Source organism: Massilia sp. ST3, from assembly GCF_018119405.1.
Lineage (GTDB): Bacteria > Pseudomonadota > Gammaproteobacteria > Burkholderiales > Burkholderiaceae_D > Telluria.
On record NZ_JAGPWC010000009.1, the window covers coordinates 1 to 57,531 of the forward strand.

General features: G+C 65.6%; 48 protein-coding genes and 1 riboswitch (1 of these 49 only partly in view). Of the genes, 14 read left to right on the top strand and 34 right to left on the bottom strand.

Annotation, left to right across the window (positions count from 1 at the left end; translation table 11 throughout):
- From KBW98_RS04590 to KBW98_RS04605, 4 genes are all read right to left on the bottom strand, one after another.
- On the bottom strand, positions 1-1,098 hold a 1,098-nt coding region (locus KBW98_RS04590; protein ID WP_211518956.1), incomplete at its 3' end, for a serine hydrolase.
- Between the two features lie 145 nt (positions 1,099-1,243).
- Entirely contained in the window at positions 1,244-2,692 is a 1,449-nt protein-coding gene (locus KBW98_RS04595) for a Ppx/GppA phosphatase family protein (protein WP_211518957.1), read from the bottom strand.
- 88 nt (positions 2,693-2,780) lie between these two features.
- A complete protein-coding gene (locus KBW98_RS04600) occupies positions 2,781-2,963 on the bottom strand; it encodes a hypothetical protein (RefSeq protein ID WP_211518958.1) in 183 nt (60 codons plus the stop codon).
- The gene (locus tag KBW98_RS04605) at positions 2,960-4,135 is read right to left on the bottom strand and encodes a PepSY domain-containing protein (protein ID WP_211518959.1); all 1,176 of its coding nucleotides are present in this window, start codon (positions 4,133-4,135) and stop codon (positions 2,960-2,962) included. The genes KBW98_RS04600 and KBW98_RS04605 overlap by 4 nt, the downstream gene beginning before the upstream one ends.
- 106 nt (positions 4,136-4,241) lie before the next feature.
- On the opposite strand from KBW98_RS04605, the gene KBW98_RS04610 reads away from it, so the two are divergent.
- A complete protein-coding gene (locus KBW98_RS04610) occupies positions 4,242-6,416 on the top strand; it encodes a TonB-dependent siderophore receptor (RefSeq protein ID WP_211518960.1) in 2,175 nt (724 codons plus the stop codon).
- Here KBW98_RS04610 and KBW98_RS04615 read toward each other — a convergent pair.
- From KBW98_RS04615 to ppsA, 5 genes are all read right to left on the bottom strand, one after another.
- A complete protein-coding gene (locus tag KBW98_RS04615) occupies positions 6,413-8,278 on the bottom strand; it encodes a bifunctional diguanylate cyclase/phosphodiesterase (protein WP_211518961.1) in 1,866 nt (621 codons plus the stop codon). The two genes, KBW98_RS04610 and KBW98_RS04615, sit on opposite strands and share 4 nt — an antisense overlap.
- Before the next feature lie 119 nt (positions 8,279-8,397).
- Positions 8,398-9,207 carry an SDR family oxidoreductase gene (locus tag KBW98_RS04620; RefSeq protein WP_211518962.1) on the bottom strand — a complete coding sequence of 270 codons (810 nt, stop codon included), beginning with the start codon at positions 9,205-9,207 and terminating at the stop codon, positions 8,398-8,400.
- The gene (locus tag KBW98_RS04625; protein WP_373888903.1) at positions 9,204-10,115 is read right to left on the bottom strand and encodes an SPFH domain-containing protein; all 912 of its coding nucleotides are present in this window, start codon (positions 10,113-10,115) and stop codon (positions 9,204-9,206) included. The genes KBW98_RS04620 and KBW98_RS04625 overlap by 4 nt, the downstream gene beginning before the upstream one ends.
- Before the next feature lie 45 nt (positions 10,116-10,160).
- Positions 10,161-10,583 (bottom strand): NfeD family protein, encoded by a 423-nt coding sequence (locus KBW98_RS04630; protein ID WP_211518964.1) that lies wholly within the window; start codon positions 10,581-10,583, stop codon positions 10,161-10,163.
- Positions 10,584-10,774: 191 nt separating this feature from the next.
- Positions 10,775-13,219, bottom strand: a complete 2,445-nt coding sequence (ppsA, locus tag KBW98_RS04635; RefSeq protein ID WP_211518965.1) for a phosphoenolpyruvate synthase — start codon at positions 13,217-13,219, stop codon at positions 10,775-10,777.
- A gap of 188 nt (positions 13,220-13,407) precedes the next feature.
- Between ppsA and KBW98_RS04640 the strand changes: the two genes are divergently transcribed.
- The 3 genes from KBW98_RS04640 (at position 13,408) to KBW98_RS04650 (ending at position 16,964) form a co-directional block, all read left to right on the top strand.
- Complete coding sequence (locus KBW98_RS04640; RefSeq protein WP_211518966.1) at positions 13,408-14,256, top strand: pyruvate, water dikinase regulatory protein; 849 nt, start codon at positions 13,408-13,410, stop codon at positions 14,254-14,256.
- A gap of 138 nt (positions 14,257-14,394) precedes the next feature.
- Positions 14,395-14,934, top strand: coding sequence for a heme NO-binding domain-containing protein (locus tag KBW98_RS04645; protein ID WP_211518967.1), 540 nt, complete (start codon positions 14,395-14,397; stop codon positions 14,932-14,934).
- Complete coding sequence (locus KBW98_RS04650) at positions 14,931-16,964, top strand: EAL domain-containing protein (protein ID WP_211518968.1); 2,034 nt, start codon at positions 14,931-14,933, stop codon at positions 16,962-16,964. Before KBW98_RS04645 ends, KBW98_RS04650 begins: the two co-directional genes overlap by 4 nt.
- A 439-nt stretch (positions 16,965-17,403) precedes the next feature.
- On the opposite strand, the gene KBW98_RS04655 is transcribed toward KBW98_RS04650, so the two are convergent.
- The 17 genes from KBW98_RS04655 to rpsB form a co-directional block, all read right to left on the bottom strand.
- Positions 17,404-18,609, bottom strand: coding sequence for an EAL domain-containing protein (locus tag KBW98_RS04655; protein WP_211518969.1), 1,206 nt, complete (start codon positions 18,607-18,609; stop codon positions 17,404-17,406).
- Between the two features lie 86 nt (positions 18,610-18,695).
- Positions 18,696-19,481, bottom strand: coding sequence for an RNA methyltransferase (locus KBW98_RS04660; protein WP_211518970.1), 786 nt, complete (start codon positions 19,479-19,481; stop codon positions 18,696-18,698).
- Positions 19,478-20,140, bottom strand: a complete 663-nt coding sequence (gene rnhB, locus KBW98_RS04665) for a ribonuclease HII (RefSeq protein WP_229428987.1) — start codon at positions 20,138-20,140, stop codon at positions 19,478-19,480. Before rnhB ends, KBW98_RS04660 begins: the two co-directional genes overlap by 4 nt.
- 52 nt (positions 20,141-20,192) lie before the next feature.
- Positions 20,193-21,350 carry a lipid-A-disaccharide synthase gene (lpxB, locus tag KBW98_RS04670; RefSeq protein ID WP_211518971.1) on the bottom strand — a complete coding sequence of 386 codons (1,158 nt, stop codon included), beginning with the start codon at positions 21,348-21,350 and terminating at the stop codon, positions 20,193-20,195.
- On the bottom strand, positions 21,334-22,122 hold the full coding sequence (lpxA, locus tag KBW98_RS04675) for an acyl-ACP--UDP-N-acetylglucosamine O-acyltransferase (protein WP_211518972.1): 789 nt from the start codon (positions 22,120-22,122) through the stop codon (positions 21,334-21,336). The genes lpxB and lpxA overlap by 17 nt, the downstream gene beginning before the upstream one ends.
- Positions 22,119-22,613, bottom strand: a complete 495-nt coding sequence (gene fabZ, locus KBW98_RS04680) for a 3-hydroxyacyl-ACP dehydratase FabZ (RefSeq protein WP_211518973.1) — start codon at positions 22,611-22,613, stop codon at positions 22,119-22,121. Before fabZ ends, lpxA begins: the two co-directional genes overlap by 4 nt.
- Positions 22,610-23,659, bottom strand: a complete 1,050-nt coding sequence (lpxD, locus tag KBW98_RS04685; protein WP_211518974.1) for a UDP-3-O-(3-hydroxymyristoyl)glucosamine N-acyltransferase — start codon at positions 23,657-23,659, stop codon at positions 22,610-22,612. Before lpxD ends, fabZ begins: the two co-directional genes overlap by 4 nt.
- A 35-nt stretch (positions 23,660-23,694) precedes the next feature.
- The gene (locus KBW98_RS04690) at positions 23,695-24,228 is read right to left on the bottom strand and encodes an OmpH family outer membrane protein (protein WP_211518975.1); all 534 of its coding nucleotides are present in this window, start codon (positions 24,226-24,228) and stop codon (positions 23,695-23,697) included.
- Between the two features lie 51 nt (positions 24,229-24,279).
- A complete protein-coding gene (gene bamA, locus KBW98_RS04695) occupies positions 24,280-26,616 on the bottom strand; it encodes an outer membrane protein assembly factor BamA (protein WP_211518976.1) in 2,337 nt (778 codons plus the stop codon).
- 227 nt (positions 26,617-26,843) lie between these two features.
- Positions 26,844-28,181 (bottom strand): RIP metalloprotease RseP, encoded by a 1,338-nt coding sequence (rseP, locus tag KBW98_RS04700; protein ID WP_211518977.1) that lies wholly within the window; start codon positions 28,179-28,181, stop codon positions 26,844-26,846.
- A 3-nt stretch (positions 28,182-28,184) separates the two neighbouring features.
- Positions 28,185-29,360 (bottom strand): 1-deoxy-D-xylulose-5-phosphate reductoisomerase, encoded by a 1,176-nt coding sequence (gene ispC / locus KBW98_RS04705; protein ID WP_211518978.1) that lies wholly within the window; start codon positions 29,358-29,360, stop codon positions 28,185-28,187.
- 14 nt (positions 29,361-29,374) lie between these two features.
- Positions 29,375-30,214, bottom strand: a complete 840-nt coding sequence (locus tag KBW98_RS04710) for a phosphatidate cytidylyltransferase (protein WP_211518979.1) — start codon at positions 30,212-30,214, stop codon at positions 29,375-29,377.
- Positions 30,214-30,966, bottom strand: coding sequence for a polyprenyl diphosphate synthase (gene uppS / locus KBW98_RS04715; protein ID WP_211518980.1), 753 nt, complete (start codon positions 30,964-30,966; stop codon positions 30,214-30,216). Before uppS ends, KBW98_RS04710 begins: the two co-directional genes overlap by 1 nt.
- A gap of 141 nt (positions 30,967-31,107) precedes the next feature.
- On the bottom strand, positions 31,108-31,668 hold the full coding sequence (frr, locus tag KBW98_RS04720) for a ribosome recycling factor (RefSeq protein WP_211518981.1): 561 nt from the start codon (positions 31,666-31,668) through the stop codon (positions 31,108-31,110).
- 43 nt (positions 31,669-31,711) lie between these two features.
- Entirely contained in the window at positions 31,712-32,428 is a 717-nt protein-coding gene (gene pyrH, locus KBW98_RS04725) for a UMP kinase (protein ID WP_211518982.1), read from the bottom strand.
- Between the two features lie 321 nt (positions 32,429-32,749).
- Entirely contained in the window at positions 32,750-33,658 is a 909-nt protein-coding gene (gene tsf, locus KBW98_RS04730) for a translation elongation factor Ts (RefSeq protein ID WP_211518983.1), read from the bottom strand.
- A gap of 148 nt (positions 33,659-33,806) precedes the next feature.
- Positions 33,807-34,556, bottom strand: coding sequence for a 30S ribosomal protein S2 (rpsB, locus tag KBW98_RS04735; protein ID WP_211518984.1), 750 nt, complete (start codon positions 34,554-34,556; stop codon positions 33,807-33,809).
- Between the two features lie 314 nt (positions 34,557-34,870).
- On the opposite strand from rpsB, the gene map reads away from it, so the two are divergent.
- The 4 genes from map (at position 34,871) to KBW98_RS04755 (ending at position 39,465) form a co-directional block, all read left to right on the top strand.
- Positions 34,871-35,707: a type I methionyl aminopeptidase gene (map, locus tag KBW98_RS04740; protein WP_211518985.1), complete on the top strand. Its 837-nt coding sequence runs from the start codon at positions 34,871-34,873 to the stop codon at positions 35,705-35,707.
- A gap of 9 nt (positions 35,708-35,716) precedes the next feature.
- Positions 35,717-38,299: a [protein-PII] uridylyltransferase gene (locus tag KBW98_RS04745; RefSeq protein WP_211518986.1), complete on the top strand. Its 2,583-nt coding sequence runs from the start codon at positions 35,717-35,719 to the stop codon at positions 38,297-38,299.
- Between the two features lie 22 nt (positions 38,300-38,321).
- Complete coding sequence (locus tag KBW98_RS04750) at positions 38,322-39,068, top strand: pseudouridine synthase (protein ID WP_211518987.1); 747 nt, start codon at positions 38,322-38,324, stop codon at positions 39,066-39,068.
- A 130-nt stretch (positions 39,069-39,198) separates the two neighbouring features.
- Positions 39,199-39,465: a hypothetical protein gene (locus KBW98_RS04755; protein ID WP_211518988.1), complete on the top strand. Its 267-nt coding sequence runs from the start codon at positions 39,199-39,201 to the stop codon at positions 39,463-39,465.
- Between the two features lie 51 nt (positions 39,466-39,516).
- Here the strand turns inward: KBW98_RS04755 and KBW98_RS04760 are convergent, their stop codons facing one another.
- Both KBW98_RS04760 and KBW98_RS04765 read right to left on the bottom strand, forming a co-directional pair.
- Positions 39,517-40,212, bottom strand: coding sequence for a hypothetical protein (locus KBW98_RS04760; RefSeq protein ID WP_211518989.1), 696 nt, complete (start codon positions 40,210-40,212; stop codon positions 39,517-39,519).
- 252 nt (positions 40,213-40,464) lie between these two features.
- On the bottom strand, positions 40,465-41,997 hold the full coding sequence (locus KBW98_RS04765) for a right-handed parallel beta-helix repeat-containing protein (RefSeq protein WP_211518990.1): 1,533 nt from the start codon (positions 41,995-41,997) through the stop codon (positions 40,465-40,467).
- A gap of 301 nt (positions 41,998-42,298) precedes the next feature.
- Between KBW98_RS04765 and KBW98_RS04770 the strand changes: the two genes are divergently transcribed.
- Positions 42,299-43,381: a glycoside hydrolase family 43 protein gene (locus tag KBW98_RS04770; RefSeq protein WP_211518991.1), complete on the top strand. Its 1,083-nt coding sequence runs from the start codon at positions 42,299-42,301 to the stop codon at positions 43,379-43,381.
- A gap of 53 nt (positions 43,382-43,434) precedes the next feature.
- Here KBW98_RS04770 and KBW98_RS04775 read toward each other — a convergent pair whose 3' ends face one another.
- Entirely contained in the window at positions 43,435-45,231 is a 1,797-nt protein-coding gene (locus KBW98_RS04775) for a S8 family serine peptidase (RefSeq protein ID WP_211518992.1), read from the bottom strand.
- 89 nt (positions 45,232-45,320) lie between these two features.
- Positions 45,321-45,409, bottom strand: a riboswitch (cyclic di-GMP riboswitch).
- A gap of 339 nt (positions 45,410-45,748) precedes the next feature.
- Between KBW98_RS04775 and KBW98_RS04780 the strand changes: the two genes are divergently transcribed.
- Positions 45,749-47,113, top strand: a complete 1,365-nt coding sequence (locus tag KBW98_RS04780; protein ID WP_211518993.1) for a family 43 glycosylhydrolase — start codon at positions 45,749-45,751, stop codon at positions 47,111-47,113.
- A 152-nt stretch (positions 47,114-47,265) separates the two neighbouring features.
- Here the strand turns inward: KBW98_RS04780 and KBW98_RS04785 are convergent, their stop codons facing one another.
- From KBW98_RS04785 to KBW98_RS04800, 4 genes are read right to left on the bottom strand one after another with little or no spacing between them, the layout of a single operon-like run.
- Positions 47,266-47,994, bottom strand: coding sequence for an amino acid ABC transporter ATP-binding protein (locus KBW98_RS04785; protein WP_211518994.1), 729 nt, complete (start codon positions 47,992-47,994; stop codon positions 47,266-47,268).
- Between the two features lie 14 nt (positions 47,995-48,008).
- The gene (locus KBW98_RS04790; protein ID WP_211518995.1) at positions 48,009-48,701 is read right to left on the bottom strand and encodes an amino acid ABC transporter permease; all 693 of its coding nucleotides are present in this window, start codon (positions 48,699-48,701) and stop codon (positions 48,009-48,011) included.
- Positions 48,702-48,706: 5 nt separating this feature from the next.
- Positions 48,707-49,402, bottom strand: coding sequence for an amino acid ABC transporter permease (locus KBW98_RS04795; protein ID WP_211518996.1), 696 nt, complete (start codon positions 49,400-49,402; stop codon positions 48,707-48,709).
- A gap of 15 nt (positions 49,403-49,417) precedes the next feature.
- Positions 49,418-50,245, bottom strand: coding sequence for an ABC transporter substrate-binding protein (locus tag KBW98_RS04800; protein WP_211518997.1), 828 nt, complete (start codon positions 50,243-50,245; stop codon positions 49,418-49,420).
- A 195-nt stretch (positions 50,246-50,440) separates the two neighbouring features.
- On the opposite strand from KBW98_RS04800, the gene xth reads away from it, so the two are divergent.
- The 4 genes from xth (at position 50,441) to KBW98_RS04820 (ending at position 55,745) form a co-directional block, all read left to right on the top strand.
- Positions 50,441-51,232 carry an exodeoxyribonuclease III gene (gene xth / locus KBW98_RS04805; protein ID WP_211518998.1) on the top strand — a complete coding sequence of 264 codons (792 nt, stop codon included), beginning with the start codon at positions 50,441-50,443 and terminating at the stop codon, positions 51,230-51,232.
- 158 nt (positions 51,233-51,390) lie between these two features.
- Complete coding sequence (locus tag KBW98_RS04810; RefSeq protein ID WP_211518999.1) at positions 51,391-51,942, top strand: hypothetical protein; 552 nt, start codon at positions 51,391-51,393, stop codon at positions 51,940-51,942.
- Between the two features lie 10 nt (positions 51,943-51,952).
- Positions 51,953-54,970: an N-acetylmuramoyl-L-alanine amidase gene (locus tag KBW98_RS04815; protein WP_211519000.1), complete on the top strand. Its 3,018-nt coding sequence runs from the start codon at positions 51,953-51,955 to the stop codon at positions 54,968-54,970.
- Between the two features lie 145 nt (positions 54,971-55,115).
- Positions 55,116-55,745: a LysE family translocator gene (locus tag KBW98_RS04820; RefSeq protein WP_211519027.1), complete on the top strand. Its 630-nt coding sequence runs from the start codon at positions 55,116-55,118 to the stop codon at positions 55,743-55,745.
- Positions 55,746-55,915: 170 nt separating this feature from the next.
- Here the strand turns inward: KBW98_RS04820 and KBW98_RS04825 are convergent, their stop codons facing one another.
- Positions 55,916-57,531: the 3' portion of a TIM-barrel domain-containing protein gene (locus KBW98_RS04825; protein WP_211519001.1), read on the bottom strand. 775 nt of this gene lie beyond the right edge of the window; 1,616 of the gene's 2,391 nt are visible here — the last part of the coding sequence; its start codon lies off the right edge, out of view — the gene reads right to left on this strand; the stop codon is at positions 55,916-55,918.

A 57,531-nucleotide genomic window follows, 5' to 3' on the forward strand; every position in this document is an offset into this window, starting at 1 on the left:
CATGTCGTTCTCCCCCAGCGCCATCTTCACCAGCTCCGGGAAGATGCGCTCCGCACGCACATCGTTCGCCAGCAACACCACACAGCGCTTGCGCGCCTCCAGGCAGACGGCCATGTTGCCTGTCGACTCGTTGTGCCCGCCCTTGAACCATCCCAAACCGCTGCGGTCCTGGAAGGTCACCAATCCCAGCCCCGCCGCGATGCCCTCCTGCGGCGCTCCGGCCTCCGGCGCCAGGGTCGGGAACTGGCTGCGCGAGCGGATCGGCAGCTGCGGGCGCATCATCTCGGCGCGCATGCGTCCACTCAGCCCCTCGCCGCGCTGCAGCGCCGCCCAGAAGCGCGCCTGGTCGGCGATGGTGGTGTCCATCGATCCGGCCGCGCTGACAGTGCTGCGTTCGTCGTGCGGTTCGAGCTTGCCCTCGATGGTGTAGCCGTCGGCCAGGTTGGCGGCGAAGTCGGGACGCCAGCGCATGCTGGTGTTGCGCATGCCGAAGCGGTCGAAGATCCGGGTCTGCATCTCGCGCGCGACGTCCAGGCCCAGGCCTTGCTCGAGGATGTATTGCAGGAGGTAGATGCCCTCGCCCGAGTAGGCGTAGCGGCTGCCGGGTTCGAAGTGGATGCGGATCTTCTCGTCCGGTTCGATCCAGCTGAAGTTGGCGAAGCCGGCGCTGTGGGTGAGCAGGATGCGCGGCGTCAGCTGGCGCCAGCGCGGGTCGGCGGCCAAAGGAGCATAGTCGGTGCGCTTGTTCCTGTAGTCGGGCAGTGGCTTGGGAAGCAGCTGAGTAATGGGGGCGTCGAGGTCGATGCGGCCCTCGCCGGCCAGTTGCAGGACCAGGTAGGCGAAGACGGTCTTGGTCAGGGAAGCGCCGTACATGACGGTGTCCGGTTCGAGCGGCAGCTTGCGTTCGACGCTGCGCTTGCCGTAGGTGGCGAGCTTGGTGAGCTTGCCGTCGTCGATGATGGCCATCGCCAGGCCCTGGACCTGTTCGCGGCGCATCAGGGCTTCGACCTCGGAATCAGAAACCTTGGCGCCGGTATGCGGTGATGATGCGCACGCGCTCACGACGACGCAAGTTGCAAGGAGAACGACGAGTCGCATGGAAGCCTCTGTAGGGTGGACGGGTCCCCCGTCCACGCGGTGATAGTTATCGGTCTCTTCTTCGCGCAGGGGCCGGCCGCCGCAGCTTGAACGCGTGGACGGCAAAGCCGTCCACCCTACGATTTCGGTAACGACAATGGGAATGTCAGCGCAGATGGAACGGCAGCCCAATATCGTTCCAGAACCCCTCTTCCTTCTCGAACCACGGCGCCAAGGTCGGATGCTTCGCCAGCAAATCCGGCGGCAGCTCGATCTCGACCTTCCCCTTCAAGCGCAGCCGAAGCCCCGCCAGGTCCTCGTCCGCCCGCGCATGCATGAACACCACCGCCAACCGCAGCGCCAGCATCGCCTTGGCCAGGTCCGGCTCGCCGAGCGACTCGCGCACCTTGCGCAGGTTGCCCTTCTGCCCCAGCACCAGGGTGCTCATCAAGCGCTGCTCGCGCGTCGTGAAACCGGCAAGGTCGGCATGCTCGACGATATAGGCCCCATGCTTGTGCGCCCCCGTCATCGACACCGCCAGGCCGATCTCGTGCAGCATGCTACTCCACGCCAGGTAGTGGTGCAGGCTGTCGCCCTGCGGCTGCAGCTTCTCGTACATGGCGGCGGCGATGGCGGCGGTGCGCATCGCGCGCTGCGGGTCGGCGCCGAAGCGGCGCAGGCAGGCGCGGATCGCGGCGTCGCGCCGGTCGCGGTGGGTGGCGCGCAGCTCCAGGTCGGACAGCACGCCCAGGCGCAGGCCCGCGTTGATGGCGGTCAGGCGGGGAATGCCCAGTTCCTGCATCACGCCGATCAGGACCGTCAGGCCGCCCACCATCACCGGCACCCGCTCCTTCTTCACGCCCGGGAGCAGGAAGGCATCGACATGGCCCAGTTCAAGCAGGATGTCGCGCAGCGCATGCAGGCTGGCCTGCGACACGCCGCCGTCGCCGATCTGGTTGCGGGCGATGACCTCGGAGATCGCCCGCATCGTGCCCGAGGACCCATAGGAGGCGTCCCAGCCTTGCGCCTGGTATTGCGCGGCGGCGTCCTCGAAGCGGGCGCGCGCGGCCGTGACGGCGGCGTCGAAGTTGCGCGCCGAAAGGCGGCCATCGGCGAAATAGGCCGCCGTCTGCGGATGGGTGCCGATGCCGAAGGATTCGACCAATGTAATCTCCGGCCCTGTCCCGGTGATGACTTCGGTGGAGCCGCCGCCGATGTCGACCACGATGCGGCGTTCGTCCGGCTTGTCGATGGCGCGCGAGACGCCCATGTAGATCAGGCGCCCCTCTTCCTCGCCCGAGATGATCTCGATCGGATAGCCGATCGCCTGCTCGGCCAGCGGCAGCAGGACGTCGGCGTTGCGCGCCACCCGCAGGGTGTTGGTGGCCACCACGCGCACGGCGTCCAGGTGGTATTCGTTCAGGATGGCGCGGAAGTCCTGCAGGCAGCGGATGGCGGTGCGCATCGCGGCCTCGCTCAGCATGTTGTCGGCGTCGAGCCCGGCCGCCAGGCGGATCGGGTCGCGCGCGGTGCGCATGATGTGCATGCGGCCGCCGGCCGGTTCGCCGATATGCAGGCGGAAGCTGTTGGACCCGAGGTCGACTGCTGCGAACATGGTGCCCCTTCGGATGAGAGTTCGAACGGGCGGCCCGAGCGCCGCCCCGCCAGGCGGAGTATACCGCGAGGCAGGAGCGCGGGGTGCGCTAGGCGCGTGGACGCGTGCGGCGCAGGCTGAACCAGGCGCCGACGGCGACCGGCGCGCCGAGGGCCAGGGCGGACACGACGTCCCAGATGTCGTCGCCGAGCAGCGCCGAGGTCAGGCCGACGATGGTCAGGACGGCCAGCAGCAGCGGCGCGCCCCAGATCTGCATGGTGGTGCGGGTCATGAAGCCTCCTTGCGCACGAGCGCGGGAATCTCGCGTTCCGGCGCGGCTGGTGCGTGCGTTGGTGCGCGGACGGCAGCCTTGGCGTGGCGGCCGCGTTTGAGCCACAGGTACAGGCCCGTGACCAGGATGACGATGGTGGCGATGTCGAGCATCGCCCAGAAGAATTTCATCCACTGGCCGCCGTAGTCGCCGAAGTGCAGCGGCTGCGACAGCAGCAGCGCGGTCAGGTACCAGGGCAGCTCGCGGCGGTCGGTGATCTGGCCGGTCTCGGCATCGATCAGGACCGGCTTGTACAGGCGCGAGCTGAAGGCCTCGTCGCCGCGCATGTAGACGCCGTAGTGGTGCGGGCTGGTGAAGGGGGTGCCGGGGAAGGCCACGAAGCCGACCTTCATGCCCGGTTCCGCGGCTTCGGCGCGGTGGATCGCCTCGTGCACCGAGGCCATCCTGGTCGGCGGCGGGCTGCCCTCGTAGGGTTTCAGCATCTCGGCGATCTCGGTGGTCTGCCAGACCTTGAGCAGGACGTCGGCCCAGGTATTGACCATGCCGGTGGCGCCGACCACGAAGGCCCAGACCAGGGTCACGATGCCCAGCAGGTTGTGCATGTCGAGCCATTTCAGGCGCGGGCTGCGCTCGCGCCGCACGGCGCCGAACTCCAGCTTGCGCATGAAGGGCGAGTACAGCACCGCGCCGCTGACGATGGCGACCAGCAGGAGCAGGCCCATCAAACCGAGGAACAGCTTGCCGACCAGGCCCGCGAACAGGTCGACGTGCAGGCGGAACATGGTCGACATGAAGGCGCCGCCCTCGAAGGCCGGCTCGGTGATGACCTTGGTGGTGCGGGCGTCGACCGCGATCGGCTTGTAGTGCTCGTCGTTCGGATGGTCGCCCAGGGTGACGTTCCAGATCGCGGGCTCGTCGGCCTCCTGCGACATGTACATCATGATCTTGTTGGGATACAGCTCCTTGGCCGAGGCGATCACGGCATCGATGTTGCCGCGCGGCGTGTCCACCGGCATGGCGGGCGCCTCGACGTCGGTGCCGAGCAGGTGGCCGATTTCGTGGTGGTAGATCAGCGGCAGGCCGGTCAGGCACAGCAGCAGCATGAAGACGGTGCAAACCAGGCTGCTCCACTTGTGGATCCAGCCCCAGCGGCGCAGGGAAACGGGTGACATGAATGTTTGGGCGGATGAGATCGACAAATAATAATGGTTCTCATTTACAGAAGCAAGCGTTAGCGCTAAAATGATAAGCATTCTCATTTAGAAAAGAGCAACATTCATGCGTTCGCAACACTTCCGCCGCACTCCCCTGGCGCTCGCCGCCACCCTCCTCGTCCTCACCACCGCCCACGCCCAGGAATCCGCCACCGGCCAGCCGATCCAGACCGTGGTCGTCAGCGCATCGGCCGACGCCTCGTCCCAGGGCCTGCCCTCGGCCTACGCCGGCGGCCAGGTGGCGCGCGGCGGGCGCCTGGGCCTGCTGGGCAACGTCGACATCATGGACGCGCCCTTCAACGCCACCAACTACACCCAGGCGCTGATCCAGGACCAGCAGGCGCGCGGCGTGGCCGACGTGCTGCAGAACGATCCGTCGGTGCGCGTGGCGCGCGGCTTCGGCAACTACCAGGAGCTGTACATGATCCGGGGCTTCCAGGTGAACTCGGACGATCTGGCCTATAACGGCCTGTTCGGCCTGCTGCCGCGCCAGTTCGTGGCCTCCGAGCTGCTCGAGCGCGTCGAGGTGCTGCGCGGCGCGAACAGCTTCATCAACGGCGCGGCCCCGGGCGGCGGCGGCATCGGCGGCGCCGTCAACCTGCTGCCGAAGCGCGCCGGGAACACGCCGCTGTCGCAGGTGACGCTGGGCGTGGAAACCGGCGGCCAGGCCTATGCGGCGGCCGACGTGGCGCGCCGCTTCGGGCCGGAGAACCGCGCCGGCATCCGCGTCAACGCTGTGCGCCGCGACGGCGACACCGCGGTCGACCGCGAAGCGCGCGAACTGAGCGTGTACTCGGTCGGCATGGATTACCGCGGCCGCGGCTTCCGCCTGTCGGCCGACCTCGGCCACCAGGACCACAGCCTGACCGGTGCGCGCCCGAGCGTGACCCTGGGCGCGGGCGTACCCATGATCGCAGCCCCGGAGGCCGACAGCAACTTCGCCCAGCCCTGGACCGTGTCGGAAGAACGCGACACCTTCGGCACCCTGCGCGGCGAAGTGGACCTGCCGGGCGGCGCGGTCGCCTGGGCGGCGGTGGGCGCGCGCAAGGGCGACGAATTCAACATCATCTCCTCGCCGACCGTCACCGCCGCCAACGGCAGCGGCGTCATGACCCGCTTCGACAACGTGCGCGTCGACCATGTGCGCACCGGCGAAATCGGCGTGCGCGGCGAACTGCGTACCGGCCCGGTCAAGCACAGCCTGAGCGCCACCGCCTCGGGCTTCCATTCCGAATCGAAGAACGCCTATGGCATGAGCGACTTCGCGGGCTTTGCCGCCAATATCTACCGCCCGGTAGATGTGGCGGTGCCCTCCTCGCGCTTCTTCACCGGCGGCGACATGAACGACCCGCTGCTGACCGCCAAGACCATCCTGTCGAGCTACGCGGTGGCCGATACGCTGTCCTTCGCCAATGACACCATCCTCTTGAGCGTGGGCGCACGGCACCAGACCATCAAGGACTTCGGCTACGACTACAACAGCGGCGTCCAGTATTCCGCCTACGAGGAAAGCGAAGTCACCCCGCTGGCGGGCCTGGTGTTCAAGCCTGCGAAGAACGTCTCGCTGTACGCGAACTACAGCGAAGCCTTGCAAAAACGCCCGGTCGCATCGGGTACCGACATCATCAACGTGGGCGAAGTGTTCGCGCCCTTCGTCTCGCGCCAGAAGGAAGTCGGCGTCAAGTACGATGGCGGCCGCCTGGGCCTGAGCGCCGCCCTGTTCAGCACCAGCCAGCCTTCGGCCTATGTCGAGGACCGCCGCTTCGGCGTGTATGGCGAGCAGCGCAACCGCGGCCTGGAGGTCTCGGTGTTCGGCAGCCCGCTGCGCGGCCTGCGCCTGCTGGGCGGCCTGACCCTGCTGGACGCGGAGCAGCGCCGCACCGCCGGCGGCGCGAACGAAGGCAAGGACGCCATCGGCGTGCCCAAGACCCAGCTGAACCTGGGCGTGGACTGGGACGTGCCGGGCATCCAGGGCCTGGCCCTGAACGCGCGCACCGTCTACACCTCGGGCCAGTACGCGGACGCGGCCAACACCCAGAAGCTGCCTTCGTGGGCGCGCCTGGACATCGGCGCCAGCTACGGCCTGCGCCTGATGGAACGCGACGTGACCCTGCGCGCGCGCATCGACAATGTCACCGACAAGGACTACTGGGCCTCGGCCGGCGGCTACCCCGGCTACGGCTACCTGGTGCTGGGCGCGCCGCGCAGCGTGGTGGTGTCGGCGTCGGTCGACTTCTAAGCCGCTCGACGGCGTTCGCGCACCATGCGCTCGAAGTCGCGCACGTGCAAGGGGCGGCTGAAGTAATAGCCCTGCACCTCGTCGCAGCCCCGGCCCACCAGGTAGTCCCACTGGGCCTGGGTCTCGACGCCCTCGGCGATCACGCGCAGTCCCAGCTCGTGGGAGAGCGAGATCATGGCCGACACCATGGCCGAGCTGCTGGCGTCCTGCCCGATATCCCGGACGAAGGACTGGTCGATCTTGAGCACGTCCACCGGGAAGCGCTTCAGGTAGGACAGGCTGGAATAGCCCGTGCCGAAATCGTCGATCGACAGGTGCACGCCCATCGCCTTGAGTGCGCGCATCGTGGCCACCGCCGTCTCCACGTCTTCCATCATCAGGCTCTCGGTCAGTTCGATCTCGAGGCTGGTGGCCGGCAGTCCTGTTTCGCGCAGCACCTCGGCGATCAGGGCTGGCAGCGCGGCGTCCCTGAACTGGCGCGAAGACAGGTTGACCGCCACCCGCAAGGACCCCAGGCCGGCGCGCTGCCAGGCGGCCGCCTGCGAACAGGCCGCGCGCAGGACCCAGGTCCCGAGCGGGACGATCAGGCCGGTTTCCTCGGCCAGTGCGATGAAGCGGTCGGGCCGCATCACGCCCATCTGCGGATGGCTCCAGCGGATCAGCGCTTCCATGCCGATCACGGCGCCGCTGGCCAGGTCCACCTGGGGCTGGTAGTGCAGTTCGAATTCCTCGGCGTTCATCGCGTGGCGCATCGCATCCACCATGGCCAGGCGTTCGAGCGCGCGCTCGTTCATGCTCGGCAGGTAGAAGCGGAAGGCGTTGCGCCCGCTTTCCTTGGCCCGGTACATCGCGATCTGCGCATGCTTGACCAGGCTGTCGGCATCGCCGCCGTCGCCCGGGTAGCCCGCGATGCCGGCGCTGCCGGTCAGGAACAACCGCTGCCCGCCTTCGCCGAAGGGCTCGGCGATGGCGGCCAGCACCTTGCTCACCGTGGCCGCGGCCTGGCTCTCGTCGGCGCGGTTCTCGAACAGCAGGACGAATTCGTCGTCGCCCGTGCGGGCCACGGTATCGGTGGGCCCGACAGCGGCCAGCATGCGCTCGCCGGCCTGGCGCAGCAGGCGGTCGCCGGCGGCCGGTCCCAGGCTGTCGTTGACGTGCTTGAAGTAGTCCAGGTCGAGCACCGCCACCCAGACCGGGGCGGCGTCCGAGCGCGCGAAGGCCAGCGCGCGGTCGATCCGGTCGGCCAGCGCGACCCGGTTCGGCAGGCCGGTCAGCATGTCGTGGCGGGCGCGGTGCTCCAGCGCGGCCTCGTATTGCTTGGCGGTGGTGACGTCGTACTCGAAGATGACGAAGTAGTCGGTGACGCCGCGCTCGTTCCTGATGGGGGCCAGGTAGGCTTCCTCGTAGTAGGCCTGGCCGTCCTTGCGCCGCAGCTGCAGCAGGACGTGGGCCTCGCGTCCTTCGATGATGGCGTTGCGCAGCTCATGCAGGCCGGGCTGGTCGTCGACGCCGAAGGCCAGCAGTTCCAGCGGCCGGCCAAGCACTTCCTCGGGGCCGTAGCCATGCATACGGGTAAAGGCCGGGTTGACCAGGATGATCGGGGCGCCCGGAGAACGCGCATCGACCAGGGTCACCGAGTTGGCGCTCGATTCGATGGCGCGCTGGTGCAGCCGGAGCGCCTCGGTGGTGCGGTCCAGGTCGGCCGTGCGTTGCTCCACCAGCTCCTCGATCAGGCGGGTGCGCTGTACCCGGCCGTGCACATAGGCGGCCGCCACGCAGCCCAGGGCCAGGCGGGTCAGCAAGGCCAGGGCCGATTCCGGATGGGCGGGCGCGCACTCGCGTCCACGCCTCTTCAGTTCCATACCTGCTCCGCTATGTAGCCTTCGTGCCAGTGTACGCCTCGCTTCGGGTTCGGGGAAAGAAAAAAGCCACCTGGCGATGGCTTTCGTCCTTGAAATCCGGCGACCGTTTCCAGCCGGCTCTATTGCGGCCTGGCCTCATCCTTGACCGCGGCCAGGGCCATTTTTTCCACCAGTCCAGGCGCCAGCAGCTTGAGCAGGCGTCCGACTTTGCCCTTGGTGCTCATCACGACCTCGCGCCGGCGCCGCTCCATGCCGTCGATGATCAGGCGCGCGCACTCCTCCACCGGCATCGCGTTCTCTTCCTTCAAGCCGCTGACGCCGGCCGCCTCGCCCTTGGCGTTGTAGCCGCGGTAGCGGATCCGGGTCGCCACCACGCCGGGATATGCGGTGGTCACGCTCACGCCGGCGGTCTTCAGCTCGATGCGCAAGGCCTCGAAGAAGCCGGTCATCGCGAACTTGGTCGCGCTGTAGGCGGTGCGGCCCGGCACGCCCACCAGTCCCGCCAGCGAGGACACGGCCACGATGCTGCCGCGCGCCGCCTTGAGGTGCGGCAGCGCCGCCTGGGTGCACCACACGCTGCCCCACAGGTTCACGCGCATCAGGTCCTCGTACCAGCCGAGGTCCTCGACCTGCTCGAACAGGGCGTGGGCCGAGCGTCCGGCATTGTTGACCAGCACGTCAATGCGGCCGAAGCGCGCCACCGCCCCGTCGACCAGGGCGCGGCAGTCTTCCTGGCGCGATACGTCGGTCGGTATGGCATGCGCCTGGGCGCCAAGCGCCCGGCATGCCGCCGCGACAGCCTCGAGCTGGGCGGCATTGCGCGCCGCCAGCACCAGCGCCAGGCGCGCGCCTTCCTTCGCCGCCATCTGGCGCGCCATCTCGGCGCCAATGCCGTCGGAGGCGCCGGTGATGACGGCGACCCGCGTCATTTCTGCGCCTTGACGATCTGCAGCGCGCTCGCGATCACGGTGCTCATGTCGCCCATGTTGGCCGGCACGATCAGCGAGTTGTTGGTCTTGGCCAGCTTGCCGAATGCGTCGACGTAGTGCTCGGCCACGCGCAGGCTGACCGCGTCCATGCCGCCCGGCTCGCGGATCGCCGCGCCGACCTGGCGCAGGGCCGAAGCACTTGCCTCAGCCAGCGCGACAATGGCGTTCGCTTCGCCCTGTGCCCGGTTGATCGCGGCCTGGCGCTCGCCTTCCGAGCGGGCGATGGCGGCTTCGCGCTCGCCGCTGGCGATGTTGATCTGCTCCTGGCGCCGGCCTTCGGAAGCGGCGATCAGGGCGCGCTTCTCGCGTTCGGCCGTGATCTGGCGCTGCATCGCGTGCAGGATCTCGGCCGGCGGCGTCAGGTCCTTGATCTCGTAGCGCAGCACCTTGACGCCCCAATTGGCGGCCGACTCGTCGATGGCGTTGACGATGGTGGTGTTGATGTGGTCGCGCTCCTCGAAGGTCTTGTCCAGCTCCATCTTGCCGATCACCGAACGCAGGGTGGTCTGGGCCAGCTGGGTGATCGCCTGGATGTAGTTCGACGAACCGTAGGAAGCGCGCATGGCGTCGGTCACCTGGAAGTAGAGGATGCCGTCCACCTGCAGCTGGGTGTTGTCGCGCGTGATGCAGACCTGCGGCGGGACGTCGAGCGGGATTTCCTTCAGGCTGTGCTTGTAGGCGATGCGGTCGATGAAGGGCACCACGATGTTCAGGCCCGGGGCCAGGGTCGCATGGTACTTGCCGAGGCGCTCGACCACCCAGGCGTGCTGCTGGGGCACCACGTTGATCGTCTTGAAGACGAAGACCAGGGCGATCCCGAAGATCACCAGCGCGACGATACTGAACATTTCCATTGGCATCCCTTATGTTGGACTAGGTTTTATAGTATTTGCTTATGCTTCGGCGACCACCAGGCGGTTGCCGTGGACCTCGACGATGCGGAAGTCGCCCGGATGGTCCGAGGCGCCCGGGCGCAGCTCGACGTCCCACAGCGCGCCGCGGTACATCACGCGGGCGCGCCGGCCCTGCCATTGCGGCACGCTCACGCGCTGGCCGATGTCGAGGTTCATGTTCGGGTCGTTGGCGGCTTCGCCGCGCGCGGCCCGGCCGAAGCGGCTACGGCGCAGCACCAGGGTGGCGGCCACGCCGACCGCCGCGGCCGCCAGGGTCTGCAGCGGGCCGCTGGCACCTAGCAGCGCCGCCAGCGCGCCGGCGCACAGGCCGAGCGCGATCATCAAAAGGTAAAAGGTACCGGTGAACAGCTCGGCGATCACCAGGATGCCGGTCCCGATCAGCCAGATCGTCCAGTCGGACATGATGCGGTCTCCTCGTCAGTTAAAAAAGAAAAAACCCCCGGTACCCGGTACGGGTAGCGAGGGTTCTGCGTCTTCGGTGCAGAGAGATGGGGTGGTCTAGGCGGCAACGAAATCATTGCCCCCAGTGTAGCACCTGCAGCCACACGGGGGAAGGCTCGGCTTGCCCGGCCACCTGCTCCCGGCAGGCCGGCTTACATCGACGCCAGCTTCTGCCAGGTATCGATCACCGAGTCCGGGTTCAGCGACATCGATTCGATGCCCTGCTCCATCAGCCAGACCGCGAAGTCGGGATTGTCCGATGGGCCCTGGCCGCAGATGCCGATGTACTTGTTCTGGGCGCGGCAAGCCTTGATCGCCATCGACAGCATGGCTTTCACGGCCGGGTCGCGCTCGTCGAAGTCCTTGGCCAGCAGCTCCATGCCGGAGTCGCGGTCTAGGCCCAGGGTGAGCTGGGTCAGGTCGTTCGAACCGATCGAGAAGCCGTCGAAGAACTCGAGGAAGCGCTCGGCCAGGATGGCGTTGGACGGCACTTCGCACATCATGATCAGGCGCAGGCCGTTCTCGCCGCGCTTCAGGCCATTCCTGGCCAGCAGCTCCACCGTCTTCTCGGCCTGGCCCAGGGTACGCACGAAGGGCACCATCAGCTCGACGTTGGTCAGGCCCATGTCGTTGCGCACGCGCTTCATGGCCTCGCATTCCATCTCGAAGGACTCAGCGAAGTCTTCGGCCAGGTAGCGCGCGGCGCCGCGGAAGCCCAGCATCGGGTTCTCTTCGTCCGGTTCGTAGCGCGAGCCGCCGATCAGCTTCTTGTACTCGTTCGACTTGAAGTCGGACAGGCGCACGATGACTGGCTTGGGCCAGAAGGCGGCGGCGATGGTCGCCACGCCTTCGGCCAGCTTGTCGACGTAGAAGGCGCGCGGCGAGGCGTGGCCGCGGGCCACCGACTCCACCGCCTTCTTCAGGTCGGCGTCGATGTTCGGGTACTCGAGGATGGCCTTCGGGTGCACGCCGATGTTGTTGTTGATGATGAACTCGAGACGCGCCAGGCCGACGCCGCCGTTCGGCACCGACTGGAAGTCGAAGGCCAGCTGCGGGTTGCCGACGTTGAGCATGATCTTGGTCTTGAGCGGCGGCAGCGCGCCGCGCGAGACTTCGGTGACCTCGGTTTCCAGGATGCCGTCGTAGATGCGGCCTTCGTCGCCTTCGGCGCACGAGACCGTGACGAAGGTGCCGTCTTTCAGCACGTCGGTGGCGTCGCCGCAGCCCACCACCGCCGGCACGCCCAGTTCACGCGCGATGATCGCCGCGTGGCAGGTACGGCCGCCGCGGTTGGTGACGATGGCGGAAGCGCGCTTCATCACCGGCTCCCAGTTCGGGTCGGTCATGTCGGCCACCAGCACGTCGCCCGGCTGCACGCGTTCCATCTCCGACGGGTCGGTGATGACGCGCACCGGGCCGGCGCCGATCTTCTGGCCGATCGCGCGGCCATGGGTCAGCACGGTGCCCGAACCCTTCAGGGTGAAGCGCTGCTGCGCGTCGGTCGACTTCTCCTGCGACTTCACGGTTTCCGGACGCGCCTGCAGGATGTAGAGCTGGCCGTCGCGGCCATCCTTGCCCCACTCGATGTCCATCGGACGGCCGTAGTGGTTCTCGATGATGACGGCGTACTTGGCCAGCTGGACCACTTCCGCATCGGTGAGCGAGTAGCGGTTGCGCAGCTCGATCGGCACGTCCACGGTCTTGACCGAACGGCCGGCCTTGGCTTCCTGGGTGAACTCCATCTTGATCAGCTTGGAGCCGATGTTGCGGCGGATGACGGGCGACTTGCCCTGCGCGAGCATCGGCTTGTGCACGTAGAACTCGTCCGGATTGACGGCGCCCTGCACCACGGTCTCGCCCAGGCCATAGCTCGAGGTGACGAAGACCACGTCCTTGAAGCCCGATTCAGTGTCGATGGTGAACATCACGCCGGCCGCGCCCAGGTCGGAACGCACCATGCGCTGCACGCCGGCCGACAGCGCGACCTCGGCGTGGGTGAAGCCCTTGTGCACGCGGTAGGAAATCGCGCGGTCGTTGTAGAGCGAGGCGAACACGTGCTTCATCGCTTCGAGCACGTTGTCGATGCCGACCACGTTCAGGAAGGTCTCCTGCTGGCCCGCGAAGGACGCGTCGGGCAAGTCCTCGGCGGTGGCCGAGGAACGCACCGCGAAGGACATCTCGGTGCTGGAGTCCGCCACCAGGCGTTCGTAGTAGGCGCGGATTTCCTGCTCCAGGCGCGGCTGGAACGGGGTCTCGATGATCCACTGGCGAATCTCGGCGCCGGCGCTGGCCAGCGCGCGCACGTCGTCGACGTCGAGCGTCTCGAGGCGGGTGGCGACGCGGTCGGCCAGCGACGGACCGCCGTTGACGCTATGGCCGAGGAAGTCGCGGAAGGCGTCGGCCGTGGTGGCGAAGCCGCCCGGCACGCGCACGCCGGCTTCGGCGAGCTGGCTGATCATCTCGCCGAGCGAGGCGTTCTTGCCGCCGACCGACTCGACGTCGGTCATGCGCAGGTTCTCGAACGCGGCGACGTAGACCTTGTCCGTACCGCTTGCCTGGTCAGGCTCCTTCAACACTCCAGTTGCTAGGTTAGTCATGGTAAAACACCCTTACTTGATGATAGAAACCTGTTGGCGCCAGTGCCGGGCAGCGGAGGTGTATTCTTGTTATTCTGTCCGCCGTGCAGCACAATGCACATCCGTTGCCAAGCATTTTAACCCGTGAAAGGGTGATGTACAGCACACAATCCTGCAAGTTTGTCACCATTGCCCAGCGTTTGCATACAATGACCGAAGAAATCCGCCCCGCCTTCCCTCCCTCGTCGCGCACCGTGTTCTTCGTTTCGGACGGCACCGGCATCACGGCGGAGACCTTCGGCCACGCCGTGCTGAGCCAGTTCGAAATGCGCTTCCGCCAGATCCGCATTCCCTTCATCGACTCGATCGACAAGGCCCACGACGCGGCGCGCCGCATCAACGAGAGCTTCGTGCGCGACGGCCAGCGCCCGATCGTGTTCTCGACCCTGGTAAAGCACGACCTGTCGAGCGTGATCCGGGCCGCGAACGGCATGCACATGGACCTGTTCCAGACCTTCGTCTCGCCGCTCGAGCAGGAGCTGGGCGTCAAGTCGACCCATACCATCGGCCGCATCCACAACGCGGTGGACACCGAGGAATACAAGAACCGCATCGAAGCCATCAACTTTTCGCTGGCGCACGACGACGGCCAGTCGCACAAGAACCTGGCCGAGGCCGACGTGATCCTGGTCGGCGTGTCGCGCTCGGGCAAGACCCCGACCAGCCTCTACCTGGCGATGCAGTACGGCCTGAAGGCGGCCAACTATCCCCTGATCCCGGACGACTTCGAGCGTGGCAAGCTGCCCTCCTCGCTGCCGCCCTTTAAGGCCAAGCTGTTCGGCCTGACCATCACGCCTGAGCGCCTGTCGCAGATCCGGAACGAGCGCCGCGCCGGCAGCAAGTATGCGTCGATCGAGAACTGCCGCTATGAGGTGAACGAGGCCGAAGCCATGATGAAGCGCGAAGGCATCCGCTGGCTGTCCTCGACCACCAAGTCGATCGAGGAGATCGCGACCACGATCCTGCAGGAGATCAAGCCGGATCGCCGCGAATACTGATCGTTTGACAAAGGCTGTGACCGGAAAGCCACGGCTTGGTGGATGAACCGCGTGTGCCTGCGTATTTATAGTTGCTCTTCGGATAGAAAATTCCCTTACGTGTAAAATCCATGCACGTCATTGAAGCAGGGGCAAGCCATGAAGGGCATCGTTTTCAATCTCCTCGAAGAGGCGGTGTCGACCGAACTCGGCGAGGCCACCTGGGACCGTCTCCTCGACGACGCCGGGCTCGACGGGGCGTACACCTCGCTCGGCAGCTATGACGATGCCGAGATCTTCCGCCTGGTCGGCGTGGCCTCGGCCGCGCTGGACCTGCCGCCCCAGGACGTGCTGCGCTGGTTCGGCCGCAGCGCCATGCCGATTTTGGTGCGGCGCTTTCCCGCCTTCTTCGCCGGCCACGACTCGGCGCGCAGCTTTCTGCTCACCCTGAACAACCTGATCCATCCGGAAGTGCGCAAGCTGTATCCGGGCGCCGCGCCGCCGGTGTTCGACTTCGACACCAGCAGCAGCGACGAACTGGTGATCGGCTACAACTCGCAGCGCAAGCTGTGCGCGCTGGCCGAAGGCTTCATGCAGGGCGCGGCCGCCTACTTCGGCGAGCACGCCGCGATACACCAATCCCAGTGCATGCACGAACACGCCGACAAGTGCGTGTTCCACGTGCGCTTCGCCAAGTGAATCCGCTGCCGGCCAGCGGCGCCCAGGACGACGCGGTCGCCGAGATCGCGCGGCTGCAGCGGCGCCTAAAACGCGAGACCGCGGCGCGCCAGGAAGCTGAGGCCATCGCCGAACGCGGCCTGCGCGAGCTGTACCAGCGCCAGCAGGAGATCGCCCTGCTCGAGAGCATCGCGGCCGCGGCCAACGAGGCGGCCAGCGTCGAGGACGCGATGCGCCACGCGTTGGCCGCGGTGTGCCGCTATACCGGATGGCCGCTGGGCCACCTGCTGCTGGTGACGGCGCATGGCCCGGCGCTGGACTCGACGGCGATCTGGCACGACGAGAGCAGCGGACGCTTCGCCGCGCTGCGCGCCCGGACCGAGGCGACCGTCTTCACCAGCGGCGTCGGACTGCCGGGCGCCGTGCTGGCGACGGCGGCGCCGGCCTGGATCGACGTCGATGCGGCCGCTGGGGCGGAACTGCTGCCGCGCATGCAGGTGCTGGTGGAGACCGGCATGGCTTCGCTGTTCGCCTTCCCGGTGGTGATCGGGGCCGAAGTGGTCGCCGTGCTCGAGTTCTTCGGGCTGGAACGCCAGGCGCCGCAAGCCGGCATGCTGCGCCTGATGGCCCAGGTGGGCACCCAGCTGGGCCGCGTGATCGAGCGCCGCCGCGCCCAGGAACGGCTGGTGCACGACGCGCTGCACGACCCTTTGACGGCGCTGGGCAACCGCAAGCTCTTCCTCGACCGGCTCGAGCACTTCCTGCTGCGCTCGAAGCGCATGCCTGGGTACCAGTTCGCGGTGCTGTTCGTCGACCTGGACCGCTTCAAGGCGATCAACGACGGCCTGGGGCACCACGCGGGCGACCAGGTGATCGTGGCCACGGCCCAGCGCCTGACGGCCTGCCTGCGCGAGACGGACATGGTGGCGCGCGACCCGCTGACGCGCGAGAGTGCCGACGGCCGCCACGTGGTGTCGCGCCTGGGCGGCGACGAGTTCACCATCCTGATCGACCACGTCAGCGACGCCGCCACGCCGATCCGCATCGCCGAGCGCCTGCTGAAGGCCCTGGCCACGCCGCTGCAGGTCGGGCAGCACCAGGTGTATGTCACCGCCAGCATCGGCATCGCGATGAGCTCGAGCGGCTACAGCGACGTGCAGGTGATGCTGCGCGACGCCGACATCGCGATGTACCACGCCAAGCAGAACGGGCGCGCGCGCTGGATGATGTTCGACCAGACCATGCAGGAAGGCGCGCTGCGCCGCCTGACCCTGGAAGCGGAACTCCGCCTGGCGCTGCCGGCGAACCAGTTCTATCTGCAGTACCAGCCCATCGTCTCGCCGCAGGACGGCGTGATCCGCGGTTTCGAAGCCCTGCTGCGCTGGCGCCATCCGGTGCTGGGCACGATCTCGCCGGCCGAGTTCATCCCGGTGGCCGAGGAAGTGGGCCTGATCGGCCAGATCGGCGGCTGGGTGCTGGCGCAAGCCTGCCGCCAGCTGCGCGCCTGGCAGGACGCGGGTTCGCCCGCGCTGAGCATGAGCGTGAATGTGTCCGCGATCCAGCTGGCCGACGGCGAGCTGGTCGACCTGGTGAAGCACGTGCTGGCCGACAGCGGCATCGCGCACGGCAGCCTCAAGCTGGAGCTGACCGAGAGCGCGGTGATGGCCGATCCCGAGCATGCGCTGGCCGTCTTCCAGCAGCTGAAGGCCCTGGGCGTGCGCCTGAGCCTGGACGACTTCGGCACCGGCTACTCCTCGCTGAGCCACCTGCGCCGCCTGCCGATCGACACCCTCAAGATCGACCGTTCCTTCGTGAGCGCGATGGACAGCCATGCCGACAAGCGCGAGATCGCCGGCGTCGTGGTGATGCTGGCGCGCGCGCTGGGCCTGGACGTGGTGGCCGAGGGGGTCGAAACGAACGCCGAGGTCGACATCCTGTGCGAGATGGGCAGCGACTTCGTGCAAGGCTACTACTTCTTCCGCCCCCTCGACCACGAGGCCGCCACCCGCGCCCTCGCCCTCCAGCGCTCCCCCGAGCCCCTCCTCACCTGACACTGGGGTCAGAGTCGAATTGTTGGGCAATTCCCCAAAGTTGCCAAACAATTCGACCCTGACCCCGGTTGCCGCCGGGTTAGCTTTCGCATGGTCAAGCAGGGTCGGAGTCGAATTCTTTGGCAATTCTGAGAAATTGCCCAACAATTCGACTCTGACCCTATTTAATTTTCGGAGGATTTCGGGGCTCTATGCGGCCGAGCTCGGCTGATTATTGACTATCGAAATGAATCGGCGATTCCGGCGCCCATTCCAGCTCCAAGATAATCGGGGTCAGAGTCGAATTGTTTAGCAACTCTGAGGAATTTCCCAACAATTCGACTCTGACCCTAATTTTTCCGAAGGGTCATTGAACTCGGGTAAATGGGGTCGGAGTCGGATTGTTTGGCAATTCTGGGGAATTTCCCAATAATTCGACTCTGACCCTACTTGGAGGGGATTAGAAGAAGTGGCGCCAGTCTTCGAGCCAGCCGGGGAAGGAGGCGGCTTCCATGGGGTTGGCGATGTGGTAGCCCTGGGCGTAGGTGCAGCCCAGGCCTTGCAGGAAATCCCAGTCCTGGCGGGTTTCGACGCCGACCGCGACCGACATGCGGTCCAGGCTGTGGGCCAGGCCGAGGCAGGAGCGCAGGACCGTGCCGAGGGGGCGGCGTTTCGAGGCGCCGTCGACGAAACTGCGGTCGATCTTGAGTTCCGAGAAGGGGATGCGCGCTAGCAGCTGCAGGTTGGAGCGGCCGGTGCCGTAGTCGTCGATCGCCAGGCCGAAACCCATCATTCGCAGGCGTACCAGGCGCTCGATGAAATGCGGGTCGGTGTCGAGCGCCGAGGATTCGCTCATCTCGAAGGTCACGTAGTCGGGCATCAGCTTGTGGCGGCCCAGGCAGCCGGTGATCTGGCGCATGAAGGCGGGATGGCCCAGGGTCTCGGGGGCGATGTTCACCGAGATCGAGATCGGGATGCCCTGGTCGTGGAAGGCGCGGCACTGCTGCACCGACATCTCGATCATGCTCCAGTCCAGGAAGTCCACCCGCCCGCTCTCCACCAGCGCGTCGATGAAGGCGTTCGGACCCAGCACCCCGTGCTCGGGATGGCGCCAGCGTGCGAAGGCCTCCAGGCCTTTTACCTGCCCCGTCGCCAGCTCGATCTTGGGCTGGAAGAAGGGCTCGAACTGGCGTTTCTGCAGGCCGACGCCGATCTCCTGGAACGAGAAGCGCGGGCTGTCGGCGCGTGCGTCCCGCTTGGGCAGCGGGGTGTAGTTGTCGAGCAGGGGCTTGAGCTTGACGGCGGTGACCGGCTTGGAGATGGTGCCCAGCAGGTCGACGCCGTAGGCCTGGGCCAGGGTCTCGACCGAGAACAGCAGGCCGGCCGGCTGGGCGCCGGTGACCACCAGGCGCACCGGCGAGCCTGCCGCGCCCAGGTTGCGGATCAGCTCCAGGCCGTCCATCCCCGGCAGCGCCAGGTCGACGATGGCCACCTGCACCGCCCCCGGGCCCGGTTCCAGGCCGGGATCCAGGCTCTGCATGGCGATGTGCCCGTCGGGCACGTCCGTGACCTGGCTGGCGCCCAGCTGGCCGAGCAGCTCCACCAGCGCGCGGCGCTGCGCCGGGTCGGCTTCCGCCACCAGAAAATGCAAATGCGCGATGTCCATCCTTGCTCCAGTCTCTACGCTCTCGGCTCAGGTGTGAGATTACCCCGAAGGCCGCGCCGCCGTCTATGCCTGCCCGCGTTCCGGGACTAGCCCTGCCTCTGGCGCAGCGCCTCGAAGAAGCACACCGCGGCGCAGGCCGCCACGTTCAGCGATTCGACCTGGCCCGCGTGCGGGATCGCCACCCGGTGGCTGGCCAGGTCCAGCAGTTCCGCCGAGACGCCCTGCCCTTCGTGGCCCAGCACCCATGCCACCGGCTGCTTCAGGTCCATCGTGTACAGCGAGGCGCTGGCATAGCCGCTGGTCGCCAGCACCGGCACCCGGGCCGCGCGCACCAGCGGCGCCAGCTCGGCGTTCTCGAAGATATCGAGCACGAAGTGGGCGCCCATCGCCGCGCGCAGCACCTTGGGCGACCAGCAGAAGGCGGTGCCGGGGCTGCAATACACCTGCTTGACGCCGCTGGCCGCCGCGCTGCGCAGGATGGAGCCGACATTGCCCGGGTCCTGTACGCCGTCCAGCAGCACGCTCGCATCCACCAGCCCGGCCGGCTTGGCGGGACGCGGTGTGGCGATCACGAACACCAGGTGCACCCCGTGCTCGACCTGGCTGACGGCGTTGAACAGCGCTTCCGGCAAGGCCGTCACCGGCGCATGCAGGGCCTCGCAGCGGGCCACGATGGCGGCCACTTCCGGATTGGCCAGCGCGCCTTCCGCGACCACGCAGTGGTCCGGCGCGCCCCGCAGGTCGAGCCAGGTCTGGCACAGGTGGACGCCGTCCAGCAGGCTCTGGCCCGCCTTGCGGCGCGCCTGGGAGCTGGTGGCAAGCTGTTTCAGGTCCTTGTAGAAGGCGTTGTCGCGGGAAGTGATGGTCTTCATGCGGCCGCGCCCTCTGCCGCGGCGAAGAAGTCCGCCTGCAGCAGCGAACGCACCGGCGCGAAGGAACGGCGGTGCACCGGCGACGGACCGTGGGCGCGCAGCTGCTGCAGGTGCAACGGCGTCGAATAGCCCTTGTGCTGGTCGAAGCCGTACTGCGGATACAGCGCGTGCAGGCGCACCAGCTCGGCGTCGCGCGCGGTCTTGGCCAGGATCGAGGCGGCCGAGATCGCGTGCACCTTGTCGTCGCCTTCGACGATGGCGTGGGCGCGTACCTCCATCGGCGGGCAGCGGTTGCCGTCGATCAGGGCGATGGTCGGCACGGTCTGCAAGGCTTCCACCGCGCGGCGCATGGCCAGCATGGTGGCGTGCAGGATATTCAGGCTGTCGATCTCGTCGCAGGAGCACTCGGCGATGGCCCAGGCCAGCGCGTACTCCTTGATCTGGGGCGCCAGCTCGTCGCGGCGCGCCTCGGTCAGCTTCTTGGAGTCGCGCAGGCCCTCGATCGGACGGCGCGGGTCGAGGATGACAGCGGCCGCGTACACGGGGCCGGCCAGCGGACCGCGCCCGGCCTCGTCCACGCCGCAGACGATGTCCTCGGCGGTAAAGGGACGCAGCCGCGGCGGCAGGCCGGGATACAGATTGACTTTCTTCTTGCTCATCGTCGTTAACTTCGCGCTTTCTACTCAGCGCTTTTTACTCGGCGCATTCCACTCAGCGCATCCCGATCACGCGCAACACCGCTTCCGCACTCTCCTGCGCGCTGTTGCGCAGCAGGCTGTGGTGCATGTCGGTGAAGCGCCGCGCCAGCCGCTCGCAGCCCGCCGGATCGTCGAGCTGGCGCCAGACGGCGTCGGCCAGGGCTTCCGGGGTGGCCGCGTGCTGCAGGTATTCCGGCACCACGAACTCGCGCGCCAGGATATTCGGCAGGCCGATCCAGGGCTGGTAGCCCATGTGGCGCATGATTTCCCACGAGGCGCGCATGACCTTGTAGGCGATCACCATCGGCTTCTTGAACAGCGCCACTTCCAGGGTCGCGGTACCCGATGCTACCAGCACCGCATCCCCGGCCGCAATCGCGGCGTGCGAGTCGCCGTCCACCAGTTGCACCGGCACATCGCTCAGGCCGGCCTTGTTCACGATGTCGAGGAAATAAGCGCGCTGGCGCTCTCCCGCCATCGGGGCCACGAACACGAGCTGGGGGTCGCGCGCATGCAGCAGCCGGGCGGCGCGCGCGAAGGGCTCGGCCAGGTACTTCAGCTCGGCCATGCGGCTGCCGGGCATGATGGTGACCACGCGCGCATCCTCGGCAATGCCGAGTTGGCGGCGCGCCGCCGCCACGTCCGGATTCATCGGGATCATCTCGGCCAGCGGGTGGCCGATATAGGTGGCCGGCACGCCGGCCTGGCGGTAGATCGCTTCCTCGAAGGGAAAGATCAGCAGCATGTGCGAGACCGCGCGCTGGATCTTCTTGATCCGTCCGCCGCGCCAGGCCCAGATCTGCGGGCTGATGAAGTGGATGGTCGGGATGCCGCCCGCGCGCAGCTGCTCTTCCAGCCCCAGGTTGAAGCCGGGGTAGTCGGCGCCGATGAAGGCGGCGGGCGGATCGCGAAGGAGGCGGTCGCGCAGGGTGTTCTGGATGCGTTTCAGTTCGCGGTAGCGCGGGATGACTTCGAACAGGCCGCGCACCGTCAGGGTTTCCATCGGCACGTCGGACACCATCCCCTGCTCGATCATGCGCGGGCCGCCGATGCCCTGGAAGCGGGCGTTCGGCAGCTGCGGACGCAGGCCGGCCAGCAGGCGCGCCGCCAGCATGTCGCCGGAGGCTTCGCCGGCGACCAGGGCCAGCGAACAGTTAGCGGACGATGCCACGGGTGGCGGCGCCGAGGAATTCGCGCATGGCGCGGATGTCGTTCGCTGCGCCGGTGGCGGCCGATTCCTCGGCGAGCAGCGCGGCCTTGGCTTCTTCCAGGGTCAGGTTGGAGCGGTAGATCAGCTTGTAGGCGCTGCGAATGCCGTCGATCTGCTCGCGCGAGAAGCCGCGGCGTTTCAGGCCCTCGATGTTGACGCCGCGCGCGCCCGCCGGATTGCCCGAGACCAGCACGAAGGGCGGCACGTCCTGGGTCAGGCTGGTGTACATGCCCACGAAAGCGTGCGCGCCGATCTTGCAGAACTGGTGCACGCCGGCATAGCCCGACAGGATGGCGTGGTCGCCCACGTGCACGTGGCCGGCCAGCTGGGCGTTGTTCGAGAAGATCGTGTGGCTGCCGACCTGGCAGTCGTGCGCCAGGTGCACGTAGGCCGAGATCCAGTTGTCGTCGCCCAGGCGGGTCACGCCTTCGTCCTGGGTGGTGCCCAGGTTCATGGTGACGAATTCGCGGATGGTGTTGCCGTCGCCGATTTCCAGGCGGGTCGGCTCGCCCTTCCACTTCTTGTCCTGCGGCGCGCCGCCGATGGAGCAGAACTGGAAGAACTTGTTGTCCTTGCCGACCGTCGTGTGGCCCTCGATGACCACGTGCGGGCCCACGACCGTCCCGGCGCCGATGCGCACGTTGGGGCCGATGATCGAATATGGGCCGACCTCGACCGAGCTGTCCAGCTCGGCCTTCGGATCGACGATCGCGCTTGGATGGATCTTGGTCATTGCGCGGCCGCTCCACGCGCACTCATTTGCTCCTCGGCGGCGCCGCGGATGGTGCACATCAGTTCCCCCTCGACCGCGACCTTGCCGTCGACGCTGGCGACCGCCTTGTACTTCCAGATGCCGCGCGAGGTGCGCAGGATCTCGACGTCCATCTTGAGCTGGTCGCCCGGCTCCACGGGACGCTTGAAGCGCACGCCGTCGATGCCGACGAAGTAGACCGTCGAGTTCTCGTCCGGCTTGACGCCCATGGTCATGAAGGACAGGATCGCGGCGGTCTGGGCCAGCGCCTCGACCATCAGCACGCCCGGCATCACCGGCTTGTGCGGGAAGTGGCCATTGAAGAATTCCTCGTTGGCGGTCACGTTCTTGATGGCGGTGATGGTCTTGCCCAGTTCGTAGTCCACGACGCGGTCGACCAGCAGCAGCGGGTAGCGGTGCGGCAGGTATTCCTTGATCTGGGTGATGTCGAGAATTTTGGATTCGGTGGTCATTGTTGTTCTGTCAGTGTTTTGATTGTTTTTTCAAGCGAACGGATCTTCTCGCGCATCGAGGCCAGGTTGCGCACGATGGCCGCGCTGCGTTCCCATTCGGCGTTCTTGGCCAGAGGGTAGAAGCCGGTGTACTGGCCCGGCTCTAACACCGAGCGCGACACCATGCTGCCCGAGGAGATATGGACGTTGTCCACGATTTCCAGGTGGCCCAGCACCATGGCGGCGCCGCCGAAGGTGCAGTGCTTGCCGATCCTGGCGCTGCCGGCCACGCCGACGCAGCCCGCCATGGCGGTATGCGCGCCGACGTGGCAGTTGTGGCCGATCTGGATCTGGTTGTCGAGCTTGACGCCGTCCTCGATGATCGTGTCGGCCAGGGCGCCGCGGTCGATGCAGGTATTGGCGCCGATATCGACGTCGTCCCCGATCAGCACCGTCCCGGTCTGCGGGATCTTGATGTAGACGCCGCCCTCGTTGGCGAAGCCGAAGCCGTCGGTGCCGATCACGGCGCCCGAATGCACGATCCCGCGCTTGCCGATGCGGCAGCGCGCGTGGAAGGTGACGTTGGCGAAGAAATGCGTGCCCTCGCCGACCGCGGCCTCGCGCCCGATGTAGCAGCCGGCGTCGATCACGGCGTGCGCGCCGATCACGGCGCCCTCCTCGATCGTCACGTTGGCGCCGACGTGGGCGGTCGGGTCGACCACCGCGCCGGCGGCCACCACGGCGCTCGGATGCACGCCCGGCGCCGCCGGCGCTTCGCTCAGCGAGACGAAGTACTGCGCGGCGCGGGCGAAGTAGGCGTAGGGGTTGGTGGTGACGATGCGCGCGCCCTCGTAGGTGGCGGCCACGGTCGGATCGTCCAGCGGCGACAGGATCAGGGCCGCCGCCTGGCTTTGCGCGGCCAGCGCGCGCAGCTTGCTGTTGCTGAGGAAGCTGATGTGCGAAGCGCCGGCGCTGTCCAGGGGGGCGATCGCCTGAACCTCGAGGTTCGGATCTCCCGCCAGTTGCCCGCCGAAGCGCTCGACCAAATCGCCCAGTCGAATGCCCATCTCGGTCTTTCCTTTAAATCGGTGTTACGTGTCTTTTACTTCGAGGCGTCGAGCAGCTTCAGGATCTTGTCCGTGATGTCGATGCGCGGATTGACCCAGGCCGCCTCGGCCAGCACGGCGTCCAGCTTCTCTTCCGCCGCCACCTGCTCGAGCAGCTTGTAGGCCTTCTGCGCGATCGCCGCGCGCTCCTCGTTCTTGCGCTGCATGAGGTCTTCCTGGAACAGGTTGTGCATCCGCTTCCAGTCGGCTTCCAGGTTGATCAGGTCGCGCGTACGGCGGCCGCGTTCGCCCTCGTTCAGGCTGTTGGCCTCGTTCTCGAACTTCTTGCGCGCCGCGTTGAAGCGCTCGGCCGCTTCCTCGACCGCCTTCTGGCGGCTCGAGAATTCCGAGGCCAGCTTGGCGTCGGCCGCCTTGGCCATCTTCGATTCCGTCATCAGGCGTTCGGTGAACACGAAGCCGATGCGGCCCGAGGGCGCCTGACCCTGCGCCTGGGCCTGCGCCAGCGGCGCGGCGCAGAGCGCGGCGATCACGAGGCCGCGTGGCAGCGAGGCAATCAGATTTTTCAGCATAAGTCTCTCGCAATCCTCTTTTCGGTACAGCCTTGCCAGGTCGCCTCCCGGTCAGAAACCGGTACCCATCTGGAACTGGAAGCGCTCCAGGCGGTCGCCCGGCAGGGCGTTCAAGGGCTTAGCATAACTCAACTTGAGCGGACCCACCGGGGAAATCCAGGACAGGCCGATACCAGCCGAGTAACGGAATTCCGATGGACGGATCTTCGCGTCTTCCTGGAACACCTGGCCGCCGTCGAGGAAGGTGAACCAGCGCAGGCTGCGGTCGGTGCCGCTGCCCGGGAACGGGAACTGCAGTTCCGCATTGCCGATCAGGCGCTTGGAGCCGCCGATCGCATCATAGTAGGTCGGGTCGACCACGCCCAGCGACGAGCTCTCGTAGCCGCGTACCGAACCGATGCCGCCCGCGTAGAAGTTCTTGAAGACCGGGTAGTTGTTGCCGCCGATGCCCTTGCCGTAGTCGAACTCGCCGCGCAGGGCCAGGGTCATCCACCGGGTGAGCGGACGGTACCACTGGTGCTCGTAGACCATGCGGTAGTACTTGGCGTCGCCCAAAGCGTCGATCTCGAGGTTGGCGCGCTGGAAACGGCCGCGGGTCGGGGTCACCGCGCTGTCGCGGGTGTCGCGGCCCCAGGCGACCGTGAGCGGGATCGCATTGGTGACGGCCTTGCCGACGCCGCCCACCGGGCCGCCGTTCTGCTCCACGAAGGTGCGGTACAGCACCGGCGAGCTTTCGTCGGTCTCGATCTGGGTGCGCTCCAGGCCGGCGCCGAAGTAGACGGTGTCGGATTCGGAGAACGGCACGCCGAAGGTCATGTTGCCGCCGGTCTGGCGCACGGTGTAGGAACCGATGTTCAGCGCCGGCGGACGCGAGGTGCGCAGGTAGAGCTGGAAGGCGCGCGAGATGCCGTCGTCGGTGAAGTACGGGTTGGTCTGCGAGAACGCGATCGTGCGGTTGTACTTGCTGGTGTTCAGTTCCAGGCCGATGGTGTTGCCCGAGCCGGCGAAGTTGGCTTGCGAGACCGAGGCCGTGAAGGTGAACTTCTCGGCTTGGGAGAACGCGCCGCCGATCATGAAGTTGCCGGTCGGTTTTTCCTCGACCACGATGTTGACGTCCACCTGGTCCGAGGTACCCGGCGACTCCGGCGTCTCGACCTTCACTTCCTTGAAGTAGCCGAGACGGTCGACGCGGTCGCGCGAGAGCTTGACGCGGTTGGCGTCGTACCACGAGCTTTCGAACTGGCGGAATTCGCGGCGGATCACTTCGTCGCGGGTCACGGTGTTGCCCGAGATGTTCATGTGGCGCACGTACGCGCGCTTGCCCGGGTCGACGAAGAAGGTGAAGGCGACTTCGCGCTTGTCGCGGTCGATCTCCGGGTTGGCCGTCACGTTGGCGAATGCGTAGCCGAAGGTGCCGAGGCGGTCGGCGATCAGCTTGTTGGTGGCTTCCTGCAGGTCGCCCGAATAGGTCTTGCCCGGCTGGAGCAGGATCAGCTTTTCCAGCTCGGCTTCGCGGCCGAACATCTCGCCTTCCAGCTTCACGCTCTTGACGGTGTACTTCTCGCCTTCCGTGATGTTGATGGTGAGGTAGATGTCCTTCTTGTCCGGGGTGATCGAGACCTGGGTCGATTCGACCGTGGCCTCGAGGTAGCCGTGGTTCAGGTACCAGGACTTGATGGTTTCCAGGTCGCCGGTCAGCTTCTGCTTGGAGTACTGGTCGGCCTTGGAATACCAGGTGAACCAGCCCGAGGTCGAGAGCTGCAGCTGTTCGCGCAGCTGCTTGTCCGAGAAGGACTTGTTACCGACGATGTTGATGCCCTTGATCTTGGCGACGTCGCCCTCGTCGACGTTGAACATGATCGTCACGCGGTTGCGTTCGATCGGGGTGACGGTGGTGGTGATCTTGACGCCGTACAGGCCGTGCGACAGGTACTGGCGCTTGAGCTCCTGCTCGGCGCGGTCGACCGAGGCCTTGTCGAAGATCTTGGTTTCGCCGACGCCGATTTCCTTCAGCGCCTTGACCAGCATGTCCTTTTCGAATTCCTTGGTGCCGGTGAAATCGACGGTGGAGATGGCGGGACGTTCCTCGACCAGCACCACCAGCACGCCGTTTTCCTCTTCCAGGCGGATATCCTTGAAGAAGCCGGTCGCGTACAGGGCCTTGATCGCAGCGGTCGCCTTGCCATCGTCGAAGGTCTCGCCCACGCGCACCGGCAGGTAGCTGAACACGGTGCCCGCTTCCGTGCGCTGGATGCCTTCGACCCGGATGTCCTTGACGACGAACGGGTTGACGGCCAGCGCTTGTCCGGCGCACATGGCCAGCACGGCTGCGCCGATCAGGCTGCGACGGATGAACGGCAGGGCAAAACGATCTGGTTGTGATTTCATTGGCTGGATCAAAGGGTCAGTCATTAATACATATTCCTTGGCGCAGTGACCGTAGGGTGGACGGCTACGCCGTCCACGCGGTGATGGCTGGCCGCGAGATCGTGGAGCACGACGGCGCAGCCAATACCTATCACCGCGTGGGCGGGAAACCCGCCCACCCTACGAACACCGTGCGGTAACAGCATTCTTTATTTTGCCGGTGGATTCAGCGCGCATGGGAGCGATCGCTAGAACAGCCGCACCAGGTCATTGAAGACGGCGAGCGCCATCAGCATGAGCAGCAGGCCGACCCCGGCGCGCTGCGCGAATTCTCCGACACGCGCAGGAAGGGGACGCCCGGTCAAAACTTCCAGCGAATAATACAGTAAATGGCCACCATCCAGAACTGGAATTGGTAACAAATTCATTACTCCTAAGCTGATACTAATAAAGGCGATGAACTGCAAATAGCTCACCAGGCCGATACGCGCGGTCTGCCCCGCATAATCGGCGATGGTGATCGGGCCGGTCACGTTCTTCCACGAGGCTTCGCCGGTGATCATCTTGCCGATCATCTTGAGCGTCATGACGCTGGTTTCCCAGGTGCGCGCGGCGCCCTTGGCCACCGCCTCGAAGGGACCGGAGGACACGGTCACCATCTCGGGCGCCTGGGCCACCATCACCTTGATCATGCCGCGGCCACTGGGGTCGCGCTCCGGGGTCAGGCTGAGATTCACCTTGCCCTGCCCGCGCTGGACTTCCAGCGCCAGCGCGCGGCCGGGCGCGGCGCGCACCGCCTCGATGAAGGCGATGCCGTCGGCCATGGCCTGGCCGTCGGCGCGCAGCACCACGTCGCCCGGCTGGAGGCCGGCGCGCTCCCCTGCCCCGCCGGCCAGCACCTTGTCGACCCTAGCCTGCGGACGCCACAGGTCCAGGCCCAATCCGCCGAGCACGTCGCCTTCGACGTCCAGCCTGGCGACGGCGGCGCGCGGGATGGTCGCGCCGTAGGCGCCGCCATGCTGCCCGCGCAGCTCGAGGCGCGCCTCGTGCTTCTCGATGGCCGCCTGCAGCACCTGCCAGCGCAGTTCGGTCCAGGACGCGACCGGGGCGCCGTTCACCGCGACCACCGTATCGCCGCCGCGCACGCCGGCCTGGTAGGCCGCCGAATGCTCGGGCAAGGCGCGCAGGCGCGCCGAGGGTTCCTCGACGCCGTGCATGAAGAGGATGGCCATCAGGCCGATCGCGAGCAGGAAGTTGGCCACGGGGCCGGCGGCCACGATGGCGATGCGGCGCCACACGCTCTGGCGCGTGAACTCGCGGTCCCATTCCGACTCGTCCTTGGGGGCGGTCTCGGGATCGCGGCTGTCGAGCATCTTGACGTAGCCGCCCAGCGGCAGCGCCGACACCGCCCATTCGGTCTGGTCCTTGCCGAAGCGGCGCGACCAGACCACGCGGCCCATGCCGACCGAGAAGCGCAGCACCTTCACGCCGCACCAGCGCGCGACCAGGTAGTGGCCCAGCTCATGGATGATGATGAGAGGACCGAGGGCCAGCACGAAGGCCAGCACCGTCACCAGCAGGTTCATGGCTTATCCCCGCAGGCGCGCGATGGCCTGGTTGGCCGCGGCGCGCGCGCGCGCGTCCTGGGCCAGCACCGCCTCGATCGAGGGCGCCGGGCCGTGCTCCACCTCGTCCATCACTTGGCGGATGACGCGGTCGATGTCGCGGAAACCGATGGCGCGGTCGAGGAAGGCCTGCACCGCCACTTCGTTGGCGGCGTTCAGCAGCGCAGGCGACGTGCCGCCCGCACGCAGGGCGTCGAAGGCCAGCGCCAGGCAGGGAAAGCGTGCGAAATCCGGCCGGTGGAACTGGAGCGCGGCCATGCTGGTCAGGTCCAGCTGGGGCACCCCTGAATCGATCCGCTCCGGGAAGGCCAGCGCATGCGCGATCGGGGTGCGCATGTCAGGGTTGCCCAGCTGGGCCAGCACCGAACCGTCGACATAGGACACCATCGAATGGATCACGCTTTGCGGGTGGATCACGACCTCGATCAGGTCGGCGGGGGCGCCGAACAGCCAGTGGGCCTCGATCACTTCCAGGCCCTTGTTCATCATGGTGGCGGAGTCCACCGAGATCTTGCGGCCCATGACCCAGTTCGGGTGCTTGCAGGCCTCGTCTGGAGTGACGTCGCCGAGGGTCTCGACGGCGCGGTTCAGGAAGGGGCCGCCCGAGGCGGTCAGCAGGATCTTGGCGACGCCGGCCGCTTCGGGCGAGCGGCTGTAGTGCTGGGGCAGCGACTGGAAGATCGCATTGTGCTCGCTGTCGATCGGCAGCAGGGTCGCCTTGTGTTCCTTGACGGCGTCCATGAACAGCTGACCCGACATGACCAGGGCTTCCTTGTTGGCCAGCAGGACCTTCTTGCCGGCGCGCGCGGCGGCCAGGGTGGGCGCCAGGCCGGCGGCGCCGACGATGGCGGCCATCACGGCGTCGACCTCCGCGCTGGAGGCGATGTCGCACAGGGCCTGTTCGCCGTGCTCGACCGAGATGCCGAGGCCGGCGACCAGGCCGGCCAGCTGGGCGGCCGCTTCGGGCGTGCCGACCACGGCGCGCTGCGGACGGTGGACGCGGCAGGCCTGCGCCAGCTCCTCGACGCGGCTGTGGGCGCTGAGCGCGTAGACGCGGTAGCGGTCCGGATGGCGCGCGAGGACGTCGAGGGTCGAGGCGCCGATGGAGCCCGTGGCGCCCAGGATGGTAATGCGTTGCATGATCTTGCTTCCTTCTAGAGCCAGGCGCCGATCAGGGCAGCCAAAGGCAGGACCGGGACGAGCGCGTCGATCCGGTCCAGTACGCCGCCGTGGCCGGGCAGCAGCTTGCTGCTGTCCTTCATGCCGGCGCGGCGCTTGAGCTGGGATTCGAACAGGTCGCCGACCACGCTGGCCGCGACGATGAGGATGAGTACGGCGAACATGCCGAGCCAGCCGAGGCCGGCCTGCACGCGCACCGCGAAGGTGTCGGCGAAAGCCTCGCCGCCGAACAGCACGGTGAGCGTGGCGATGAGCAGCACGGCGATGCAGCCGCCGATGGCGCCTTCCCAGGACTTGCCCGGCGAGATCGACGGCGCCAGCTTGCGCTTGCCGAAGGCCTTGCCCGAGAAGTAGGCGAAGACGTCGGCCGCCCAGACGATGGCCATCACCGACAGCAGGTAGAGCGCGGAGTGCTGGAACATGGTGACGATGGCCGCGAAGCAGGCCACTACCGAGATCGCATAGATCAGGCTGAGCGTGGTGTTGGCGGTGCTGGCCAGCGGCGGCAGGCCGAGCTTGAGCGAGGGCGCGAAGCGCAGCGCCCACAGCAGCACGCCGATGGCGAACCAGAAGGTCGGCGCACTGCCCGAGGGCGCCAGGAAGAAGGCGTAGGCGAAGGCCGCGGTCCAGAACAGGGCGATCAGGGCCGCGCGCTTGGCGCTGGCGGCCGGGTTGAACAGGCGGAAGGCTTCCCAGACCGCCGCGCCGAAGAACAGCGAGGCCACCACCGCGAACGCCGTGAAGTTATTGGAATACAGGACCGGCAGCAGCACTGCCAGCAAAACGAGCGCGGTGAGGATCCGGGTTATCAGCATCAGTTGGTCTTCTTCGCTACTTGTTCGCCGGTCTGGCCGAAGCGGCGCTCGCGCTGCCGGAAGGATGCGATCGCCTCGTCCAGCGCTTCGGGCGAGAAATCGGGCCAGAAGGTCTGGGTGAAGTACAGCTCGGAATACGCGAGCTGCCACAGCAGGAAATTCGAAATGCGTTCCTCGCCGCCGGTACGGATGAACAGGTCGGGCTCGGGGGCGTAGGCCATGGCCAGGTGGGGCGCCAGCATCTCCTCGGTGAACTCGGTGACGCCGGGGTTGGCCTGCACCATCTTGCCCGTTGCCTGCATGATATCCCAGCGGCCGCCATAGTTGGCGCACACGCTGACCGTGAGGCGGGTGTTGTTCGCGGTGCGGCGCTCGGCGGCGGCGATCATGTCCTGCAGCTTGGCGTCGAAACGGCTCAGGTCGCCGACGACCTTGAGGCGGATATTGTTGGCGTGCATCTTCGACACTTCGCGCTCGAGCGCGGTGACGAACAGGCGCATCAGCAGCGAGACTTCCTCGGCCGGACGGCGCCAGTTCTCGGACGAGAACGCGAACAGGGTCAGGTACTCGACGCCGAGTTCGACGCAGTGCTCGACGACGCCGCGCACGGCCTCCACGCCCTTGACGTGGCCTGCGACGCGCGGCAGGAAGCGCTTGGTGGCCCAGCGGCCATTGCCGTCCATGATGATGGCGATATGGCGCGGCACGGACGGCGTATCGGGAACAGCGGTGGTCGAACTTTTGAACATCATTACTTCCAGAGAACTGCGTCCAGAGAGCTGCGATCAGCGGATGACAAATCGCCAGTCGGACAAATTGACAATCATAAGGGACACGGACCGGCCGCGGCAAGCTGCCGGGGCCGGTCCGCTGGAACCGTCATGACGCCGTATTTACACGGTCATGATGTCTTTTTCTTTTTCCTGCAGCAGCTTGTCGATCTCGGCCACGAACTTGTCGGTCAGCTTCTGGATCTCGTCCGACGAGCGGCGCTCGTCGTCTTCCGACGCGGTCTTGTCCTTGACCATCTTCTTGAGCGCCTCGTTGGCGTCGCGGCGGATGTTGCGCACGGCGATCTTGGCGTCTTCGCCCTCGGTCTTGGTCAGCTTGACCATTTCCTTGCGGCGCTCTTCGGTCAGCGGCGGGGTCGGCACGCGGATGGTGTCGCCCTGGGCGGACGGGTTCAGGCCCAGGTCGGAGTCGCGGATCGCCTTCTCGATGGTGTTGGCCATCTTCTTCTCGAACGGCGTTACGCCGATGGTGCGGGCGTCGATCAGGGTCAGGTTGGCGACCTGCGACAGCGGGGTCGGCGAACCGTAGTACTCGACCATGACGGAATCGAGGATGCCGGCGTGGGCGCGGCCGGTACGGACCTTGGCCAGGTTGGCCTTCAGGGTCTCGATGGACTTGGTCATGCGATCCTGGGCGTTCTTCTTGACGTCAGCTAAGGACATGCTGCTCTCCTGTTCTTCTTGATTCGGGTTGTTCAACTAAAACTCAAACGTGTACCAGTGTACCTTCGTCTTCGCCCATGATCACGGCTTTCAGCGCGCCCGGCTTGACGATGGAGAACACCTTGATCGGCAGCTTCTGGTCGCGGCACAGGGCGAATGCCGTGGCATCCATCACCTGCAGGTGCTTGGCGATCGCTTCGTCGAAGGAAATCGACTCGTAGCGGGTGGCGTGCGGATCCTTCTTGGGGTCGGCGCTGTAGACGCCGTCGACCTTGGTTGCCTTGAGGACGATCTCGGCCGAGATTTCCGAACCGCGCAGCGCGGCCGCGGTATCGGTGGTGAAGAAGGGGTTGCCGGTGCCGGCGGCGAACACGACGACCTTGCCCTCTTCCAGGTACTGCAGCGCCTTCGGGCGCACGTAGGGCTCGACCACCTGCTCGATGCTGATGGCGGACATGACGCGCGCGGTGATGCCGACATGGCGCATGGCGTCGGCCAGGGCCAAGGCGTTCATGACGGTGGCCAGCATGCCCATGTAGTCCGCGGTGGCGCGGTCCATGCCCTGGGCGCCCGGGGCCACGCCGCGGAAGATGTTGCCGCCGCCGATCACGACCGCCACCTGCACGCCCAGCTTCGCCACTTCCGCCACGTCCGCCACCATGCGGTCGATGGTCGCGCGGTTGATGCCGAACGCATCGTCGCCCATCAGCGCTTCGCCAGACAGTTTCAGAAGGACTCGTTGGTAGGCTGGTTTTGTCATGATGAAGCGGCTCCTATGTGATGTTTCGAATTCGGTTCCGACCGGCGCTTCGTGGGCGGCGGTCTCATCTGTGGGTGCGACAGATGGCTGGGGGCGCTACGCGTGCTGCGCTGCGGGTTTGCATGCAAACTTGGGTCCCCGCCTGCGCGGGGGTGACGTGCTGCAGGAGCGGGCCAGAGGCGCCATTCCACGAGTCAGCTTTAAGACCGTCACCCCCGCGCAGGCGGGGGACCAAGTTCGCCGCGCCGCCAGCTCACGCCAGCGGCCACGCACACAAACCCTTCCCCCTTAAAAAAACGGGCCTTGCGGCCCGCTTTCACATTACTGCTTGTTAGCAGCCATCTGTGCTGCAACTTCAGCTGCGAAGTCGTCGACCTTCTTCTCGATGCCCTCGCCCACCACGTACATGGTGAATGCCTTCACGGTGGTGTTGGCGGCCTTCAGCATCTGCTCGATCGACTGCTTGTCGTTCTTCACGAACGCCTGGTTCAGCAGCGACACTTCTTTCAGGTACTTCTGCACCGAACCGTCGATACGCTTGGCGACGATCTCGGCCGATTGCGGCTGCTTGCCTTCGGCGACGGCCTTGTCGGCGTCTTCCTTGGCTTTCAGTTCAGCAACCGAACGCTCTTTCTCGATCAGTTCAGCAGGCACTTGCTCCGACGACAGAGCGACCGGCTTCATCGCGGCGATGTGCATCGCCACGTCCTTGCCGACCTGCTCGTCGCCGCCTTCGAACTCGACCATCACGCCGATGCGCGAGCCGTGCAGGTAGGAAGCCAGCTTGCCGGTGGTTTCGAAGCGCTGGAAGCGGCGCACGGTCATATTCTCGCCGATTTTACCGATCAGTGCCGTACGCACGTCGTCGAAGGTCTTGCCTTCGTGTTCGATCTTCGCCAGGGCGTCGACGTCGGCCGGGTTTTTCTCGGCGACCAGGCGGGCTGCCAGGTTGGCCATGGCCAGGAAGTCGTCGTTCTTGGCGACGAAGTCGGTTTCGCTGTTGATTTCGACCAGCGCGCCGACGTTGCCGGCGATGTAAGCCGCCACCACGCCTTCGGCGGTGATGCGCGAGGCTGCCTTCGATGCCTTGCCGCCCAGCTTGACGCGCAGGATCTCTTCCGCGCGCGCCATGTCGCCATCGGCCTCGGTCAGTGCTTTCTTGCACTCCATCATCGGTGCGTCGGTCTTGGAGCGCAGTTCGCCCACCATCGCTGCAGTAATCGCTGCCATGTGTATTCTCCTAAATGTTGGTCCAGTGCACGGATGTCAGCGACACCCGCGCGATATATTTCTGCTAAAACTTTTGCTTAAAAAAAGGGGGGCACGTGGTACGGCTCCCCCTTTCTACTGCAGGCAGGCCGCGCGGCCTGCCGTCAAATTATGCCTGCTCGGAAACTTCGACGAAGTCGTCGCCGCCGGCCTTGACCATCTCAACGACTTCGTTGGTGGCGTTGGCGCGGCCTTCCAGGATCGCATCGGCGACGCCGCGTGCATACAGGGTGATGGCCTTCGACGAGTCGTCGTTACCCGGGATGATGTGGGTAACGCCTTCCGGCGAGTGGTTGGTGTCGACGATGCCGATGACCGGGATGCCCAGCTTGCCGGCTTCGGTCACGGTGCCCTTGTGGTAGCCGACGTCGACGACGAAGATCGCGTCAGGCACGCCGCCCAGGTCCTTGATGCCGCCGATCGACTTCTGCAGCTTGACCAGTTCGCGCGAGAACATCAGCGCTTCTTTCTTCGACATCTTCTCGACCGAACCGTCTTCGATCGCGGCTTCCATGTCCTTCAGGCGCTTGATCGAGGTCTTGATGGTCTTGAAGTTGGTCAGCATGCCGCCCAGCCAGCGCTGGTCGACGTAAGGCACGCCTGCGCGCTGGGCTTCAGCGGCGATGATGTCGCGCGCCTGGCGTTTGGTGCCCACCATCAGGATGGTGCCGCGGTTGGCAGCGATCTGCTTCACCGTCTTCATGGCTTCCTGATACATCCCCATGGTTTTTTCCAGGTTGATGATGTGGATCTTGTTGCGGTGACCGAAGATGAACGGCGCCATTTTCGGGTTCCAGAAACGGGTCTGGTGGCCGAAGTGAACACCGGCTTCCAGCATTTCGCGCATAGTAACGGACATGTAATTCTCCAGGGTTAAGTCTTGAATGCGGCCAGTCACCTTGTCGGCACCCTTTGGCGGCCACACTCGCGATTTCAAGTAAATTCGGTAAAAACAGGACTGTTTTTACAACATTGCTCGATACGAATACGAGCAACCCGAGATTCTAGCCGGATTTGGTCCGTTTTTCAAGCGTGCGCTCACCCTTTCCCTTCCCTTGCCCCTGGAGGGCCGTCACGAGGCTGGGCCACATCCTTTATAATGGAGCGATATCGCCTGGACATGCTTCCGGGCTTCACTGTTTTCAGGACCGATTCCAAGAACCGATTCCATCTATGTCCATTTCCATCAAGACCCCGGAAGAAATCGAAGGCATGCGCCTGGCCGGCCGCCTCGGCGCCGAAGTGCTCGACTACCTCACCCCCTTCGTCAAGCCGGGCGTGAGCACCGGCGAGCTCGACCGCCTGGCCCACGAATACATGCTCAACGTGCAGGGCACCACCCCGGCCCCGCTGAACTACGCCCCGCCGGGCTACACCCCCTACCCGAAGTCGATCTGCACCTCGGTCAACGACGTGATCTGCCACGGCATCCCGGGCGACAAGGTGCTCAAGAACGGCGACGTGCTGAACATCGACGTCACCGTCATCAAGGACGGTTTCCACGGCGACAACAGCCGCATGTTCTACATCGGCGAACCCTCGATCCTGGCGCGCCGCCTGTCGGAAGTGACCTATGAATGCATGTGGCTGGGCATCGCCAAGGTCAGGCCGGGCGCGCACCTGGGCGACATCGGCCACGTGATCCAGCAGCACGCCGAAAAGCACGGCTACAGCGTGGTGCGCGAATTCTGCGGCCACGGCATCGGCCGCGTGTTCCACGAGGAGCCGCAGGTGCTGCATTACGGCCGCCCGGGCACCCTCGACAGGCTCGAAGCGGGCATGATCTTCACCATCGAGCCGATGATCAATGCCGGCCGCCGCGAGATCAAGGAAATGCAGGACGGCTGGACCATCAAGACCAAGGACCGCAGCCTGTCGGCCCAGTGGGAGCACACGGTGCTGGTCACCGAGACCGGCTTCGAGATCCTGACCCAGTCGGCCGGCACCCCGCCGCCGCCCGCCATCGTGCTGCCGCTGATCGGCCAGGCCGCCGCCACCGCGGAAGCCTGAGGAAGCGCCATGGGACAGGCCGCCCAGCTGGATTCCGCGCGCAGCGAACTGCGCCAGCGGCTCAAGGCCGAACGGCAGGCCGTGTTCCAGGCCTTCGACGAGGACGGCAAGCCCGAGAAACTGCTGCGCAACCTGCGCCAGTGCGTCGATGGCGTGCTGGCCGACGCCTGGCGCGCGGCCGGCCTGCCGGCCAGCACCTCGCTGGTGGGCGTGGGCGGCTACGGCCGCGGCGAACTGTTCCCCTATTCCGACGTCGACCTGCTGATCCTGCTGGGGGCCCCGCCCGACGCCATCACCCAGGCGCGCCTGGAGTCCCTGGTCCAATTGCTGTGGGACCTGGGCCTGGAAATCGGCCACAGCATCCGCACGGTGGACGAGTGCCTGGTGGAGTCGGGCGCCGACATCACGGTGCAAACCAGCCTGCTCGAGGCGCGCCTGGTCTGCGGCGACGCCTCCCTGTTCGACGAACTGCAGCGGCGCTACCGCGAAGCGATGGACCCGCAAGCCTTCTTCCAGGCCAAGACGGCCGAGATGCGCCTGCGCCACGCCAAGTACGAATACACGGCCTTCGCGCTCGAGCCCAATGTCAAGGAGAGCCCGGGCGCCCTGCGCGACCTGCAGGTGATCCTGTGGGTGGCCAAGGCCGCCGGCCTGGCCGAGTCCTGGGGCCAGCTGGCCACGCGCGGCCTGATCACGCGCATGGAAGCGCGCCAGCTGATGGAGAAGGAGCGCGCCTTCAAGGACATCCGCATCCGCCTGCACCTGCACACCAGGCGCCGCGAAGACCGCCTGGTGTTCGACGTCCAGACCGCGATCGCGAAGACCTTCGGGCTGAACTCCAGCGGCGACGGCCCCAACGCGCGGCGCGCCAGCGAATACCTGATGCAGCGCTACTACTGGGCGGCCAAGACGGTCACCCAGCTCAACACCATCCTGCTGCAGGACATCGAGGCCCAGCTGTTCCCGCACCCGGTGCATGCGGTGCCGATCAACGGGCGCTTCAACGAGGTCGGCGGCCTGATCGACATCGCGGCCGACGACACCTTCGAGCGCACGCCCTCGAGCGTGCTCGAGATCTTCGTGGCCATGACCGAGCGCCCCGACATCAAGGGCATGACGGCGCGCACCACGCGCGCCCTGTGGCATGCGCGCACCCGGATCGACTCGGCGTTCCGCGCCGACCCGGCCAACCGCGCCCTGTTCCTGCGCATCCTGCAGGCGCCCGTGGGCCTGGTGCACGCGCTGCGCCGCATGAACGAATTCGGCATCCTGGGCCGCTACCTGCCGGCCTTCCGCAAGATCGTCGGGCAGATGCAGCACGACCTGTTCCACGTCTACACGGTCGACCAGCACATCATGATGGTGGTGCGTAACCTGCGCCGCTTCACGATGCCCGAGCATGCCCACGAATACCCTTTCTGCAGCCAGCTGAGCGCGGATTTTCGCGACCGCTGGCTGCTGTACGTGGCCGCCCTGTTCCACGACATCGCCAAGGGCCGCGGCGGCGACCATTCCAAGCTGGGCATGGACGACGCCCGCCAGTTCTGCCGCGCGCACGGCCTCTCCGACGAAGACACCGAACTGGTGGTGTTCCTGGTCGAGCAGCACCTGACCATGTCCCAAGTGGCGCAGAAACAGGATTTATCGGACCCGGACGTGATCGCCGCCTTCGCGGCCCAGGTGCGTGACGAGCGCCACCTGACCGCCCTCTACCTGCTGACCGTGGCCGACATCCGCGGCACCAGTCCCAAGGTATGGAACGCCTGGAAGGGCAAGCTGCTCGAAGACCTGTACAAGGTCACCCTGCGCGTGCTCGGCGGCGAACCCCATTCGGCCGACCGCGAACTGCGCACGCGCCAGAAGGAAGCGCTCGCCACCTTGCGCCTGTTCGGCCTGGCGGCCGACGCCCACGAGCCGCTGTGGCAGCAGCTCGACGTCGCCTACTTCCTGCGCCACGACGCCTCGGACATCGCCTGGCAGACCCGTGCCCTGCACGACAAGGTCGACAGCGCCAAGCCGGTGGTGCGGGCGCGCCTGGCGCCGATCGGCGAGGGCCTGCAGGTGGCGGTCTACCTCAAGGACCAGCCCGACCTGTTCGCGCGCATCTGCAGCTACTTCGACCGCAAGAACTTCAGCATCCTGGACGCCAAGATCCACACCACGCGGCACGGCTATGCGCTGGACAGCTTCCTGGTCACGGCCGAGGGCTTCGAAGGCAGCTACCGCGACATCATCAGCCTGATCGAGCACGAGCTGTGCGCCCTCCTCCTCAGCCAGGAAGCGCTGCCGCCGCTGGCGCGCGGACGCCTGTCGCGCATGTCGCGCAGCTTCCCGATCACGCCGACCGTCGACGTGCGGCCGGACGAGCGCGGCCAGTTCCACGTGCTGTCGATCGCCGCCAACGACCGCGTCGGCCTGCTGTACGCGATCGCCAGCGTACTGCAGCGCTACCGCATCAACCTGCACACCGCCAAGATCATGACCCTGGGCGAGCGCGTCGAGGACGTATTCCTGATCGACGGCGCCGCCCTGAACAACCCGCGCATCCAGGTCCAGCTCGAGACCGACCTGCTGGACGCGCTCAAGATTTAATCTTTTTTTTCAGTTCCGACCAATGACCGAACCGCTCCGCCTCTCCAAACGTATGTCCGAACTCGGCCTGTGCTCGCGCCGCGAAGCCGATGAATGGATCGCCAAGGGCTGGGTGCGGGTGGACGGCAAAGTGGTGTCCGAACTGGGCAGCAAGGTGCTGCCCTCCCAGCGCATCACCGTCGAGCGCCAGGCCGCCGCCGAGCAGTCCAAGCGCGTCACGGTCCTGATCAACAAGCCGGTCGGCTACGTCAGCGGCCAGGCCGAGGACGGCTACCAGCCGGCCGTCACCCTGGTCAAGCCGGAGAACCGCTGGGCGGACGATCCCTCGACCGACCAGTTCCATCCCACCCAGCTGCGCAGCCTGGTGCCGGCCGGCCGCCTGGACATCGATTCGGTGGGCCTGCTGGTGCTGACCCAGGACGGCCGCATCGCCAAGCAGCTGATCGGCCAGGATACGGCTATCGAGAAGGAATACCTGGTGCGGGTGCAGTACACCAGGCCGGGCACGCTGCCGGACGCCGATTTGAAGAAGCTGAACCACGGCCTGTGGATGGATGGCAAGCCGCTGCTGCCGGCCAAGGTGCGCTGGCAGAACGACGACCAGCTCAGCTTCACCCTCAAGGAAGGCCGCAAGCGCCAGATCCGCCGCATGTGCGACATGGTCGGGCTGAAGGTGATCGGGCTGAAGCGGGTGCGAATCGGCAAGGTCAAGCTGGGCGATTTGCCGCAGGGGCAGTGGCGGTATTTGCGGCCGGACGAGCAGTTCTGAATGTGCGGCTGTAGGCGACAGTAGGCTTCGATGCATGCGCTTGGCCGGGTGGTTTCAGATCAATAGCCGACACTGCATTGAAACTTCGACAGCCAAGCATTCGATACTGTCGCCATAAGGAAAATAGCCGATGACAGGACTTTCGCCCCGGTTTCCCATCAGCGTGACTTGGGACGATGGCGATATCTGGGAATTCAACGACCTCAGACAAGCGGCGAATACTCTGGAATTCTTTGACAGCAATGACAAAGCATCTGCCACGGTCGTCGATGCGGATGGACGGCCTGTCCGGATCGTCGTTCAAGAACTGGAAATCCTGAAATTTGCCTGGAAGACGGGGCCAGTGAAGGATTCCCTTGCTAGCAAGCGGTGCGCGTCGCTTGGTGACGCGCGGTAATTTTGTTGAACAGCGTCTGCAGCACTCTCCCTTAGATGGTAAAAGCACGCGTCACCTTGCGGCGCCTCGAAGCTCGTCGCTGAGCAATGCGCGCTGAGCTTCAAGATCGTTGATCCGACTGACAATCAGCGGAGCCAACTCCTTAGGGAATTCGGAATCCTCCCCCAACTCAATCGGATTTGCAGATAGAGTATTGACTGCCCTGAGCGCTTTGTAGGCGGCGACATGTCGTTGATAGTGATTGATTGCGTCCATCAACTTCGTAGGATCATATGTCTCGCGACCGTTTTTTATGAGGGCTAGATTTTGATCGATGATCTTGATCGCTTCTTCATGGTTTGGAATCAGAATGGACTTTTCCACGTAATTTGAAAATTCCGGAGAAGTTTTTTCCCGCGCTTCAAGTGAAAGCTGGCCTGCCAGCGTCCAAACCGCTGAATCTTTTTCCAGCCTGAGTCTTAAAGGGTAGTAAAGATCCGAAAGCTGTTTGTCGATAAAATTTCGGTCAACACGCAATTGCTCCTGGCGGCCGGCGGCTGTGGACTTGCTTCTTTCAAGAGATGCATTCGTCAAGAAGGAGAGGATGATTGCAAGGATGGGCACCACGATCGATAGCTGCGCCCAGCGCTTGGCACGTTGTTCAGCCCGATCAATCGCCTGATCGCGAATTTTCTGATAAGCAAATTTTTCTTTCTCCAAAGCAAACTTTTTAGATTCTAACGGATCACCTTCGTCGGAGTTTTCCACGGCACATTCTCCATAGCCAATTGACGCCTAGAAGACATTGCGAACGGAGTCGCGCTTCGCGAATTCACCCAAGACGGATACTACTTCGCCAAAGAGCGGACGACTGCGATCGGTGCAAGCCGACCGCTATGTCCAGGCCGCCGATGTCAACGCCGGCATGGCTGCGGGCTTCATCGCCAGTTGGCGCGGCGCCGAATGGTCGCAAGTCTTGCTGTGGGCCGGACGGTCATTTCGCCGGGCGCAGCAAGCCTCCTAGACACTCCCGACGATCGTAATGTTCTCATCCGTGCCGTCGGTATAGACCCCCATTTGCGTGCTTCCCGAGAAGGTGTTTTTCGAAACGATGGTCGGGCTGCCGTAGACGTAAGCCAGCGCGATATGCGCCTGGAACTGGCTGGGCGTCTTTCCACCGCTGCGCCGGCCCAGGACCGAGAAGCTGCAGTTCGAATCCATCTTGTTGGAGTCAATCGTGTGGCCCCCGGTGTCGGTCCACTTGGCCCGATCGCCGCCGCCATACACCTGGATCCCGTTCCCCTCGTTGTTCGAGATGATGTTCCCATACACCGAACACTTGCTGGTCCCATCGTCCACGCCGATGCCGATGCCTTCCGAACCGTTGTCCAGCGGGCCGCCATAGTTGAAGTTGAACCGGCAGGTGTTGTAGCGGATCGTGTGCCCGGAGACGGCGCCCTGCCCGTCCGCGGAGGACAGCTCGATGCCGCGCCCGTAATAGGTCGTGGTCAAGGTCCCGCCGTTGTAATTGCAGGTGTTCCGCTCGATGATGTAGGACTTGGCAAGGCCGCTGATATGAATGCCGAAGTTCATGTTCTTGCTGCAGTTGTTGTTGCCCACGTAGCTGCGGTCTCCACCGTTGATGAAGATACCGGTCAGCATGCCGGTGACGGTATTCTTGTCCAGCGTGGCAGCCTGTCCCTGGACCAGGTAGATGCCGATTGCCCTGCGGTTCGGGTTGACATCGACTCCGGGTGGCGGAGACACGCTGTTCCCGCGAATGACGAGGCGCGTGATGAAGGCGGCGCTGTTGTAGGTTTCACAGCGGATGCCATGCGATGCCACCGTCCCGCCGCCGCGGTGGCGGACAACATTGTTCAGCAAGCGGATGTCGTCCATATTCGTGTTCCCGGCGACCAGGATCCCCTGGTTGCCGAAGCTCGGACCGTTCCTGATAACGTCGAGCACGCAGCCGGAGACGGTCGCGCCGTTTTTTTCGAAGATGTACACGCCGGCGCAATTCGAGCTCACATTGCAGTTCTCGAAAACGCAGTAATTGCCCAGCCAGATGATCGCCGCATCGCTCGCCTCCGGCAAGGCGCTGTTCCGGATGTCGAGGTGGCGGTAGGTGACAAAATCGCGCTCCTGCTTGTAGACCGCGATCGACGCCCCGCTGGCCGGCGTGGTGGGCGCCGGCGGCAGGATGATGATGGGTTTTGGCTTGGACGTATCGTCGCCGCCGTTGGACTTGGAATACGCGCCAATGGTGATGCGTTTCAACGCGGTGCCGCTCGCCGCTACCTGGAATACCCCCGAATACGTGGTGCCGCGTTTTTGCAGGTAGGTATGGCCAGGCGCCCAGGTCACGCTGGTCCATGAGCGGAACGGGTTGGCAAGCGTTCCGTCACCCGGGCCCGCGACGCTCGGGTCGATGTAATGCACGTTCACGCTGCGTCCGCTCTGGGCCCGTGCGAACTTCGGAACCACTGCCGCCGCGCAGGCGGAGACACCCGCACCCGAGGCAATCCGAAGGAAGTCTCTTCTCTTGGTCATCACGGTTCCCTCAATCAGGTTTTGACAAACATGGAGAATGTTCTGTCTGTCTGCCTGACGATGCTACGCTTTGCGGTAACAGGGCTGCAACTACTAGCTGTTAAAACCACTGAGCTGTGGCAAGGCAGAGTTGTGACGGCGCCAATTCCACCATCAAGTAAGTCCTTGGATCAATCGGGATGATCGAAGTCGTACGGCCGCTACCACGAGAAGCTGATTGCTTGCCGAGAAAAAAGTGATGATATTCTTGAAGCGTTTCTGCACCACGCAGCTGGCATGAACCCTTCGCGGAGTACCAGTCATGAACAGAAAGTCCGTCCTTGTTGCACGAGCCCTGGCGCTTGCCCTCTCCGGCCTCGCCGCCATGCCCGCGCAGGCGGCCAATCCGGTCGTGCCCGGCTGGTACGCCGACCCGGAAATCCGCATCTTCGGCAATAGCTACTGGATCTATCCCACCTACTCGGACGATTTCGGCAAGCCCGACCGGTCCCGCTCCTTTACTGCCGGGCAGCAGCGCATGCGGGCGCAGTCGGAGCTGATCTGGGAACCCTACCTGAAGCAGACCTTCATCAACGCGTTTTCGTCCCCCGACCTGGTGAGCTGGACCAAGCACGAGCACGTGCTCGACGTCGAGAACGTGGCCTGGGCAGCCTATGCGGTCTGGGCGCCGTCGGCCATCGAACACCAGGGCAAGTACTACCTGTTCTTCGGGGCCAACGACATCAAGAGCGACGGGCAGACCGGCGGCATCGGCGTCGCGGTCAGCGACCGTCCCGAAGGCCCGTTCAAGGATGCGCTCGGGCGCCCCTTGATCGACAAGATCCATCACGGCGCCCAGCCGATCGACCAGATGGTCTTCAAGGACGACGATGGCCAGCTCTACCTGTACTACGGCGGGTGGAAGCATGCGAATGTGGTCAAGCTGGCGCCCGACCTGCTGAGCCTTGTCCCCTTCCCCGACGGCGCCACCTTCAGGGAAATCACGCCCGATCCCGCCTATGTGGAAGGCTCCTTCATGGTCAAGCGCAAGGGCGTGTATTACCTGATGTGGTCGGAAGGAGAATGGACGGGGCCGGACTACCGCGTCGCCTATGCGATGGGCAAGTCGCCGACCGGCCCGTTCAAGCGCGCCGGAACCATCCTGGGCCAGGACCGCAAGATCGCCAAGGGCGCGGGGCACCATTCGGTGGTCAACATCCCCGGCACCGACGACTGGTATATCGCCTACCATCGCCGCCCGCTGAACGACACCAACGGCCATCACCGCGAGACGGCGATCGAACGCTTGTACTTCGAGGAGGACGGCAGCATCCGGCCCGTGGCCATGACCACCGCGGGGGTGGACCCGCGGCCCTTGTCGCCGGCGCCAGGGCGCGCCAAGTGAGAATAAAAAAATGGCGCCCCAAGGCGCCATTTTCATGACCGCTGCCGCGGAGATCAGCGCACGGTCACGCTGACGGTCTTGGTGGCCACGTTGCCGGCCTTGTCGCGCGAGGTCGCGGTGATGGTGTGGGTACCCTTGCCCGACTTCTTGCTGTTCCAGGTGTAGGCCAGCGAACCACCGGTACCGGTCGCCTTGACGGCGCCGTCGATGGCGATGCTGTTGGTGATGCCCGCGGCGCCGGCATTGTCCGAGGCGCTGACGCTCACCGCGACCGAGCCGCTGACGCTGCCGCCGTTGACCGGGTTGTTGATCGCAAGCACCGGGGCGGTGGTGTCGGTCACTACCGTACCGGTGGTGGTATTGGCGACATTCACCGACACCGCGGCCGAGCTGCCGGCGTTGCCGGCGGCGTCGTAGGCGACGGCGACCAGGCTGGCCATGCCGTTGGCCACGCCGGCCGAATTCCAGCTGAAGCTGTACGGCGCGGCGCTATCGGTGGCGACCACGGTGCCGTTGACCTTCAGCTCGACGCGGGCCACGCCCACGTTGTCGCTGGCGTTCACGCTCACCGGGACCAGGCTGGAGACCGTGCTGCTGCCCAGCGGCGCGGAAATCGCGACGCTCGGCGCGGTGGTGTCGACCGGCGCGGCGTAGCCGCGGGCGGCGGCCATCGCGGCGGCGGCGTCGACGCGGCCGTAGCCGAAGATCGGATCGCGGCCGGCGGCGCCCAGGTCGACCGCGGTCGAGTACATGATCGCTTCGACCTGCGCGCCGCTCAGGTCCGGACGGGCCGCCATCAAGAGGCCGGCCACGCCGGCGCTGACCGGGCTCGAGAACGATGTGCCGCTCTTGGTGCCGTAGCCGAGGGTGCTGGTGGTGGTCCAGATGCTGGTTCCCGGCGCCGACAGCGTGACGAAGCTGCCCCAGCTCGAGAAGCTGGCCTTCTTGTCGTAGCTGTCGGTTGCCGAAACGATCACGTAGCCGGTGTCCGGGACGACGTTCTCGTCGACGTTGTTGTTGCCCGCCGAGATGAACACCAGGCCGCCCTTGTTCTTCATGTAGCGCGAGGCGCTTTTCACCGAGGCGCTGCCGGCGATGCCGACGAAGCTGACATTGGCGACGCGCGCGCCATGGTCGGCGGCCCAGGTAATGCCGTTGGCGATGGTGCTGGCATAGGCGTGGCAGCCGGTCGAATCCTTGTAGGAGATCTGGATCGGCATGATCCGGGCGGCGCCCGCGATGCCGGCCACGCCCAGGGCGTTGTTGGTGGTCGCGGCTGCGGCGCCGGCGACCGCGGTGCCGTGGCCGCACAGGTCGGTGACGTCGGTGCCGCTGTTGACGGCGTTGTAGCCGGCGACCATGCGGTCCTTCAGGTCCGGGTGGGCCACGTTCACGCCAGTGTCGAGCACGGCGATGGTGATGCCCGAACCCTGGCTGCTGTCCCAGGCCGCGGTCGCGCCGATCTTGCTGATGTGCCAGGCGCTGCCGATGTAGGGGTCGGTCACGGCCATGGCGACCGAGACTTTACGGTCGAGTTCCGCAAACTTGAAGTGAGGATGACGCGACAGCTTGGCAACCATGTCCTCTTCCGACAGGCCCGGCGGGAGTTCCACCACGTGGATGTTGCTCTGGCCCAGCTTGCGGGCGGACTTGCCGCCATGGGCCTTGATCGCCTTGCCGAGTTCGTCGTCGGACAGGCCGGCGCGGGCTTCGACCAGGATGCGGCCGCGGGCGAATTCACCCTGGACACCGCCCGGTGCGGCGCTGGCGCTCGAGATGGCGGCCAGCGACACGAAGCCGGCGGCGATGGCGAGGGAGGTCTTGCGGAAGGTGGAGGAGGTGAATGGCATGCTGGCGAATCCTGTAAGTAAGCGACGACTCAAGGATTGCGAGCAAGCGACCGCAGGGCGAACTGGCGTTCGCGTTTGCGCGGATCGATTCTGGCAGTCCTGCCGTCATCGAGCCCGAAGGCTCATTAGACCGTTGACTTTGCGTCCTCCGCTTTCGCGGAGTTTGCCCTTTTCAGACACTGAAACGAGTATAGCCACGCTTTTTCCGTGTGACAACCGGTTTCAAACAAATCTTGTTGCGTTTAGGCGATTCTTGCCCTAGGTGACGTCGGATCTGGCGGTTTCCCTATGGCAGACATAGCGCGAACGGCAATCTTGCCAAGAAACTCATGGGTAGTTCAATAATGCAAACGCTCTTGACGCGCAGTTACTATTGGTTATTTCCGCGACATGCATTGCGCATGGCTGGGATACCGGAAACGGCATCGCGGCCGAGAATAATTTCATTGGTGGCGCGCCCCCGGGCGCGCCTACGCTGGCCGGGCAGACCATACAAATCACAATATTGGAGACCTCAATGAAGAAATTCCTGGCAGCACTGTGTCTGGCGCTCAGCGCCGCTTCCGCAGCAGGCATCGAACTGGCTGGACTCAAGAACGCGCACGACCCCGGCACTATCACCAAGGACGGCGACACCTACTTCAACTTCACCACCGGCACCGGCATCTGGTACTCGACCTCGAAGGACCTGGTGACCTGGACCGGCGGTCCGGGCCCGGTGTTCACGAGCTACCCTGCCTGGATCAAGAACAAGATCCCCGACTTCAAGGGTTCATTCTGGGCGCCGGACCTGGTCCGGATGAATGGCTATTTCTACCTGTACTATTCGGTCTCGACCTTCGGCACCTCGAGTTCCGCGATTGGCGTGGCGCGTACCGCTTCGCTCAAGAATCCCGCCTGGACCGACCTGGGCATCGTGGTCGAGTCCTTCGGCGGCATCGGCGAGATCAACGCCATCGACCCTTCCTTGTTCCGCGACCATGACGGCAAGGTTTACATGTCCTGGGGTTCTTTCTTCGGCGGGATCGGGCTGGCCGAGATCAACCAGTCCAGCGGCAAGATCACCGGCAGCATCAGCACCATCTGGGGCGGTGGACACCGCGACATCGAGGCGCCCGCGATCACCCGCAACGGCAACGACTACTACCTGTTCGTCAACCGCGGCAAATGCTGCGACGGCGCCGCCAGCACCTATTACGTGGAGGTGCAAAAGGCCAGCAACATCCGCGGCCCCTATTCGGGCACGCGCACGGTGCTGCCGGTCACGGACGGCAAGTACCGTGGGCCCGGCCATATCGGCGAGCTGAAGCAGGACGGCTGCAGTTTCGTGTCGACCCATTACTACGACCTGAACGACGGCGGCAATGCGAAACTGGACATCCTGCGCATGAGCTACGCCAACGGCTGGCCCACCCTCACCCGCAATTTCAGCAATTTCGCCGGCTGCGGCGGGATCAGCGACGGCCTGTATGCCTTCAAGTCGCGCCTGAGCGGCAAGGTGCTGGGCGTGGCGGGGGCCTCGGCGGCGGATGGGGCGATGGTGCAGCAGGCCAGCGACGCCAACGGCCGCCACCAGCAGTGGTATGTGATCGGCCAGGGCGACGGCTACTACAGCGTGATCAACGCCAACAGCCTGCGCAGCCTGGACAACTACGGCAACTCGACCACCCAGGGAACCAATATCGCCCAGTGGGGATACTGGGGAGGCGCGGGCCAGCGCTGGCGCTTCGCCAGCCCGGCCGCCGGCTACTACACGGCGGCCAACCAGCTGAGCGGAATGGTGCTCGACGTGCAGAACAAGAGCACGGCGGAGAATGCGCAGATCATCCAGTGGCCGGTGAATAACGGGAGTAACCAGCAGTGGTCGCTGGTGCGCAAGTAGCGCCAACTTCCAGCCGGCCTAACCCTCATCGTTGGCCGCAAAACCGTCGCCCCGGCGAAGGCCGGGGTCCAAGTTTTGCTTGCGCCGCCACTGTGCGACGAACTTGGGCACCGGCCTTCGCCGGTGCGACGGCCTTGCCCCCGCGGGGAGCGCTAGCGCCCGCTGCGGTCCGCCAGGAACTGCTGCGCGCGCGGGTGCTGGGGATTGGTAAAGAATGCCTCGGGCGACGCCTGCTCCAGGATCTTCCCTTCGCTCATGAACCAGACCCGGTCGGCCACCTCGCGCGCAAAGCCCATCTCGTGGGTGACGCAGACCATGGTCATGCCCTGTTTCGCCAGCGAACGCATCACCTGCAGCACCTCGCCCACCATCTCGGGGTCGAGCGCGCTGGTCGGCTCGTCGAACAGCATGATGGGCGGGCGCATCGCCAGCGCGCGGGCGATCGCGACGCGCTGCTGCTGGCCGCCGGACAGCTCGTTCGGATAGGCGTCCCGCTTGTGCGCCAGGCCCACCTGCTCCAGCAGCTGCAGCGCATGGTCGCGCGCCTCTTTGCTGCTGGCGCGTTTCAGCCGGACCGGCGCCAGGGTACAGTTTTCCAGCACCGTCAGGTGCGGGAACAGGTTGAAATGCTGGAACACGAAGCCGATGCCGGCGCGCAGGCTGTTGACGTCCAGGCCGCGCGCGTGGATGTCGCGGCCGTCGACCTCGATACGGCCGCTGTCGATCTCCTCGAGCCGGTTAAGGGTGCGGATCAGGGTCGACTTGCCCGAGCCCGAGGGCCCGCAGACGACCAGCACCTCGTTCTTCTCCACCCGCTCGCTCACATCGACGAGGGCGTGATAGTCGCCGTACCACTTGTTGACTTTGTCCAGAACGATCATCGTTCACACATCCTTTACAGAACCCGCACGGCGCGCCCCTGCAGGCGCCGCTCGAACAGGAAGGCCAGCCGCGACAGGCCGAAACAGAGCACGAAATAGGTCAGGGCCAGGATCAGGTAGACCTCGACCGCCTGGGTGAACACCAGGGTGTTGACCTGGGTGGCGATGAAGGACACTTCCGACAGGCCGATGATGTAGCCGAGCGAGGTCGCCTTGATGGTCGACACGAGCTGGCTCACCAGCGAAGGCAGGCCGTTGCGCAGCGTCTGGGGCAGCACCACGTGGCGCAGCGCCTGGCCATAGCTCAGGCCGAGCGAGCGCGCGCTTTCCATCTGCCCCGTGGGCAGCGCCTTGACGCCGGCCGCCACGATCTCGGCCAGGTAGATGCCGTCGAACAGCACCAGCACCATCAGCATGGTGCTGGCCTGGCCGGTCTTCACGCCGGTCACGGCCGGCAGGAAGAAGTATACCCAGAACACCACCAGCAGCAGCGGCACCGCGCGCACCAGCTGCACCAGGGCCGCCACCGGCCAGCGCACGGCGCGCCAGGGACTGACGCGGGCGATGCCGAGCAGCAGGCCGAGCGGCATCGCCAGCACCAGGGCCGCGCCGGACAGCAGCACGGTCAGCGCCAGGCCGCCCAGCGGCCCCTCGGGATATTGGCCGACCAGGAAGTACAGCCAGTAAGTATCGATCAGTTCGAGCATGGATCTTATGCCGGACGCACCGGATGACGGCGCTGGTAGAGGTGGGCCGCCAGCGAGATCAGCAGCGACACCGTCAGGTAGGCCAGGGTGGCGAAGGTGAAGGCCTCCACGCTGCGGAAGCTGCTGGTCTCCACGCGCGCGGCCTGGTACATCATCTCGGCGGCGCCGATCACGGTGGCCACGCTGGTGTCCTTCCACAGGTTGACGGTCTGCGACAGCAGCGGCGGCACCGAGGCGCGCAAGGCCTGCGGCAGCAGCACCAGGCGCACCGCCGCCACCCGGCCCAGGCCGAGCGAGCGCGCCGCTTCCAGCTGGGTCGCCGGGACGGCGCGGATGCCGCTGCGGATGTCCTCGGCCATGTGCACGCCGCTATACAGCGCCAGCGCGATCACGGCGCACACGGCTTCCGGATTGTGGGCGTACAAAAATTCGCGCGCGCCTTCCGGCAGGAGCTCGGGGAAGGCGAAGTACCAGAACAGCAGGTGCGCCAGCAGCGGCACGTTGCGGATGCCTTCGACGATGACCGCGCCCGCGCCGCGCGCCAGGGCGAACGAGGAGGTGCGCATTACCGCGACCAGGGCCCCGAAGGGCAGCGCGAAGGCGAAGCTGGCGGCGGTCAGCTGCAGGGACAGGACGAGGCCCTGCACCAGCCAGTCATGGTACTGGCCGGACTGCAGGATGGCCGGATCGAAGAACTGCAAGGCGTGGACCCAGGTTCAGATCTTGTCGGTGGCGAGCTTGAACTGGCGCTTGGCGATGTTCGCGCGGGTGCCCGGGCCGTACCACTTGTTGAACAGCTGCTCGGCGGCGCCGCTGGCTTCCAGCTCGCGCAGGGTCTGGTCGACCACGGCCTTCAGGCCCTTCTCGCCCTTGCGCAGGCCCATGGCGATCGATTCGTTGCCGATCGAGGTGGGCAGGATGGTGAAGCCCTTGGCGGCCGGGCCCAGCTTGCCGTAGTCGGCCAGGAGCGAGGATTCGTCGTTCACGTAGGCGACGCCCTTGCCCTGGCGCAGGGCCTGGAAGGCTTGCTGGGTGTTCTCGAAGGTCACCACGTCGGCCGTGGGAACGGCCTTGCGGATATTCGTTTCCTGGGTGCCGCCGCGCACCGTGACCACCTTCTTGCCGGCCAGCTGGCCGAGCTGGTTGATGCCGCTGGCGGCGCGCACCATGACCTTGGAGCCGGTGACGAAATGGGTCAGGGCGAAGTCGACCTGCGACTCGCGCTCCTTGTTGTGGGTCAGCGTGGCGGCCAGCACGTCGACGTGGCCCTGCTGCAGTTCAGGAATGCGGGCCGAGACGGCCATCTGCTTGAACACGGGCTTCACGCCCAGCTTCTTCGCCACGGCCGTGGCCAGGTCGATCTCGTAGCCCACCAGCTGGCGGGTCTTGGGTTCGATGAAGCTGTTCGGTTCGTCGGTGCCGAGCACGCCGAACACGATCTCGCCCTTCTTCTTGATGTCGGCCAGCTGGTCGGCCTGGGCGGCGCCGCTTGCCAGTAGAGACAAGGCAAAGGCGCTGGTGACAAAGTGACGGCGGCTGAACATGGATACTCCAAAGCTAAAAATATTCGATCCCGGCAGTATATGACAAACGCATATATGCCAAAACGAATAAATAACCATAAGAAAATGCTCGTTTCGCTATAAAGGCCGAGTTTTGCTTAGCTTGCCAGCTTATGCGTGCGACAACACCGACGCCGGCGGGGCACAATCTTGTGCATCGACTCATCCGGAGACACCATGCTCGTCGTCACCTACAACGTCAATGGCATCAGCAGCCGCCTGTCCGCCCTGCTCCAGTACCTCGAGGAACGCCAGCCGGACGTGCTCTGCCTGCAGGAACTCAAGGCCGTGCACGAGAAATTCCCGGAAGCGGCGATCCGCGATGCCGGCTACCACGCGCTCTGGATCGGCCAGAAGAGCTGGAACGGCGTCGCCATCCTCACCCGCGAGGGCCCGGCCCAGGAAGTCCAGCGCGGCCTGCCGGGCGATCCGTCGGACGAGCAGAGCCGCTACCTGGAAGCGGCCTACCAGGGCGTGCTGGTCGGCTGCCTCTACCTGCCGAACGGGAACCCGGCGCCCGGCCCCAAGTTCGACTACAAGCTGGCCTGGTTCGAGCGCCTGATCCAGCGCGCCCAGGGTTTGCTGGACACCGGCGTGCCGGTGGTGCTGGCCGGCGACTACAACGTCATGCCGACCGAGCGCGACGTCTACAAGCCGGAGCGCTGGCTGACCGACGCCCTGTTCCGGCCCGAGACGCGCGAAGCCTTCCACCGGCTGGTAGCCCAGGGCTGGACCGACTCGCTGCGCCACCTGCATCCGGACGAGACCATCTACACCTTCTGGGATTACTTCCGCGACGCCTTCGGCCGCGACGCCGGCCTGCGCATCGACCACCTGCTGCTCAGCCCTGCGCTGGCGCCCGCGCTCAAGGCGGCCGGGGTCGACAAGTTCGTGCGGGCGCGCGAGAAGCCGAGCGACCATGCGCCGACCTGGGTCGAGCTGGACTTGAGCAGGCTGGGCCAAGGCTGAGCGTGCGTGTCGTAATTGTCGGTACATTTGACAATGTAACCTGGCACAACCAGGAGAACGCCTAACAATCAAGCGCTTGCAATGCTGGAACGCAATTTGCGTCTGCCCCCTCTGTGACGACCACGTGACCACAACCGACTGAGAGGGAGAGGGAAGCCATGTATAAAAAGATCTTGCGCATCTTGCTGGCCGGTTTATTCGTTACCCCGCTGTACAGCAATGCCGCCGTCATCACCTATACGAATACGCAGCTGGCAGGAGACCGCTGGCGCACCGAGTACACGGTGAAGGCAGACGCCGGCGAGAGCATCGAGGAATTCACGCTGTTCTTCGCTGTCCCGGACTATGCCAACCTGAGCGTCCATGCCTCTCCCCTCGACTGGTCATCGATCGCTGTCTCGCCCGATCCGGCCCTCCCCGCAGATGGTTTTTTCGACGCGCTTGCACTCTCGTCCCCGCTGGCCAACGGCGCCTCGCTATCCGGCTTCGTTGTCGAGTACGACTTCCTCGGCGCGGGCAAGCCTGGCGTCCAATCGTTCGACATCGTCGATCCACTCAGCTTCGCGACCATCTCTTCCGGCCGCACCGCGCCCGCCGTTGTCACACCTCCCCCGACCGGCGTGCCGGCGCCCGGCACGCTGGCCCTGCTCGCCATTGGCGCCATTCTGCTGACCCGCACCCGCGCCGTGCCAACCCCCCGCCTTGCCTGAGGAGAACAGCATGAGACCCATTCCCATGGGGACGCGCAATCGCGTCCTGCGCGCATGGCTCCTGCCGCTCGCCTGGCTCGGCGCTGCGCTGGGCCTGGTCGCCTGCGGCGGCGGACAGGAACCCGGCTCCGCGGCAATGAACAAGAGCGCGGCGGCCACCGTCGCCGCGACCGGAGCAAGCGTGACCGGCCTGAACAAGGTGTCCGAGGTCCGCGTCGGCCGCACCGTCTACGACTACGTCTTCAAGGTGAACGTATCGAATACCGGACCGGCGCTGAGCGGCGCTGCGGCGATGCTGGGCACGGCCGGCGCTGGCACCACGATCATCGATGGACAGGTCCAGATCGGCAACCTGGCGGCCGGGGGAAGCGTCACCCCGGCGGACACCATCACCTTGCGCCACGACCGGGCGTTCCCATTCGACCCCGGCGCCTTGCGTTGGCAGATCACGGGGACGCCATCGACGAGCGCACCCACTGCATCCGCTTCGATCGGCCCCTCAGGAGGGACAGTCGGCATTCCCGGCGGCGCCAGCGTGACGATTCCGCCGGGTGCCTTGACGACACCGGTGACGATCACCGTCTCGGAACTGGCCAATCATCCCTCCACATTGCCGCCCGGCGGCAAGCATGTCGGCAAAGTGTATTCCTTCGAACCGCACGGATTGGTTTTCCAGGTTCCCGTGACCCTGAACCTGCCATACGATCCCGCGCTCATCGCACCCTCGCTCACGGAAGGCGACGTCGCGGTCGGATTCCAACTTCCGGACGGCAGTATCGAAATGATCGGCGGCTATAGCGACGACCCGGAGGCCGAATCGACCGCGCATCAGCTCGACCAAGCGCAAAACATGGTGTCGGTCAGGTCACGTTCCTTCTCGGTATACGCTGCCATCACCGCCAGCACCACGGCCCAGTTCACGCCGGCGCTGCAGACCCTGGGGGGGGCAAGCGTGACCATTCACCAGCCGACGACTGGCGGCATGCGTCTGGGTTACGCACGCTACCACCGGACCTGCGTGAGGATCCAAAACAATGTGGCGATTCCCGACTCGACGCAAGACCCGCTTCCCGACCGCGTCAAGACAACGATCGAGAATATCGTTATCCATAGTACGAACAGCGGAGTGGCCGCACACACATTCGACAAGGAAATCGCCTGGGCGACCAGCAAATGCAACGGGCGCTTCGCGCACTATTACATCAATCGAACCGGCGACATCTATCAAATCGTCGACGACCTCGAGGTTGCGCAACATGCGGCGCCCAAGAACACCCCCTCGCTCGGCATCGAGCTCTACAACAACGTCGGCGAACCCTATGACGGACGGCAAATAGCCGCCCTGATCCGGCTGATCGATTTTCTTGCGATGAAATACAAAACGATCCAGCTCCCGTCGCGCGACGCCGCCACCGGATTGCTGACCCGTGACCCCGTCACCGACAGTATCCTGACGCACAACGACGTCAGCGGGAAGTGCGACCCAATCGGTACATTCCGTAGCTCCTCGGTACTGATCACTGCCAACGTGACGCAAGGGTGTCAACCGGCAGTTCCACTGGGTTCGCAGCGCACGCCGAACCTGGCCGGCGGACCGGCCGGCCCCGCGCTGGTCGACCTTGTCGTGGATGCTGTTGCGGCGCTCGGGAGGAGCGCCAAGGATACTGGTGTGATCAATACGTCAGGAGGAGACGGCAATGCCGCCGGGATTGGCGGTCCGGTCAAGTTCGCCACGGATCCCGGGCTCGTCGCCACATTGCTCACTGCCGGCGAGCTTACCGCTTCCACTGCAAACAAGCTGTTGTTCATCCCTCCCGGGGTGACGCACCACGTCGGCGCCGGCACGGAGTTTTTCACCGACGTCATCATCGCAGGCACCCTGGTGGTCGAGGGTCCGGCCGAGCTGCGCGTAACCGGCACCTTCTACCTCGCGCCGAACGGCCGCATCCTCGTAAGCGCCACCAATCAATTCGATGGCGGCGGCTTGACCGTCCGCACCCTGGGCTCGCCCATCATCCAGGGCCTGATTGACGCCACCGGAAAACATGATGCGGGCGTTCGCTTCCGTGGTGGCGACGGCGGAAAAGTCGAGTTCCATAGCCAGGCTTTCCAGAATCTACTGCTACCCACGATAATCACCCGGGGCGGCAACGCCACGACGTCGGTCCTGCCTTACACCGGCACGGGTGGCGCGGGGGGGAGCATCACCATCCATAGCGGCTCCGCCAATCTGTTCGTCGGCGGCGGCAACGGACCGGCCTTTGGCGTCGGCCCCGCCTTCAGGGACGGCATTACCGTCACCAGTCTTCCACCGTTCTATATCGGCGCCGAGTTGCCGCCGCCGCCGCCCTTCAACCTGACAAGCGGTGGCGCCACACCGGTCGCCGGGCAGCGCACGCCCTTGCGGGCCCTGCCAACCCAGACAGGCTTCACCCGGGGTCTACTGACATCAGGGGGCATGGGAGCGTTCGGCGAGCCGGCCGGGGCCGGGGGGGCTGGCGGACATATCACCATTCTCGGGACCGGCATGCTGACCATGCGCGACATCGACCTGATTACCGGCGCCGATGTGGAGACGGTGCGCGGCGGAGTCTTCCTGCAGGACGGCGTGCAGCACTTCTACTATGCAGCAAGCGGATCGCTCGGAGGCAAAGCAACGACCACCGCGGCGGTCAAGGATGGCGGTCCGGGCGGTGCGGCGGGCAGTATATCGGTCCAGGGCGTCGCGCTGTTCCCGCTGCCGGCACATGCCGCGGCCCTCACCGGCATCAATGGCTTCGGGCAGCCGAACGGGCAGCCGGTACCGCGAACGACCGATATCCCCTTGTCTTCGGTATTCAGGATCGGCGAGACCCGGCAAGTGCTCGCGGCCGACGGGACGAAACTCTACCGCCTGCGCATCGATTCGCTGGGTACCGGACTTGCGGGCGGCTCTGGAGGGATGCCTGGCGGTAGTCCGTTTGTCCTGTTCCCGGGACGCTTCGGCCAACAAGGCCAGAGCGGTGTGTTGACCGGTCTGCCGAAGTAGTCATCCCGGCTGCGCGGTACCGCTGTGGGACGCCACCTCGCGTGGCGTTCTTTTTTCACCCGCCCGGCGCCGCGCGCGCTGACTACAGTCGAGCATGAACGCTCCGGGATGCGGTATTCTTCCGCTTTCATTTGTCATTCAATCCATGCTTACACCAGAACAATTTGCCGGGTTCCTGGCCGCCGCCGTCCTGATCACCCTTTCCCCCGGCCCCGACAACCTGATGGTGCTGAGCCTCGGCATCGCCAAGGGCCGCGCGCGCGGCATCGCCTTCGGCCTCGGCTGCGCGCTCGGCTGCCTGAACCATACGGTCCTGGCTGTGATCGGCGTCAGCGCCTTGATCGCCGCCTCGCCCACGGCGTTCACCGCGCTCAAGGTGGCGGGCGGCTTGTACCTGATCTGGATGGGCTGGCAGGCGATCCGCAGCCGAGGCGGGGCCAAGGTGGGGGCCACTGGCAGCGGCGCGGACGAGACGCCGGGCCAGCTGTTCGTGAAGGGACTGGTGGCGAATTCGATCAATCCGAAGGTGGTGCTGTTCTTCCTGTCCTTCCTGCCGCAGTTCGTGGTGGCGGCGCGCGGGGATGCGAACTGGCAGACGGCGGCGCTGGGGCTGACCTTTACCGCGCAGGCGGCGCTGCTGTTCGGGATGCTGGGTTACTTCTCGGGGGCGATCGGGCAGTGGCTGAACCGGACGCCGACGGCGGGGATGTGGCTGGATCGGGTGGCGGGGGCGATTTTTATTGGCTTGGGGTTGCGGCTGATCGTGGCGCGGTAAGCGCGATCATCGCTAGCGTCAGCACGTCGTTCCGGCGGAGGGCGGAACCCAAGTTGCTTCGCGTAGCCACTTACAGCAAGCGCAGGTGGTACGCGTGCAAACTTGGGTCCCGGCCTGCGCCGGGACGACGGTCTTAGGGTTAGCGGTGAAAGTGAATTACCCGATCACGCTTACAGCGAGATCACGACCTTCCCCGCCTGCCCCTTGCGTGCAGGGACGCCGACTTCGAGCAGCTTGTGCTTCGCGTTCCAGTTGAAGCGCGCCGCACGCCCGTCGACACTCACCGCGCGCGGCTTGGCATGCACGTTGTGCACCTTCAGCGCAAAGCCCCGCTCTGCCGCCGCATAGGCCTTGCCGGTCTCGGTCTCGAATCCCACCTCCAGCTTGCCCGCCGCGTACCTGCTGGCGAAGCGCACGATCTCGTACATGCCCTTGGCGTAGGCGTCGGCCGTCTCGCCGTCGTCGTCATACAGCTTGCCGTTCGACGCGGCCACCGAGGCGTCGTGGTAGTAATGCAGGTCGATCTGGCGGCTGTCGTAGTCGCGCGTGGTCTGCGCCACCTTGGCCATCGGGATGAAGGCGCCGGCGCGCACGTAGACCGGGATGTGGGCGTCCTCCGGCTTTACCACTTCCAGCACGCCGCCGGTATGGGCGTCGCCGGTATGGAAGTCGAACCAGACCTTGCTCGAGGTCGGGAAGTAGACCTCGGAGCGGGTCGCGCCCGGCTCCACCACCGGGGCCACCAGGAAGTCCGGGCCCCACAGGTAGGTGGTCGAGCGGTCGAAGGGCTTGTCCGGGTCGGTCTCGACGAACATCAGGGGACGCATCAGCGGCATGCCGTTCCGGCTGTTGTCGAAGGCGATGGTGTAGTTATAGGGCAGCATCGCGTAGCGCAGCCACACCGCCTCGCGCGCCAGCACCTTGGTGCGCTCGTTGCGGAACACCGGCTCGGCCGGCACCGCCTCTTGCGCATGCGGGCGGAACACCGGCTGGAACACGCCGTACTGCAGCCAGCGCACGTACAGCTCGTCGTCCAGCACCGGTCCCGCGAAGCCGCCCAGGTCCGAGTGCATGTAGGCCAGGCCCTGCATGCCCATCTGCAGCGCGATCTCCATCTGCGACTGCAGGCCGCCCCAGCTGCGGCTGACGTCGCCCGACCACGGGATCATGCCGTGGCGCTGCGAGCCCGAATAGCCGGCCCGCATCAGGATGAAGGGGCGTTCGTTCGGGAAGTCCTTCTTGTAGCCGTCCGCGATCAGGCGCGCCCAGTCGTGGCCGTAGATGTTGTGCACCTGGTCGGCGCTGCCTGCCGCGTGCAGCAGCGCGCTCGGGTGCATCTCCGGCTCGCCCAGGTCGCCCCACCAGCCGCCCACGCCGCCGTTTTTCAGGCCCTTGTAGATGTTCCAGAACCAGTCGCGGCCTTCCGGCTTGTACAGGTCGACCAGGCCGGTATTCCCGAAATAGAAGTCGTAGACGAAGGGCTTGCCCTCGGCATCGACCGCCAGCACCTTCTGGTCCACCGCTTCCTGCCAGCGCTTGGAGGTGGTCAGGACGAAGGGTTCGCTGATGACGATGGTCTTCACTCCCTTCTTGGCGAAATCCGCCATCATCTTCTCGGCGGTCGGGAAGGTGCCGCGGTCCCAGTCCAGGTTGCCCATGGTGCCCTTGACGGTCTTGCCGAACCAGTAGAGGTCGAGCACGACGGCGTCGAGCGGGATCTTTTCGGCGGCGAACTTGTCGACCACGGCGCGCGTCTCGGCCTCGCTCTTGTAGCCGAAGCGGCTGG

Coding starts and splice junctions, on each gene's coding strand:
- KBW98_RS04710 (WP_211518979.1), bottom strand. CDS start 30,214: ATGCTGATAACCCGGATCCTCACCGCGCTCGTTTTGCTGGCAGTGCTG.
- KBW98_RS04605 (WP_211518959.1), bottom strand. CDS start 4,135: ATGTCACCCGTTTCCCTGCGCCGCTGGGGCTGGATCCACAAGTGGAGC.
- KBW98_RS04780 (WP_211518993.1), top strand. CDS start 45,749: ATGAAGAAATTCCTGGCAGCACTGTGTCTGGCGCTCAGCGCCGCTTCC.
- lpxA (WP_211518972.1), bottom strand. CDS start 22,122: ATGACCAAGATCCATCCAAGCGCGATCGTCGATCCGAAGGCCGAGCTG.
- KBW98_RS04600 (WP_211518958.1), bottom strand. CDS start 2,963: ATGACCCGCACCACCATGCAGATCTGGGGCGCGCCGCTGCTGCTGGCC.
- KBW98_RS04645 (WP_211518967.1), top strand. CDS start 14,395: ATGAAGGGCATCGTTTTCAATCTCCTCGAAGAGGCGGTGTCGACCGAA.
- KBW98_RS04625 (WP_373888903.1), bottom strand. CDS start 10,115: ATGTTCAGTATCGTCGCGCTGGTGATCTTCGGGATCGCCCTGGTCTTC.
- tsf (WP_211518983.1), bottom strand. CDS start 33,658: ATGGCAGCGATTACTGCAGCGATGGTGGGCGAACTGCGCTCCAAGACC.
- KBW98_RS04775 (WP_211518992.1), bottom strand. CDS start 45,231: ATGCCATTCACCTCCTCCACCTTCCGCAAGACCTCCCTCGCCATCGCC.
- rpsB (WP_211518984.1), bottom strand. CDS start 34,556: ATGTCCGTTACTATGCGCGAAATGCTGGAAGCCGGTGTTCACTTCGGC.
- KBW98_RS04820 (WP_211519027.1), top strand. CDS start 55,116: ATGCTTACACCAGAACAATTTGCCGGGTTCCTGGCCGCCGCCGTCCTG.
- ispC (WP_211518978.1), bottom strand. CDS start 29,360: ATGCAACGCATTACCATCCTGGGCGCCACGGGCTCCATCGGCGCCTCG.
- fabZ (WP_211518973.1), bottom strand. CDS start 22,613: ATGACCACCGAATCCAAAATTCTCGACATCACCCAGATCAAGGAATAC.
- KBW98_RS04640 (WP_211518966.1), top strand. CDS start 13,408: ATGACCGAAGAAATCCGCCCCGCCTTCCCTCCCTCGTCGCGCACCGTG.
- KBW98_RS04620 (WP_211518962.1), bottom strand. CDS start 9,207: ATGACGCGGGTCGCCGTCATCACCGGCGCCTCCGACGGCATTGGCGCC.
- ppsA (WP_211518965.1), bottom strand. CDS start 13,219: ATGACTAACCTAGCAACTGGAGTGTTGAAGGAGCCTGACCAGGCAAGC.
- KBW98_RS04765 (WP_211518990.1), bottom strand. CDS start 41,997: ATGACCAAGAGAAGAGACTTCCTTCGGATTGCCTCGGGTGCGGGTGTC.
- map (WP_211518985.1), top strand. CDS start 34,871: ATGTCCATTTCCATCAAGACCCCGGAAGAAATCGAAGGCATGCGCCTG.
- rseP (WP_211518977.1), bottom strand. CDS start 28,181: ATGAACCTGCTGGTGACGGTGCTGGCCTTCGTGCTGGCCCTCGGTCCT.
- bamA (WP_211518976.1), bottom strand. CDS start 26,616: ATGAAATCACAACCAGATCGTTTTGCCCTGCCGTTCATCCGTCGCAGC.
- KBW98_RS04610 (WP_211518960.1), top strand. CDS start 4,242: ATGCGTTCGCAACACTTCCGCCGCACTCCCCTGGCGCTCGCCGCCACC.
- KBW98_RS04690 (WP_211518975.1), bottom strand. CDS start 24,228: ATGCTGAAAAATCTGATTGCCTCGCTGCCACGCGGCCTCGTGATCGCC.
- uppS (WP_211518980.1), bottom strand. CDS start 30,966: ATGATGTTCAAAAGTTCGACCACCGCTGTTCCCGATACGCCGTCCGTG.
- KBW98_RS04755 (WP_211518988.1), top strand. CDS start 39,199: ATGACAGGACTTTCGCCCCGGTTTCCCATCAGCGTGACTTGGGACGAT.
- frr (WP_211518981.1), bottom strand. CDS start 31,668: ATGTCCTTAGCTGACGTCAAGAAGAACGCCCAGGATCGCATGACCAAG.
- pyrH (WP_211518982.1), bottom strand. CDS start 32,428: ATGACAAAACCAGCCTACCAACGAGTCCTTCTGAAACTGTCTGGCGAA.
- KBW98_RS04800 (WP_211518997.1), bottom strand. CDS start 50,245: ATGTTCAGCCGCCGTCACTTTGTCACCAGCGCCTTTGCCTTGTCTCTA.
- rnhB (WP_229428987.1), bottom strand. CDS start 20,140: ATGAGCAAGAAGAAAGTCAATCTGTATCCCGGCCTGCCGCCGCGGCTG.
- KBW98_RS04810 (WP_211518999.1), top strand. CDS start 51,391: ATGTATAAAAAGATCTTGCGCATCTTGCTGGCCGGTTTATTCGTTACC.
- KBW98_RS04595 (WP_211518957.1), bottom strand. CDS start 2,692: ATGTTCGCAGCAGTCGACCTCGGGTCCAACAGCTTCCGCCTGCATATC.
- KBW98_RS04630 (WP_211518964.1), bottom strand. CDS start 10,583: ATGTCCGACTGGACGATCTGGCTGATCGGGACCGGCATCCTGGTGATC.
- KBW98_RS04615 (WP_211518961.1), bottom strand. CDS start 8,278: ATGGAACTGAAGAGGCGTGGACGCGAGTGCGCGCCCGCCCATCCGGAA.
- lpxD (WP_211518974.1), bottom strand. CDS start 23,659: ATGGGCATTCGACTGGGCGATTTGGTCGAGCGCTTCGGCGGGCAACTG.
- KBW98_RS04815 (WP_211519000.1), top strand. CDS start 51,953: ATGAGACCCATTCCCATGGGGACGCGCAATCGCGTCCTGCGCGCATGG.
- KBW98_RS04745 (WP_211518986.1), top strand. CDS start 35,717: ATGGGACAGGCCGCCCAGCTGGATTCCGCGCGCAGCGAACTGCGCCAG.
- KBW98_RS04790 (WP_211518995.1), bottom strand. CDS start 48,701: ATGCTCGAACTGATCGATACTTACTGGCTGTACTTCCTGGTCGGCCAA.
- KBW98_RS04770 (WP_211518991.1), top strand. CDS start 42,299: ATGAACAGAAAGTCCGTCCTTGTTGCACGAGCCCTGGCGCTTGCCCTC.
- KBW98_RS04785 (WP_211518994.1), bottom strand. CDS start 47,994: ATGATCGTTCTGGACAAAGTCAACAAGTGGTACGGCGACTATCACGCC.
- KBW98_RS04750 (WP_211518987.1), top strand. CDS start 38,322: ATGACCGAACCGCTCCGCCTCTCCAAACGTATGTCCGAACTCGGCCTG.
- KBW98_RS04660 (WP_211518970.1), bottom strand. CDS start 19,481: ATGAAGACCATCACTTCCCGCGACAACGCCTTCTACAAGGACCTGAAA.
- KBW98_RS04655 (WP_211518969.1), bottom strand. CDS start 18,609: ATGGACATCGCGCATTTGCATTTTCTGGTGGCGGAAGCCGACCCGGCG.
- xth (WP_211518998.1), top strand. CDS start 50,441: ATGCTCGTCGTCACCTACAACGTCAATGGCATCAGCAGCCGCCTGTCC.